Here is a 46,568-nt window from a genome sequence, read left to right as displayed (position 1 = left end):
CATCGGCGGGCGTCCGGGCGTCGTCGCCGGCCCGCAGGCGCAGGCCGATGGCGGCCGCCTCGACGGTCAGGCGGGCGCCCACGTGGCCGGGCAGGCCGGTGGGCAGCAGCGCGTGGGAGCTGACCAGCAGGCCCGACGAGCGCAGCGCCTGGATCAGGTCGAGCACGTCGGAGCCGTCGAGGCCGATCGCCTCCGCCTCGGCCACCAGGGTGTGCACGGTGTGCCGGCCGTTGAGCAGGTCGAGGGCGCGGGCCAGTTCGGGGCGGTTCAGTTCGAGGACGATCGCCGTGGCCGGGTCGGTGCCGAGCTGGATGGTGCGTTCGTCGCGCCAGAGGCGTCGCAGGCCGGGCAGGAGCGTCGGTCGCATAGACCACCATTAACACGGCCGGGCGCCGGCCGACGCGGTTATCCACAGGATGATCCACCGTCGGCCGGCGTTATCCACAGCTTGGCGCCGGGTTGTCCACAGGTAGGGGCGCATACGGAGTGGGGGTATGCACGGTTTTGTGGGGAATCCGCGAGAACCCGCTTAACCGAAAAATCGGATATGTCCGCCAAATTGGCGGACATATCCGGGCCGAATGCCAGGTGTGGACGGGGCCCCTGGCGGGGTTGCGTCGTTCGGCCCGGGTGTGGGCCACGTGCGGGGCGGGCGTCGAGGGCGCCCGGGAGCGTCAGGCCTTGCCGAGGATCCGGTTGACCGTGGTGCCACAGACCGGGCACGGGCCCTTCGCCGTCTTCATGCCGTTCTTCGAGATGGCGATCTCGCCCTCGAAGTCCCGCTTCTCCTTGCACTTGACGCAGTAGCCGTTGTAAGTCTCGGCCACGATGCCCTCCTCATCTCGGTCCGGCACGTCCCGCGTACCGGTGCTGACCAGCTAGGCCAACGTGGTGAGTGTGCCTTGTCGGACACTCGGGGAAAGTGTGGTTAGACGGGACACGCCGAGCGTAATCGGAAGATCTTCCTCCAACCGCACCGTACACACTATGCACAGGCTGGGGATAACCGTGTGGGCAACGCTGTGGGTTGCTGTGGATGAAATCCCGCCCCGGTCCCGGAGCGGGCCGGACTTCCGGCGGAATCTTTCCGGCGAGTCACCACGAATGGGTGACTTACGGACGCGCTCCCGGAGATTGGCCCTTGCGAAGGGATGGCCGCCTCCGGCTAGCGTTCCTCCGTGAGCGGTACCCGAGGGGGGCCGGCATGACACGCAAGCCGGTCATCGAGGTGCGGCGCAGCAAGCGCCGCCGACGCACGGTGTCTGCCTACCGCGACGGTGAGCGGGTGGTCGTGCTGATACCGGCCCAGTTCTCCCGTGCGGAGGAGCGTGAGTGGGTCGACCGCATGCTGGAGCGGCTCGCCACCCGTGAGCAGCGCGCCCACCGCACCGACGTCGAGCTGACCGCCCGCGCGCAGCGCCTTGCCACCCGTTACCTGCCCGACCACCCCGCGGCCGCCCGTCCGGCGAGCGTGCGGTGGGTGCAGAACCAGAACGGCCGTTGGGGATCTTGCACGCCGGACGACGGTACCATCCGGATCTCCCACCGCGTTCAGGAGATGCCGGACTGGGTGATCGACTACGTACTGCTGCACGAGCTGTCACACTTGGTCATCCCGAACCACAGCAGCGCCTTCTGGGCGCTGGTGGCCCGCTATCCGAAGGCCGAGCGGGCCCGGGGGTATCTTGAGGGGGTGTCGGCGGCAGCGAACCTGGGGATCACCGAGTGACAGTGGCCGCGGTCGTTGCGCTGCTGGTGCCGGTGACCTGGTCGCCGCCCGGCACCGACCTGGACTCCTGGCGGGCCGCGATGGCCGAGGACCTCGTCGATCTGCTCACCCCGCTGCCGCGCGTCCAGCCGGCCATCGCCGCCGTCGCGGACGACCTGCCGCTGGCCGCCAAGATCGCCTGGCCGTCGACCCGCATCTACCGGGTCGAGGCCCCGACCATCCGCGCCGCCCTGGCCGCGGCGGGCGCTGATGGCCACGACAAGGCCGCGGTGGTCCTGGCCGACGCGCCCGACCTGCCGGCCATGCTCATCGGCAAGCTGCTGCGTCCGCTGTCCACCCGCCACCTTGCCGTTGCGCCGGCGCACGACGGGGGCCTGCTCGGCGCCGCCGCCCGCCTGCCGTTGCCGGACTGGGTGCCGGAGCTGGACACCGAGGCCGGCGACGTGGTCACCGCCCGGCGCCCGGCCCCCGAGCCCACCATGGTCGCCGCCGCCCCGGGCTGGCACCGCCTCCGCGGCCCGGCCGACCTGCGCCGCCTCGACCCTGGCCTGGACGGCTGGGAGGCCACCCGCGCGATCCTGACCTGAGAAAGCGGACAAATGGCCGCTTAGGTCGCGTCGGCGGTTTCGAGGGAAGCATCGAGCGGCGATCGAAGCTGGCGTTTATCCCTTGCCAGCTTCGATCCGCCAGGAGCAGGGGACTACTCCTTGGGCTCCCCGCCGGTCTCGTCGTTGAAGCCCAGGTCGCCCAGGTCGAGCTGGGTCCGCGCGAACATCTCCGGATCCGCGAACGCCTCCTCGTCGGGCAGCAGGTCCGGGTGGCCCCACAGCGCGTCCCGGCCGCTGATGCCCCGGTGCTCGGTCAGCGCGTTCCACAGCGCCGTGGCCTCGCGCAGCCGCCGCGGCCGCAGCTCCAGCCCGACGAGGGCCGCGAAGGTCTGCTCCGCCGGACCGCCGGCCGCCCGGCGGCGGCGGAAGGCCTCCGAGAGGCGCACCACGTCGGGGAGGCGGTCGCCGGCGGCGCGGTCGACGACGTGGCAGACCCAGCCCTCGACCAGCGCCAGCGCGGTCTCCAGCCGGGCCAGCGCGGCCCGTTGCTGCGGCGTGTCCTCGGGCGTGAAGATGCCTTCGAGCACCAGCTCCTGCGGGTCGGTGCCCATGGTCGTTGGGTCGAAGCGGCTCATCGCCTCCTCGATCGCCTCGCGGTCGACGTGGATCCCGGCCGCGTAGGCCTCCACGGCGGCGAAGACGTGCCCGCGCAGCCACGGCACGTGGCCGAAGAGCCGCTGGTGGGCCGCCTCGCGCAGGGCCACGTAGAGGCGCACCTGGTCGTCGGGGATCTCCAGGCCCTTGCCGTACTCCGCGATGTTGGCCGGCACCAGCGCCGCCGTGCCCGTCGGGCCGAGCGGCAGGCCGATGTCGCCGGCCGAGAGCACCTCGGCGGCGAGCGAGCCGAGCGCGGTGCCCAGCTGACCGCCGAGCAGCGCCCCGCCCAGGGAGGCGACCATCGAGGTCATCGGGCCCATCTGGGCGCGCATCTCCTCGGGCACCAGCTCGGTCATCGCCGACACCATGCGGGCCGCCACCGGGTCGCACAGCTTGCGCCAGACCGGCAGGGTCTGGTTCAGCCACTCGCCGCGGCTCCAGGCCGAGGTTGCGCGCACGCCCGACGGGAGGGAGGACTCGGGCTCGAGCCACAGGTCGGCCAGGCGCAGCGCCTCGATCACCGCGGCGCGCTCCACGGCGGTCACCGCCGGGTCGCCGACCGGCTTGCTGGCCTCGCTGTCCGCCTCGGGCGACGGCACCTGCACCTCGGCGCCGGGCATGGCGAAACCGACCGGGAACTGCGACATGCCCCCCGCCGGGCCGTTGCCGGTCAGGTGGGCCTGGGCCAGTTGGCGGGCCAGATCCCAGTTGACCGGACCGCCGCTGGGCGTGGCGAACAGCTGCTGCAGCTGGCTCAGGAATTGCTGCATCTGGCGCGGATCATTGGGATCCGGCACGTCGCCGCCGGACGGACCGAAGCCGAACGGGATGTCTGCGGGCATTCCTCAACGGTACTCGCTTCCAGGTGCGACGGGTCGGGGGCGCTAGGCTCGCCGCCATGAGACGTCGTGGGCTCACCGTGCTGATCGGCGCGTTGCTGCTGTTGGTGCTGTCCTGGCAGGCGACCGTGGTCAAGGTGCCGTATGTCGAGATGGGGCCCGGACCGACGTACGACACCCTGGGAACAGACACGGGCAAGCCCGACGGCCATCCGATCATCAGCGTCGAGGGGGCCACGGCCACCAAGTCCAAGGGCCAGCTGCGCATGACCACGGTGTCGGTGCAGCCGGAGCTCACGCTCTACGAGGCGATGGCCGGCTGGTTCCAGCACGACCACGCTGTCGTACCGCGGGAGCTCATCTACCCGCCCGACCGCACCCAGCGGCAGGTCGACGAGGACAACGCCCGCGACTTCCAGCAGTCCCAGACCTCGGCCGAGACGGTGGCGCTGCGCAAGCTCGGCTACCCGGTGCTCGTCACCGTCAGTGAGGTGAGCGAGGGCTTCCCGGCCGTCGGCAAGCTGCAGAAGGACGACGTCATCAAGGCCGTGGACGGCACCGCCGTCGACTCGCCGGACAAGCTCACCGAGCTGGTGCGGGCCAAGCCGGCCGGCACCGCGCGCCAGGTGGAGATCGTCCGCGGCGGGCAGACGCAGACCGTCGAGATCGCCACCAAGGCCGGCGACGACGGCAACCCGCGCCTCGGCGTGCAGGTGGGCACCACCCAGCCGCACCCCTTCAAGCTGACCATCCAGCTGGACAAGATCGGCGGCCCGTCGGCCGGCCTCATGTTCACGCTCGGCATCATCGACACCATCGAGCCGGAGGACCTGACCGGCGGGATGATCATCGCCGGCACGGGCACGATCGACGACGCCGGCAACGTCGGGCCGATCGGCGGCATCCCGCACAAGCTGGTCGCGGCGAAGGCGGCCGGGGCCAAGGTGTTCCTCACGCCGGCCAGCAACTGCGCCGAGGCGATGGACAATGCGCAGCGCGGCCTGCCCCTCGTCAAGGTGACCAACGTGGACGACGCGCTGGCGGCCCTGGAGGCGCTGCGAGCAGGGCGGACGCCGGCTTTGTGCAGCCGATGACTACGCTGAACGAGTTTCCATACGCGAACGGGCGGAGCCGACCGTGGTAATGCGTAATCCGATGACCAGGGTGAGCCGGCGTGGCCGGGTCACGATCGCCGTGCTGGTGGTCGTCTTCCTGTTGTTCACGCTGTTCGACCGGTTGGTCGGTGCGTGGGCGGACTACCTGTGGTTTTCCGAGGTCAAGTACCCCCAGGTCTTCACCGGGGTGCTCACGACCCGGATCTGGATGTTCCTGATCTTCGGGGTGGCGGTCGGGCTGGTCATCGCCGGCAACCTCTACCTCGCCTACCGCGCCCGCCCGCTGCTGCGCCCGCACTCGGCCGAGCAGCACGCGCTGGACCGCTACCGGCTGTTCCTCCTGCCCCACATGATGGGCTGGATCGTCCTGGTCGCCGGCCTGATCGGGCTCTTCTCCGGGCTCTCGGCCCAGGGTCACTGGCAGGACTGGATGCTGTTCAGCAACAGCACCCCGTTCGGCAAGACCGACCCCGAGTTCCACGTCGACCTGTCGTTCTACGTGTTCGAGTACCCGTTCTGGCGCTACCTGCTGGGCGTGGCCTTCACGACCGTGGTCTTCTCCCTGCTCGGCGCGCTGGCCCTGCACTACCTCTTCGGCGGGGTCCGGCTGCAGGGCGCCGGCGAGCGGATGACCGCCGCCGCCCGGGCCCACCTGACCGCCCTCGTCGCGACGTTCGTGCTGCTCAAGGCGGCCGCCTACTTCCTGGACCGGCGCGGCCTGCTGCTGGACAAGTTCCCCACCCAGGACCTCTACGGCGCCGGCTACACCAACATCAACGCCCTGCTGCCGGCCAAGGAGATCCTGGCCTGGATCTCGATCATCGTGGCGATCGCGATCCTGGTCTTCTCCAACGCGTTCATGCGCAACCTGGTGTGGCCGGGCCTGGCCCTGGGCCTGCTCGCCCTGTCGGCGGTCGCGGTCGGCGGCATCTACCCGGCCGCGGTGCAGTCCTTCACCGTGAAGCCGAGCCAGCTGCAGAAGGAGTCGCCGTACTTCCAGTACGCGATCGACGCCACCAGGGACGCGTTCGGCCTCAAGGACGTCAAGGTCGAGGCCTACTCGGCGGATAACACCAACCCGCCGGGCAGCCTGCTCGACGGCAAGGACCCCACGGTCGCCAACATCCGGCTGCTCGACCCGGCCGTCGTCGGCGACACGTACACCCAGCAGCAGCAGGTCCGGGGCTTCTACGAGTTCAACCCGAAGCTCGACATCGACCGCTACACGATCGACGGCAAGACGCAGGACTACATCGTCGGCGTCCGTGAGATCCGCTACGACCAGCTGCAGCAGAACAACTGGCAGAACCGTCACAGCGTGTACACCCACGGCTACGGGTTCGTGGCCGCCCCCGCCAACCAGGTCGTCTGCAGCGGCCAGCCGCTGTACGTCTCGGGCTTCTTCGGCGACTCGGCCCAGTCGGACGCCAAGGCCGCGGACGAGAGCTGCGTGGCCGACAAGGACAAGATCCCGGTCACCAACCCGCAGATCTACTACGGCGAGCAGATGGGCGACGTCTACGCGATCGTCGGCAAGTCCAAGCAGTCCGACCGCGACGCCGAGTTCAACGTGCCGACCGGGGGCGAGGACCAGTCGAGCACCTACTCGACGTACGACGGCAGCGGTGGCGTCGCGGTCAACAACTTCTGGCGCCGGATGCTCTTCGCCGCCTACTTCCGCGAGACGAACTTCCTGCTCTCCGGGGTGCTCAACGACCACTCCAAGGTCCTGTACGTGCGCGACCCGGAGACCCGGGTGCGCAACATCGCCCCGTTCCTGACTCTGGACAGCGACCCGTATCCGGCCGTGGTCGACGGCAAGATCCTGTGGATCATCGACGGCTACACGACGTCGGCGACGTACCCGTACGCGCAGAAGCTGGACTGGAACACCGCGATCCAGGACTCCTCGACCGCCGGGCGGGTTTTCCCGGAGCCCCGCCAGGACGTTAACTACCTGCGCAACTCCGTGAAGGCCACCGTCGACGCCTACACCGGCGAGGTCAAGCTCTACGCCTTCGACGACCAGGACCCGGTGCTCAAGACCTGGAACAAGGCCTTCGGTGGCAAGCTGGTCCAGCCCCGCTCGGCGATCTCGCAGGGCCTGATGGACCACCTGCGCTACCCCGAGGACCAGTTCAAGGTCCAGCGCGACCTGCTCAGCCGCTTCCACGTCACCTCGCCGGACGGCTTCTTCTCGGGGCAGGACTTCTGGGAGGTCCCGAAGGACCCGGCCAACAGCGCGGCCGACCAGCCGCCGTACTACATCGTCGCCCAGCTGCCCAAGCAGGACTCGCCCCGCTTCCAGCTCACCGCCGCGATGGCGCCGCGCAAGCGGGGCAACCTGGCCTCCATCATGTCCGCCTCGTACGTCAACGGGCAGCCCCGCTTCGAGGTGCTGGAGCTGCCGGCCAACACGGCGATCCAGGGCCCGAACCAGACGCACGCCAGCATGACCTCGCTCGTCGACGCGAGAAAGGACCTGACCCAGTTCGCGTCGAGCAACTCCGACGTCATCTATGGCAACCTGCTCTCGCTGCCGGTCGCCAACGGCATGCTGTACGTCGAGCCGATCTATCTGAAAAACAAGAACGACAAGGCCTTCCCGCGCATGCAGAAGGTGCTGGTGGCCTACGGTCCGAAGTACATGGCCTACGCCGACACGCTCGCCCAGGGCCTGCAACAGCTGGTCAAACAGGTGACGGGCCAGGCGCCGCCGCCGCAGACCGACAACCCCGGCCAGGGCGCCCAACCCACCGGCAACCAGCCGAGCACGCCCCAGATCCAGGAAACGATCACCGCCATGAACAAGGCGATCGCGGACCTGGAGGCGGCGCAGAAGTCCGGCGACTTCGAGGCCTACGGCAAGGCCCTCAAGGCCCTGCAGGACGCCATCGCGAGGTACGAGGACGCGGTGAAGGCGGCGGGTGGCACCTCGCCGGCCTCGCCCTCAGCGGGCGCCTCCCCGGGCCCGTCCGCGTCCGCCTCGACCGGCACGTCTGCGGCCGCTTCGCCGCAGCCTTCCGCGGGCTGATCGCGTGCGCGTCACCCGGGCCGGGGCAACGATCCCGGCCCGGGTGACGCCGGACACGTCCCTCTCCGCCGATTTGGAACCCGGGACGAACGTGCGCTAATCTAAACAAGCCGACGCGGGGTGGAGCAGCTCGGTAGCTCGCTGGGCTCATAACCCAGAGGTCGCAGGTTCAAATCCTGTCCCCGCTACTCATCTGAACGGCCCCTGCTCACGCAGGGGCCGTTCGCCTTTGATGAGTAGCCTTTCCCGCTCGCTTCGCTCGCTCCTGAGGAGTGGGGGAGCTTCGCTCCACCCACGCCCCCTCAACTGCTGCGGTGGGTGCGCTGGTGGCGAGTGGGGGAGCTTCGCTCCACCCATGGCCCCTCAACTGCTGCGGTGGGTGCGCTGGTCGGAGGTGGGTGCGCTCGTCGGGGGTGGGTGCGCTGGTCGGGTTTGGTTCACGCATGCCGTCCCAGCTGCGGTGGGGGCGGTGGGTGCGCTGGTCGGGTTTGCGCTCAGCCGCAGCCCCTCGACGGGTGGGCGCGGAGGGCCCGGGGCGGGCCCTCCGCGCTTGGTGCGGGTTTGCGGGCTAGGCGTAGATCTCGAACTCGAAGAGCGAGTAGCCGTATGCGGTACCGCGAGCGGTGGCGTTGATCCGTACGTACCGGCCGGTGGCGGCGAGGGCGGTGTTGTCGTCCACCCCGCCGTCTCCGTTGGTGATTGTGCGGACCGTTGTCCAGTTCGTGCCGTCGGGCGAGGTCTGGATCGTGTAGTTCTTGCCGTACGCGGCCTCCCAGGTCAGCTTCACCCGGTCGATCGACGTCGGCTGACCCAGGTCGACCTGGATCCACTGCGGGTCGCTGAACGCGCTTGACCAGCGGGTGGTTGCGTTGCCGTCGACCGCGGCGGTCGCTGGGGTGCCGGCGTTCTCCACGCTCGACGCCGTCGCCGGGCGGCTCAGTGCCAGGTTTCCGGTCGGCGGCGGTGGGGTGGTGCCGCCGTAGACCTCGAACTCGAAGAGCGAGTAGCCGTATGCGGTACCGCGAGCGGTGGCGTTGATTCGTACGTATCGGCCGGTGGCGGCGAGGGCGGTGTTGTCGTCCACCCCGCCGTCTCCGTTGGTGATTGTGCGGACCGTTGTCCAGTTCGTGCCGTCGGGCGAGGTCTGGATCGTGTAGTTCTTGCCGTACGCGGCCTCCCAGGTCAGCTTCACCCGGTCGATCGACGTCGGCTGACCCAGGTCGACCTGAATCCACTGCGGATCGCTGAACGCGCTCGACCAGCGGGTGGTGAGGGAGCCGTCCACTGCGGCCGAGGCCGGGGTGCCGGCGTTCTCCACGCTCGACGCCGTCACCGGCCGGTTCAACGCCAGGTTCCCCGACGGGGGCTGCGTCGTGCCGGTCGTGAACGTGAAGTCGTCGATGTCGAAGAGCGAGCCGGTGGTACCGCCGGTGAAGACCAGGTACAGCTGATGCGACCCGGACGGCGGGGTCACCGTCCCCGTCACGTCGGCCCAGGTCTCCCAGCCGCCGGTCGGGGCGACCTGCGCCGTGCCCACCACCGGTCCGGTCGGCGAGTCGGTCCGCAGCGTGATCGTCCCGCCGATGCCGGCGGAGGCGACCCGCGCCGAAAAGCCGGTGGCGCCGGCCAGGTTGTAGGGGTTGAACGAGATCCAGTCACCGTTCTCGATGAACCCGACGGCGTTGCCGCCGTGCGCGCTCGCCTTGGCGGCCAACTGGACGCCGCTCATCGAGCCGAAGTGCTCGGCCTGGCGGGTCAGCGGCTGCAGGACCCGCTGGTCCTGCACCGCGCTGCCGGTCGCCGGGGTGTACTGCGCGTTGATCACCCCGAAGACGTTCGACGACGCGTCGTGCTCACCGTCCACGCTGGTCTGGATCGTCCCGTTGCAGCCGGTCTTACTGGTGATCGGGTGGCCGTGGCTGTCGTGACCCAGGATGTAGCTGACCGTCACCCGGTTGCAGTCGACGGTGCCGTTCGGGTCGGTGACCTGGACCTGGAAGGGCACCGCGTCCCCGAACTTGAACAGGGACCCGTTGACTGGCGTGATCAGCGTGACCGACGGCCGGCCGACCCCGACGACGACGCTGGCCGTTGATATCCGCCCGCCGGTGTCCCGGACCGTCAGCGTCGCGGTGTACTCCCCGTTGGCGGCGTAGGTGAACGTCGGGTTGGCCGCCGTCGAGTCCGTCGTGCCGTCGCTGGTGAAGTCCCAGGCATAGGTGATCGCGTCACCGTCCGGGTCGTTGGTGCCGGCCGAGCTGAACTGCACGGTCAGCGGCGCCGCGCCGGCGCTCGGGGTGGCGCTGGCCTGGGCGATCGGGGCCCGGTTGCCGCCGCTGTTGTACTCGATGCGGTAGAGGGCCGAGTTGGCGTCGCCGCCGAACCAGCCGGTGCCGTAGTCGAGGACGTACAGGGCGCCGTCCGGCCCGAACTCCATGTCCATGATCGCGGTTCCGGACCACGGGAAGGAGTCGATCGCGCCGGCCGTGCCGTTGGCGTTCAGGGTGGCCGTCTTGATCCAGCGGCTGGTGAACTCGCCGAGGAAGACCTTCCCGTTGTACGACGCCGGGAACTTTACGTCGGAGACCAGCGCCGGGTCGAAGTTGTAGACCGGTCCGCCCATCGGTCCGCCGCCGCCCAGCTCGGGCCGCCAGGGTCCCGCGCCGCCGTACGGCAGCCAGCCCGGCTGTGACGGCGGGAGGGTGGTGATGCCCGTGTTGTTCGGTGAGTTGTTGGTCGGCCCACCGGCACAGTTGTACGGGCCGGCCGACGGACCGGAGGGGAATGTGTACTCCTGGTAGGGGGTGTTGTAGTTGGAGCAGTACGGCCAGCCGAAGAAGCCCGGCCCGGTGATCCGGTCGAACGCCACCGTGCCGGCCGGCCCGCGCTGCGGGTCGGCGGTGCCGGCGTCGGGGCCGTAGTCACCGAGGTAGACGACCCCGGTGGCCTTGTCGACGCTCATCCGGAACGGGTTGCGGAAGCCCATCGCGTAGATCTCGGGACGGGTCTTCGCCGTGCCCGGGGCGAACATGTTGCCGGCCGGGATGGTGTAGCCACCCGTTGCGCCCGGCTTGATCCGCAGCACCTTGCCGCGCAGGTCGTTGCTGTTGCCGGCGGTGCGCTGCGCGTCGAACGCGGGGTTGTGGTCGGCCCGCTCGTCCAGCGGCGCATAGCCGCCCGAGTCGAACGGGTTGGTGTCGTCGCCGGTGGACAGGTAGAGGTTGCCGGCGGCGTCGAAGTCGATGTCACCACCGACGTGGCAGCACTGGCCCCGGCTGGTCGGCACGTCCAGGACCGTCACCTGCGAGTTCAGGTCGATCGTGTTGTCGTCCCGCACGGTGAACCGGGCCAGCTTGTTGGAGCCGTTGAACGGGGCGAACTGCGCCGCCGTGCCCGTCGCCGGCGAGTCGCCGCCCGGGGTGCTCAGCGGCGGCGCGTAGTACACGTACACCCAGTGGTTGCTGGCGAAGTTCGGATCCGCCTTGATGCTCTGCAGGCCCTCCTCGTCGTGGCTGTACACCGCCAGCTGCCCCGCCACCTTGGTGTTGCCGTTGACGTCGGTGTAGCGGATGACGCCGTCGCGTGAGGTGTGCAGCACGCCGCGGTTGGGCAGGACGGTGAGCCCCATCGGCTCGCCCGTCTCGGCCACGCCCTTGGCCAGCGTCACCTGCGAGAAGGTGCCGGCCTGCGGCGGCTGGGTGCCGACCGTGCAGTTGCCGACGCCCTGCGCCGCGTAGCGGATGCCGCCGAGCAGGTGGGTGCGGAAGTTGGCCTCGGTGTAGCTCTCCTGGGTGTGTCCGAGGCCGGTGTACCACGAGCGACCGCCGTCATACGCACGGCACCACGAGATCGGGTGGTCGTTGTTCATGGTGCCGCCCGTGTAGCTGGTCTCGTCCAGGTTGGCCAGCACGTGCGTGGTCGACCGCGGGTTGGTGCGATAGTTGTACAGCTCGTCGGTCCGGTTCCAGGTCGCCGGCAGCCCGGCCGTCGAGGGGTGGGTCGTGTCCTCGATCCGAACCCGCACCGGCTGGATCGCCGGGTGGCTCGAGAAGTACGCGCCCACCAGGCCGCCGTACCAGGCCCAGTCGTACTCGGTGTCGGCCGCGGCGTGCACGCCGACGTAGCCGCCGCCGGCCCGGATGTAGCGCTCGAACGACGCCTGCTGGTTGGCGTCGAGCACGTCGGCCGTCGTCGAAAGCCAGATGACCGCCTTGAATCGGGCCAGGTTGGCGTCGTTGAACTGCGTGGCGTCCTCGGTCGCTTCGACCGTGAAGTTGTTCTGCGTGCCGAGCTGCTGGATCGCGGCGATGCCCGCCGGGATCGAGTCGTGCCGGAACCCCGCGGTCTTGCTGAAGATCAGCACCGAGAAGTCGGCAGCGAACGCCGGGGCGATGTTGATGCCTACCCCGGCGAGCACGACGGCGACGCAGAGCAGCACTCTGCGAATCATGATCGGATGTACACCTCTCCAGAGGGGAACCACGAAAGACGCGCACCGATCGCGTCTGGATGAGGTCGTTGACACCCGTGCCTCGCCGAAGGCCGCGAGTGCCGAGCCGAGCACCGTAGCGGCGGCGACCGGCGGAACAACATGGAAATCGGGTGTGGGGGCGTCGCCTCCTCAGCGGTGGGAGAGCGCTCTCTCAGTGGGTGTGGATAAGTTAAGCAGAGACATCTGTCATTGGGAAGGCCATCGACGGCTGGTTGGCATCAGAACGAGAGAGCGCTCTCTGTTGATCGAGCCGCTCGCCCGCCGCCGGATCACGTCCGGAGAGCCCGTCGCTCGACGGTGGCCATCTCGGAGGAGGCGTCGTGCCGGCAAGCCGAGTGTCGGCGTAGGCGATCCACGGGTCGAGGCGGTGGCTGGTCGGCCCGCGTTGAGACAAGTCCTCCGTACCACCGCCTCCACCCGGCTGGCAGAAGCGGCGGTCCGCGTCAGTTTTCGGACAGCGGTTGGCGAAAAAGCCTGCCGGTGCCGGCAACGCCGGCCGACTCGATTTGCATCTATCAACACACAACAACACGGGCATGCCGGCCGGCGCCCACCGTTCATCGACCTTACGGAAGGAGGACCGTGGTGGCAGCGTCGTCAGCGGTGGTAGCCGGAGCAGATCCAGTCCAATTGGCCAATTCGGGCAGAAAGAGGTTGGTCGGCGTGGATGCCTTGGCCGACGAGTTCGACGATTTCGTGCGGGCCCGCACGCCGTCGCTGTTGCGGTCAGCGTTCCTGCTCACTGGGGACCAGCACCTCGCGGAAGATCTGGTACAGAATGCGTTGATCCACACGCATCGATCATGGCAACGCCTGCACCACGCCGGCAATGCCGAGGCGTACACGCGAAAGATCATGTACCACCAGCAAGTCGCCTGGTGGCGGCGGGGCAAGGTCGTGGAGCGCTTGGCCGAAGATGTGGCGGATGCGATGCGAGGCGCCCGTCGGGGTGGATCAGACGCCGGTGACCACGCGAACGCCACGGCAGTGCGCGTCACCCTGCAGGCAGCGCTGCTGCGGCTGACCAACCGCCAGCGGGCGGTCCTGGTGCTGCGCTTCTTCGAGGACCGCAGCGAGGTTGAGGCGGCCGAACTGATGGGAGTCTCGGTCGGCACTATCAAGAGCCAGACAGCGAAAGCGTTGGCGCGGCTTCGCGTGATCGCACCCGAATTGGACGAGTTCTACTTTACGGGGGTGTCCCGATGAACGGCCTCAACTCGCAGCAGTTCCACGCCGACCTGGCCGAGATCGCGGACCTCGCCACGCCGGTAGACCTGCACGGCCGAGTGCTGCGCGGCTCGAAGCGGCAATCGCAGCGCCGGGCAGTCCTGGTCTCGTTCGCGGCCTTCGCGGTTCTCGCGACCAGTGGCGCCGCCTTCGCGTTGGCGCCGCACCCCAGCGACAGCGCCACGCCGGGCACAACACCAACCGTCTCGAACACCGGCACCACACGCCCCGAGGCATCCCCGACGCCCACCGGCTCGACGGCACCCAGCGGCGCGGCGGGATCGGGCACGCCAGGCGCGTCGAACGTATCAGCCAAACTCACGTTGGGCCCGTGGACGACGTCGAGCGGCAAATCGTCGCTGCCCGGCACGCTGTATTACCTGACGGGAGCGACCACCGGCAGCACCGAACCAATCAAGATCAACGTGCTGGCCGACGGCACCCTGCGTACGGCGACGCTGCAGGGTCCAGTGGGACAGCACGACTGCGCACGCCAGTCCATCGTGTTCTCACCGGACGGCGCCTCGGTGGCGTGGGTCGAGGGCGACAACCAGGCGATCAATGGCGGAGCGCTCGTCGTGGCATCGCTGCGCGACCGCGGGCAGAAGGTCGTCATGAGCGGCCCGGTCCGGTGCGACGGAGGCTCCGGTCCGAAGTGGATGCCCGACTCGCGTGGGCTGGTCGTAAGTGTGGTACGCGGAAACGCGGTTGACGTGAACATCGTCAACGTGAGCACCGGCGAAACCACCGCCGCACCGGCGACCTGGGGTGGCTACCTGGCATGGTCGGCGAACGGCGCCTACGTCGCCTACGGCGAGCAAGGCGAGATCGTCGTCGCCACCGCGGCCGGCAAGGTCACCAAGCGAGTCCCTTACGACATCAACTGCTGCACCGGCGGCTTCTCAGTCCAAAGCGTCTCCAATGACGGCCGCTATGTCGGGGTCAGCTTCCGCAACAGTGACCCGAGCACGGTCCGCAATGCGACGAAGATCGTCGACCTGACCACCGGCAAGGAGGTCGACCTCGGCAGGACTGCACCCCCCAGCGGATCAATCCAGATCATCCTCACCGGAGCCGACCGTCTCTTCTGCATCAAGGTCACCAACGCATCGACAGACGTGGAATTCGACCGCGCCGGCAACCAAGAAAGCTTGTCGATCCCACTGACCGGCCAGCCCCAGATCCGCGCGTACCGCTCCTAGCCAGTCGCCCCCAGGTGCATCGTCGGCGAATGAAGTCTCGTTCGCCGACGATGCACCTGGCTCTACCGGCACGGTGCAGAAATCTGGGCGGTAGCGGTCACTTCGGCGCCGGACCGCCGTCCCAAGATAGGCAATGGGCGGGCGGTCCGGGTGCGGGACGGACTCAGATTTCGGGACCGATGATGGTTGGGCCAGGCGGGTAGGCAACCGACGCCTGCGCCGGGCTGGCCAGTACCGCGAGGCCGAGGCCCAGCGCGAGGCCGGCGACCAGGGCCAGCCGGCGCAACGTGTTGCGGTGCTGCATCTCTGCTCCTTGAGTGTGGATGCGTCATTGACGCCCTCCACTGTCGTACAACGCCCATTTCCAGGTGAGCGTGCTATCACGACATTCGATCCGTGTACCTGTATATGGCGTGCCTGTGGTGCCCGTACCACTTCGGGTCTGGTGGCAGCACGTGTCCATTCGATCAATGCCACCTCGGCGGCGATCTCCTTCTCGTCATCGAGATCGTGTCGCGGGGCTCGGAGGCCATCGACCAGGGCGCCAAGGTGCCGGAGTACGCGGCGGCCGGTATTGGGCAGTACTGGATGGTGGCGCGGGACGCTGCGCAGACGTTGACGCTGCACCGGCTCGGCTCGGACGGAACCTACGAAGTGACGGCCAAGATGCCGTTGGCCTGGCTGCTGCAGACCGCGCCGGCGGACCACATCGGCGGCTGACCGCACCGAACTGACGTGGGAGAAGCGTGCGTGCGTCGCAGCCGCGTGATCCTCTGAGGGTTTGGCGGGCCGGGGAGCGGGTAGGCGCCCGCGGGTGACCACGTCACATAGGAAACCAGACAGAGCCCCCGATGCAGGCCCGGACGAAGCCGAGCTGGTCAGCAACCTCGCGGATTCCGGAGTCGAGAGTTCCGGCTACGCCCCGCCGGCGAGTGGCCCCCGCAGTCCGGAACGGCTCGCCCCGCCCGGCGGTCCGAGCGGTTACGAGGGCGTCGACATCGGGGCGGTACACGCGTTCAGGCGCGGGCGGCTCGAGTCCGCGCGTGAGGCCGTCCTGGCCGACCAGGTTGCGGCCGTGATCGGGCAGCCGGAGCCGCCGTGCACCCCGATCGCCTCCGCCATGCGTCAGGTCATGCAGCACTGCGGCGGCGACGCGGAGCTGCTGGCCTGGCTGGACAAGTTCCCGGGCCGGCCGCAGCTGATCGCCCGGGTGCTCACGCTGGTGGCGCTGCTGGACCGGTTCGGTGACCGGCGGCCCGTCGTCGGGGCGCTGCGGGAGCATCGGATGCGGGCGCCGGACCCGCCGAGCCTGGCCGGCCACCTGCCGGACGTGACCGGTGACGCGGCGCTGGCCTGCCTCGGCGGCGAGATCAAGATGATGCTGGGCGAGGACGATCTGGCGCCGGCCGGTCGGCTCGCCATGGCCGCCGCGGGCCTGCTCGCCGAACTCGGGCCGCACGTCGCGAGAGTGCCCGGCGCCGAGGAACTGGGCGCGCTCGCCGAGCGGTCCCGGACGGGCCTTCACGAGGCCTTGGCCGCGGTGGAGGAGCCGGCGGCGAGACGGGCAAGCTAGGAGGGGTCGGCGGGAAGGTCGCGCCCGATCAATCGGGCTGAAGGCGGTACGTAAAAGGGACCGGCATCCACGGGGGAAGACGCCGGTCCCGCCGACCACTTTACGGCATATGACCCTGATGTACCAAGGTCTATCTTTTGCGGGTCTGGCACAGCGCGGCCCGCCCGCCACACCGGGCGGACGGGCTGCGCTTGCGAACTACGGGATCAGCCGAGCGTCCAGGACTGGTTGGCGGTGCCGCCGCAGGTCCAGATCTGCAGCTGGTTGCCGTCGGCGGTGCTCCAGTCGGTGACGTCCAGGCACTTGCCCGAGCCGGTGTTGACCAGGCTGCCGTTGGCGCCGAGGGTCCAGTTCTGGGCGTTCGAGCCGTTGCAGTCCCAGAGTTGCACCTTGGTGCCGTTGGCGGTGCCGGCCGACGTCACGTCCATGCACTTGCCCAGGGACCGGAAGGTGTTGCCGGTGCGGGTCCACTGCTGGGCGGTGGTGCCGTTGCAGGTGTAGAGCTGCACCTTGGTGCCGTTGGCGGAGCTGGCGGAGGCCACGTCGACGCACTTGCCGCCGTAGCCGTGGATCGGCGTGGTGCTGCCGGCCGGGGGCGTGGTCGGCGGCGTGGTGGTCGGCGGCGGGGTGGTGGTGCCGCCGGTGATCGCCTTGAAGATGTTCGTGAACTGGTAGTTGCTCTGCGGCGTCCCGCTCTGGCCCTGGTTGTCCCGGCCCAGCGCCCAGAACGTGAGCTGCTGGATGCCCTTGCTGGCGGCGAAGGACTCGAGCGCCTGGGCGTTCTGGACGGTGAAGACCTCGGCGCTGGTGTCGTTCACGCCGATCATCGGGCAGTTGCCCTCCATGGCCCACAGCTGCGCGTCGGTCTTGTTGGTCCAGATCTGCCCGAGCTGGTTACGCAGGCCGGTGGCGGCGTTGATGGCGGCCTGGCCCATGTCCATCGCCGGCCCGTAGTCCATGGTCATGATGTTGACCAGGTTGACGTTGAGGTTGTGGCTCTTGGCGTTCTGCAGCAGGGCGATGCCGTTGGACTCCAGGCCGCTCGGGCTGACCGGCAGCGTGTAGTCGACCGCGAGCGTCTTGCCCTGGGCGGCGTAGTCCTGCTGCAGGTTGGCCAGCGCGGTGTTGCGCCGGTCGTTGGCGGCCGTGTTGTTCAGCGTCGAGCCCTCGATGTCGAGGTCGATGCGGGTCAGGTTGAACTGGTCGATGACCTTCTTGTACTGCGCCTGCATCGCCGCGACCGTGCTGCACGAGGCGAGCTCGTCGCCGCCCGCGCCACCGAACGACACGATGACGTCGCCGCCGACCGCGCGCAGGCTGTTGACGGCGTTGTTCCAGCCGGCGTCGGTAACCGGGGTGCTGCCGTTGATGGTGGCGTTACAGGTGCCCTGGCTGATGACGAAGGCCAGCGTGTAGTACTTGTTGCCGGTCGCGTTGTAGGCGGCCATCAGGGTGGACGGGTTGTTCCACATCTCCGCGTACGGCGCGGCGTAGTGGGCGGGGAAGCCCGGGCCGGGGTTGGCGGCGGCCGAGGCTGCACCGATGTTGGCGAACATGACGCCGGCGGTCACCAGCGGCAGCGCGCCGAGCGCCGCGATGAGCGGCAGCCTCCGGGAGCGAGATCGGGGCATGGACAGTTCCTCCGGTTGGACAGGCGGACGACTAGGGGTGGGGTGGGGGCGGCGCCCAGGGTTGGTGGGCGCCGCCGCGCCGGGTCGACGAACGTCTAGGAGGGCAGCGTCCAGAGCTGGTTGGCGCCGCCGAAGCAGGTCCAGATCTGCAGGCGGGTGCCGTCCGCGCTGCTGTTGCCAGTGACATCCAGGCACTTGCCGGAGCCGGTGTTCACGAGCTTCCCGGCGTTGGCCGTCCACTGCTGGGCGGCGCTGCCGTTGCAGTCGTAGATCTGCACGGGCGTGCCGTCGGCGGTGCCGGCGGAGGTGACGTCAAGGCACTTGCCGAGCGCGCGGACGCTGTTGTCGGCGTTGCCGACGGTCCACTGCTGGGCGGTGCTGCCGTTGCAGGTGTACAGCTGCACCGCGGTGCCATTGGCGGAGTTCGCCGCGGCGATGTCGACGCACTTGCCACCGAGGCCCGTGATGGCGCCCGTGCGCGTGCTGCCGCCCCCGCCACCGCCCCCGCCGCTGGTGGTCCCGCTCCAGGTGAACGTCGCCGAGGTCTTGGTCGGCAGGCTGTAGGTGAACGACTGGCCGCCCCAGTTGACCTTCAGGGTCTGCGTCGAGCCGCTGGAGTTGAAGGCGATGAGGGCCTTCGAGCCGTCCGGGTTCTTGAAGGCCACGTTGGGGATGGTGGTGTTCGCGGTCGAGTCGATGCGCACGGCGCCGGGCCGGACGAACTTGGTCAGGTGGCCCATCGTGTAGTACTCGATGGTGTAGTCGACCTGGCCGCTGCGCGAGTCGCCGCGGTGCACCGTGATCAGGCCGGTGCAGGTGCCGCAGCCGCCGTTGTGCGGGCCCATGTTCTGGTCGACGGCGAGGCTCCACTTGGTCCAGGACCGGCCCCAGTTGCGGAAGTAGTCGATCAGGTCGTACATGTCCTCGGACTGCTGGTTGCTGACCCAGGTGCCGCCGGAGTGCTCGGTGAAGTACTGGTTCACGCCGGGGAACTGGTTGTGCACCGTGCTCATCTGCGTCGGGCTGCCGCCGTAGTCGTGCCAGGCGATGCCGCCGAAGTTCGGGTGGTTGCGGATCGCCGAGTCGTTGATCAGCGGCGAGACCCACGTGTCGTACGTGTCGAAGTTCCAGTCGCCGATGAGCAGCTTGGTGCTCAGCCCGGCGCCCTGCAGGGCCGGCAGGAGGTCGTTCTTGGCGAAGGACTGCAGGCCGGAGACGGGCCACTGCATGGACGGGTAGCCGGCGCAGCAACCGGGCTCGTTCTGCTCCGTCACGTAGTTGATGTGCACGCCCTGGGCCTCGTAGCCCTGGATGTACTTCACGAAGTACTGCGCGTACGTCTTGTAGTACTGCGCCTGGAGGTACCCCTGGCTGTACGCGTTGTTGTCCTTCATCCACGGCGGCGCAGACCAGGGCGAGCCGATGACGATGCCGCTCGGGTTGAGGCTCTTCGCCTGCTTGGTCAGCGCCATGACGTCGGCGTCGCGCGACAGCGAGAAGTCGTTGAGGTCGCAGCAGGTGGTGTCGTAGGAGTAGCTGTTCTGGGCCAGGTCCGACGAGCCGATGACGTTGCGCAGCGCGCTGACGCCGATGCCGGCCGTCGGGCTGAACAGCTTCGTCATCACGTCGTTCTGGGTGGCCGAGCTCAGCGCGCCACTGCCGCGGATGTCGAAGGCGGCGGTGTCGGTGAACGACGCGCCGGCGCCCTCGAACGGCTGGTAGGTGGTGCCATCGTTGACGGTGATGGTCTGGTTGGCGCTGCCACTGCTGGCGGTGAACGCGATCGAGTTCTGCTGCTGCAGGCCGCGGGTCACGGTCCGGCCGCCGGCGTCGGAGGTGGTGGTCAGCCAGACGTTGACGCTCTCGTTCGCCGCGTTGGCGAACGTCTGCGGCAGCACGGCGGCGGCCACGGCGGCCGCGGCGACGGCCGCCAGGATTGCCGCCTGACGGGCCCTGGGCTTGGTTTTGGGCATGGGGGATCCCCTTTCGGGGGCGGCGCGACCGGGCGCGGCTGGCGGGCGGCGCGTCTCGGTCGTGATCGGGTGAGGGGGTCGTACACGGCGGGGTGTCACATAGAAAACACCCGATGCTGCGTCATGTCAACGAAACACAGCAAGACATAATGAAACAAGTAACAACTCTTGAGTCACCTATACTGCGCGCGTGCCGAGACGTGCCACGATCCGTGACCTTGCCGACGAGACCGGCGTCTCGGTGGCCACCGTCTCGCGCGTGCTCAACGGGCACACCAACGTCTCCGCGCAGACCCGCGACCTGGTGCTGCGGGCCGCGCACAAGCTGGGCGCGCACGGGCCGCGGGCCCGCTCCGGCCCGGCGGCGGGCGGCGACACCGTGTTCGTGCGCTGCCCGTACGTGCTCAGCGACTACTTCGGGCTGATCGTCTCCTCCATCGTGGAGACCGTCGAGCTGCACGGCATGGGCGTCGTGCTCAACGCCGGCAAGAACGCCGCCGGGCGCAGCCCGCTGCCGATGCTGCCCCAGCGGGCCGGCGTGCGCGGCGCGATCCTCATCCTGCCGCCGGAGCCGGCCGAGGACCTGGCGGTGCTTCGCGACCGGCAGTTCCCGTTCGTGGTGGTCGACCCGCGCACCGCGCCGCCGCGCGACGTCGTCGCGGTGTCCTCGGCCCACTTCGCCGGCGCCCGCAGCGTGATGACCCACCTGGTCGGGCTCGGCCACCGCCGCATCGGCATCATCGGCGGCCCGCGCGAGTGGTCGGTGAGCGACGGCCGGCAGGCCGGCTACATCGCCCCGCTGGTCGACGTCGGCGCCCTCCCGCCGCCCGAGCTGCTGCGCAACGTCTCCGAGCCCAACGAGGAGCAGGGCCACGCGGCCGCCGGCGAGCTGCTCGACCTGCCGTCGCCGCCGACCGCCCTGGCCTGCTTCAACGACAAGATCGCCCTCGGCGCGCTGCGGGCCGCGGCCGAGCGCGGGCTGCGGGTCCCCGCGGAACTGTCGGTGGTCGGCTTCGACGACATCGAGGTCAGCCGGGCCACCAGCCCGATGCTCACCACCGTCCGCCAGCCCCTGGCCGAGCTCGGGCGCATGGCGGTCACCATGCTCCTGCGCATGATGGGCGGCCACGAGCTCGACGCCCTGCACGTCGAGCTGGCCACCGAACTGGTGGTCCGCGGCTCCACCGCCCCGCCGCGAGCGCTGTAACAGTTACAGCTACGTTCTGCCGTATCTGCGGCACTGATCCTTGATCATTCGTCCGGGCGAGCTCAGTACGCGTAGAAACCCTGGCCGCTCTTCTTGCCCAGCAGGCCGGCCTCCACCATGCGCAGCAGCAACGGCGGCGGGGCCACCTTCGGATCGTGCGACTCCTCGTAGAGCGAGGACGCGATGGAGGCGACGGTGTCCAGCCCGATCATGTCGGCGAGCCGCAGCGGGCCCACCGGGTGGGCGCAGCCGAGCGTCATCGCGCTGTCGATCGCCTCCACGGTCACCAGGCCGGCCTCGGCCATCCGGATGGCCGATACGAGGTACGGGATGAGCAGTGCGTTGACGACGAAGCCGGCCCGGTCCGGGGCGGCGACGACCTGCTTGCCCAGCACCGTGGTCACGAACGCCCCGGCCCGCTCGCGGGTCTGCGGCGCGGTCAGCAGCGAGCCGACCAGCTCGACGAGTGGCAGCGCGGTCACCGGGTTGAAGAAGTGCACGCCGATCACCTGCGCGGCCCGCCCGGTGGCCCGGGCCAGCCGGATGATCGGGATGGCCGAGGTGTTGGAGGCGAGGATCGCGTCGGGGTCGTCGACCACCTTGTCGAGGGTGGCGAAGATTTCGAGCTTGGTCGGCTCGTGCTCGCGGACCGCCTCAATAACCAGCTGACGGTCGGCTAGGTCGCCGAGGTCGGTGGTGAACCGGATGCGGGACAGGGCCGCGTCGCGCTCCTGCTCGGTAACGGTGCCCTTGCGCATGCCCTTGCCGAGCGAGCCGGCCACCCGCTTGCGGCCGGCCTCCGCCGACGCCGGGCTGGCCACGGCGACCAGCACGTCGACGTCGCGCCTCGCGCACACGTCGGCGATGCCGGAGCCCATGATGCCGCAGCCCACGATCCCGACCCGCTGAATGTCGCTCATCGCGTCTCCTCCCCGAAAGCGCGGCCTGACCAGCGCAGCAGGCAGGCGCCGATGGACATGCCCCCGCCGAAGCCGGCGAGGAGCACGAGGTCGCCGTCGGTGAGGGAGCCTGTCCGGTTGACCTCGTCGAGGGTCACCGGCACCGAGGCGCTGCCGATGTTGCCGTACCGCTCCAGGGTGTGCAGTGTCCGCGCGCCCGCGAGCCCGCAGCGCTTGACCAGCTCGTCGAGCAGGACCCCGTTGGCCTGGTGCGGCACGAAGTGGTCGACCTCGTCGAGGCCGTAGCCGGCCCGCTCGACCAGCGCGGCCAGGGTCGGCGGCACGTTCTCCATGACGAAGTCGCGCACGCCGCGGCCGTCCATGCGGAAGTAGTGCTCGCCGGCGTCGACCGTCTCCCGCGTCGGCGGGCGGCGGCTGCCCCCGGCCTCGATGCGGATGAGCTTCTCGGTGCCGCGGTGGTTGACCAGGTCGAGGTCGATGATGCCGTACCCCTCGGGGACCGGCCCCAGCACGGCCGCACCGGCGCCGTCGCCGAACAGCACGGCCGTGCGGCGGTCGCCGAAGTCCAGGATGCGCGAGTAGATGTCGGCCCCGACGACGAGCGCGTGCGCGCCCGGGTGCAGCGACACCAGCCCGCGGGCCAGCGCCATGGCGTAGACGAAGCCGCTGCACACCGCGTTGATGTCGAAGCAGGCGGCCCGGGAGGCCGACAGCGCGCTCTGCACGAGGCTCGACGTCGGCGGCATCGGGTGGTCGCCGGTCGACGTGCTCACCACGAGGTAGTCGATCCGGTCCGGCTCGATGCCGGCCTGCGCCAGGGCGTTGGCGGCGGCGCGGGCGGCCAGGTCGGAGGTGGCCTCCTCGGGCGCGGCCCGGCGGCGCGCCCGGATCCGGGTCTTGCGCTCGATCCAGCCCGGTTCCACCCCGACGAGGCGCTCCACCTCGTCGCTGGGAACCTCGTGGGCGGGCAGGTAGGACCCGGTGGCGAGGATGCCCACCGGGGGAGCGATCGTCGTCCTGAAGGCGGTCACGGTCACCAGACCCTCCTCGGCTGCGGACCAGCTCCCGGGCGGGCCCGAGATGGGCCCGCAGACCGGGCGTCGAACGGCCGGAAGGCGCTCTGAGCAGGCCCGCTTCGACCGGTTAGAACGTAAGGCGGGCCCGGGCGGGGCGTACACCCCTAACCGCGGCGCCTCCGTCCGGGGTCCGTCCGCGGCCGGGGCGGGCGGCGAGTTAGGGGCGGGTTAGGGGCTGACGGCCCGCGGAAGGCCGCCATAGCCTCGACTGCGCCGGGTCAGCTCCCGCGGCAGCGCGGACCGCCCGGGCACGTTGAGCTTGCGGTACACCCGCGTCAGATGCTGCTCGACGGTGCTCACGGTGAGGAAGAGCGAGCGCGCGATCTGCGGATTGGTGTGCCCGCGGGCGGCCAGGGCGGCGACGCGCAGCTCGGCGTCGCTGAGCTCGGCGACGCGGTCCGGCCGGCCCGGCAGCTGCGCCGGGGCGCCGCGGTGGCCGCCGAGCACGTTGTGCCCGGCCGGCGTATCGCGCGAGGGCCGCTGCTGGTCGGTCAGCTTGAGCTCGGCCCGCACGAGCATGAGCTGGTGGTGGTCGCCGGTGGCCTCGAGCACGCTCGCGGCGTCGTGCAGCAGGCCGGCCCGGTGCTCCGGCTCGGAGGCGTCGGCCAGCAGGCGGAGCACGGCGCCGCGGACCCGGTCGGTGTGCGGCCCCAGGCGCTCGAGCTGGTCACGCAGGATCGCGCGGGCCTGGGCCCGGTCGCCGAGCGCGAGGTAGACCTCGGCCAGGTCGATGCGCCACGGCAGCAGCGTCGGCAGGTCCAGCCCCCAGGAGCTCATCAGGTCGCGGCAGGTGGTGAAGTCCTTCAGCGCCGCCTGCCAGTTGCCGGTGGCCAGGTGGTGGCGGCCGCGGGCGCGCAGGTACGCCAGCCCCGGCCGGGCCTGGAACAGCGCCGCCGGCACCCGCACGTTGAGGTGGTTGACCGCCTGGTCGTGGTGGCCCGCCATGGAGGTGCTGAGGATCAGCGTGGCCAGCGGGGAGCCGATGATGACCCCCCAGCCCTTGGGCGAGAACTGGGTCAGCGCGCCGCGGGAGTCCTCCTCGGCCTCGGTCAGGTTGCCGCGGCGGAGGTTGACGCCGGCCCGGATCGCGCGGAAGAGCGCCCGCCAGACCGGCGCGCGGCGCGCATCGGCCTCCCGGATCAGCCCGTCGCACCAACTCGCCGCCGCGTCCAGGCGCTCGGCGCCGATGAGGGCCTCCACGCAGTACGCGGCCAGGCCGACGGTGTCGTCGGTGAGCCGCCCGGTGCGCAGCACGTGCTCGGCGTCGCCGAGCGTCTCGGCCGAGATGGCGGCGCCGGTGGTCAGCGCCTCGATGACCCGGCCGGCCTGCAGCCGCACCGACCAGTCGGCGCCGGCGTGGCCGGGCCCGGGCAGCGGGGGCCCGGCGGCCGCGCGGATCTGTCCGGCCCGGCCCGGGTAGACGTAACACAGCTGCTGGCGGACCAGCTGCAGCTCGATCGCGGCCGGCGCGTCGGCGGGCTCGGCCGCGGCGGCGAAGCGGCGCAGCAGCTCGACCGCCTCATCCGGCTGGCCGTGCCACGTCAGGTGGCGGATGAGCTCGAGGCCCTGCGGCACGCTCAGGTGCCCGGCCCGGGCCGCGGTCACCAGCTCGCCGAGCGGCCGGTCAGCGGCCGAGGGGTCGAGCCGCCACTGGGTGCGCACCAGCGCGGCGGCGACCGCGGTCCGCTGTGGCCCGTTGGCGCCGATCCGGTCGGCCATCCGGCAGCAGTCCAGGGCCAGCGCGGTGTCGTCGTCCTCCAGGGCGGCCTCGGCGGCGTCGCGCAGCACGGGCACCGACCAGGCGCCGTCGGCCGGGTTTGCCGCGATGGCGTGCCGGGCCACCTGGACCGCGGCGGCCCCGGTGGCGTGCAGCAGCCGGGCCGCCCGCTCGTGCAGCGCGGCCCGCTCGGGGGCGGGCATGGCGTAGAGCACGGCCGCCCGGGCCTGCGGGTGGCGGAACCGGTCCTCGCGCAGGATGCCCATGCCGGCCGCGGCGGCGAGCGCGCCGCCGGTCGCCGCGGGGTCGAGCTCGGCCAGTTCGGCCAGCACGGCGAGGGGTGCCCGCTCGTCCAGCACGGCGGCCATCCGGGCCACCCGAAGGACGGTGGCGTCGCTGCGGTACAGGCAGTTGAGCACCGCCTGGGCGAACGCGTCGGCGACGGCCACCGGCTCGGTGCCGCCGGCCGCCTGCCGGTCCAGTAACAGCGCGGCGAGCAGCCGCGGGTTGCCGCCGCTGATGCGGTGCAGCTCGGCGGCGCCGTCGCCGGCCAGCGCGGCCACCCCGGCCCGGGACAGCGCCCCGACCCGGATCTGGCGCAGGTGCCGCTGGCTGTCCAGCTCGGCGCGGAAGTGCGGGTCCGACGGCTGGGCGCCGAAGCACTCGGTGAGCACCATGAGCACGCGGGCCCGGTGCACCCGGCGGGCCAGGTACAGCAGGAACTGCCGCGACGCGGCGTCGGCGAGGTGCACGTCGTCGACGCCGATGACCAGCGGGACCCGCTCGGACAGCTCCACGAGCGCCTCGGTCAGCGCGCCGAACACCTCCGCGCTCACCAGCGGCACGGCGCCGGTCTCGTACAGCATCGCGTTCAGCGTGCCCTCGCGCAGCAGCCGGCCCGTGCGGGCCCGCTGGTCCTCCGGGAAGGGGGCGCCGGCGAAGAGCTGGTCCACCACGCCGAGGGCGAGCGAGCTCTCCACCCGCGAACCGGTGGCGGACAGGCACACCGCGCCCGCGGGGGTCGCCCGCTGCTGCACCGCGTGCCACAGGGCGGTCTTGCCGCACCCCACCGGGGCGGAGATCAGCGCGACGCCGCCGTGGCCGCGCAGGCATGCGTCCAGAGCCTGTTCAAGGGTGTCGAGCTCATTCTTGCGCTCCACCAGAGCCATCTACAGCCGCCTCTTCGTCAAGACGAATGAACGCGAACACTCGGGCCTGTCGACCTTCGATACGGTAGCCGCTCTGGCGACGCCCGGACCACCGCCAATCTCGGCGCACGGGACGCGGTGGGGGCGACATGAGACCACCGCCCCGGGTTCGTCAGATTTTGGACTTTTTTCGACCCGGGTAAGCGACAGATGCACCCGGAATGCATTGACGCGAGCCGGTCCGACCGCTTGCTACGTTCGGTGAAATCGCTCGTTGCGATCCTGTTACGAAGCGCTCAATGTAAATATGTAATGTCCGTCACGGTACTATTCCACAGTGGACGGTTGTCGCCGTGCCCGCTCTTGACAGCCCCCCGCCGCGCCTGCAAGGGTCGGGCAAAACGGCACTGGGGGATCCATGCTCACCGATGCGAAGCTCACCGGCCTGCTGGCCGAGCACTGCCGGCGCATGAACACCGGCGACGTCGACTACATGCTGGAGCTCTACAGCCGGGACGTGCGCTTCGAGGACCCGGTCGGCGCGCGGCCCATGATCGGCCACGACGAGCTGCGCGGGCACTTCACCCGGGCGGCGGAGTCGGAGACCTATGACATACCGGGCACGCCGGTGGCCGCCGGCGACGGCCGGCACGCCATGCTGCCGGTGACCGTGCAGATGAACTACCTCCCGCTCGGGCCGGCGCTGGTGGCCCACGGCTTCCTCGACGCGCCGCGCAACCCCCGGCGCACCCTGCTCACCCTGAATGTCGTGGGCCTGATCCGGGCCAGCGACGAGGGACTCATCGAGGCGTGCTGGATCTACTGGGGCCGCACCGACGTCGCGCTCATGGACGCCGCGGCCGGAATGGCGCTGCGCACCGCGCGGTAGCGCGCTCGGTCCCGCCGCCGTCCGATATGGACGGCGTAGTTCACGTGAACGCATGGCAATTGACGTGCGACATTGTCGTAACCCGCATTTCATGACCGGGCTCAGGGGTTGGCCCTGGCGGCTTAACCGATCATATACGATCCTGCGCGGTTGTCGAGCGAGCGCGGGATTCTCGGTACATTGCGCCGTTGTTAGGGGCCCGGTAAGGGTGTTCCGCCCCTCGCGGCTTGCCTAGCGTCACAGCCGCCGATGCGTTAGCGCCGCTTTAGCGGCCCGATCGATCGTAGGTGCGCTCCGGCCAGAGAACTCGTCGATGGGGAGGCTTTTCGTGTCTGACGGCGCCGTCGAGTGCCCGATCGCGGTGGTGGGCTTCGCCTGCCGCCTGCCCGGCGCGAACCGGCCCGCCGAGTTCTGGCGGCTGCTGCGCGAAGGGCGTGACGCCATCACCGAGCGCCCGGCCCACGCCGCGCCCGATCTGCCCGGGGCGCGCTGGGGCGGCTACCTCGATGCCACCGACGCCTTTGACCCGGCGTTCTTCGGTATCTCGCCGCGTGAGGCCGCGGTCATGGACCCGCAGCAGCGGCTCGCCCTGGAGCTGGCCTGGGAGGCCCTGGAGCACGCCGGCATCCCGCCGCACCGGCTGGCCGGCAGCGCCGCCGCCGTCTTCATGGGCGCGATGTGGGAGGACTACGCCAAGCTCAGCCACGCCCTCGGCGCCGGCGCGGTCACCCCGTTCTCGGCCACCGGCCTGGTGCGCGGCATCATTGCCAACCGCATCTCCTACGCGTTGGGCCTGCGCGGGCCCAGCCTGACCGTCGACACCGCGCAGTCGTCGTCGCTCGTCGCCGTACACCTGGCGGTGGAGAGCCTGCGCCGCGGCGAGTCCACCGTCGCGCTGGCCGGCGGCGTGAACCTCGCGCTGCTGCCGCACACCTCGTGGATCGCCGCCCGCTTCGGCGGCCTCTCGCCCGACGGGCGCTGCTTCACCTTCGACGAGCGGGCCAACGGCTTCGTGCGCGGCGAGGGCGGCGGCGTGGTGGTGCTGAAGCCCCTGGACCGGGCCCGCGCCGACGGCGACGAAATCCACTGCGTCATCCTCGGCAGCGCGGTCGGCAACGACGGCGCCACCGAGGGCCTGACCGTGCCCGGGCAGGCCGGGCAGGAGGCCGTCCTCGCCGCGGCCTACCGGCGGGCCGGGGTCGACCCGGGCGAGGTCCAGTACGTCGAGCTGCACGGCACCGGCACCCGCGCCGGCGACCCGGTGGAGGCGGCCGCGCTCGGCGCGGTGCTCGGCCGCGGCCGGCCCGCCGACGCCCCGCTGCGGGTCGGCTCGGTCAAGACGAACATCGGGCACCTCGAGGGCGCGGCCGGCATCGCCGGGCTGCTCAAGGTGGTGCTCAGCCTCCGGCACCGGCAGCTGCCGGCCAGCCTCAACTTCCGCGCGCCCAACCCGCGGATCCCGCTCGACGAGCTGCGCCTGGCGGTGCAGACCGGCCTCGGGCCCTGGCCCGCACCGGACGGGCCGCTGCTGGCCGGGGTCAGCTCCGTCGGCATGGGCGGCACCAACTGCCACGTGGTCCTGGGCGCCTGGGAGCGCGAGGCCCCGCGAGTGGCCCCGGCGCACGAGGGCCCGCTCACGTTCCCGGTGTCGGCCCGGTCGGAGGCGGGGCTGGCCGCGCAGGCCGCCGCGCTGCACGCCGCCGTCGCGGACGACCCGGACGCGGCCCTGCCCGACCTCGCGTACTCGCTCGCCATCACCCGGACCGCCTTCGAGTACCGCGCCGCGGTCGTCGCCGAGGACCGCGCCGAGCTGCTCGACGGCCTGGCCGCCCTCGCCGATCCCGCGGCCGCCCGCCCGGCCGGCGTCGTCACCGGCACCACCGCCGGCTCCGGCCGGCTCGCGATGCTGTTCACGGGCCAGGGCAGCCAGCGGATCGGGATGGGCCGGGAGCTGTACGCCACCGAGCCCGCCTTCGCCGCGGCCTTCGACGAGTGCTGCGCACTGCTCGGCCCCGACGTCCGGCGCGTGGTCTTCGAGGCCGGCGACCCGGCGCTGCTGGAGCGGACCGGGCACGCGCAGCCGGCCCTCTTCGCGCTGGAGGTCGCGCTCTACCGCTGGTTCGAGCGGCGCGGCGTGCGCCCCGACTACCTGCTCGGCCACTCGATCGGGGAGCTGGCCGCCGCCCACGTGGCCGGCGTGCTCTCGCTGCCCGACGCCTGCCGGCTGGTCGCCGCGCGGGGGCGGCTCATGCAGGCGTTGCCGGCCGGCGGGGGCATGGTGTCGGTGAAGGCGGGCGAGGAGGACGTCGCGCCGTACCTGCGCGGACAGGACCTCGTGGGGCTGGCCGCGCTCAACGGGCCCGCCTCGGTCGTGCTGTCCGGCGACGGGGCCGCGCTGCGCGAGATCGCCGAGCGGCTGGCCGCCGACGGCCTGCGCACCCGCGCGCTGACCGTCTCGCACGCCTTCCACTCGCCGCTCATGGAGCCGATGCTGGAGGACTTCCGGCGGGTGGCGGAGTCGTTGACGTACGACAGGCCGGTCATTCCGATCGTCACCAACCTGACGGGGGCCGTCGCCGGGCCGGACGAGCTGTGCACGCCCGAGCACTGGGTGCGCCACGTGCGGGCGACCGTGCGCTTCGCCGACGGCATCCGCGCCCTGCGCGGCGAGGGGGTCACGCTCTTCGCCGAGCTGGGGCCCGACGGCGTGCTGTCCGCGCTCGGGCGCGACTGCGTGGACGGGGCGACGTTCGTCCCGGCGCTGCGGGCCGACCGGGCGGAGCGGCGGACGCTGCTGGCCGCGCTCGCCCTGCTGGAGGCGCGCGGGGTCGCGGTCGAGCGCTCCGGCGAGTTCGCCGGTGCCCGGCGGGTCGAGCTGCCGACGTACGCCTTCCAGCGCCAACGCCTCTGGATCGGCTCCGACGGGGCGCAGGTCGAGTCCGCGGCTTCGGCGGCGGCCGGAACCGGCGTCGCGGGCCGTTTTGCCGGGCTGGAGTCGGGCGGGCTGGGCGATGCGCTGCTGCAGCTGGTCCGGGCGGAGGCGGCGGCCGTGCTCGGGCACGGCAGCGCCGGCGCGGTCGAGATCCACTGGGCGTTCAAGGACCTGGGCTTCGACTCGCTCTCCGCCGTGGAGCTGCGCGACCGGCTCGCCGCCGCCACCGGGCTGACGCTGCCCGGCGGGCTCCTCTTCGACCACCCGACCCCGGCCCGGCTGGCGTCGCGCCTCGCCGACGAGCTGGCCGGCGCGCCCACCGCGGCCGAGCCGGCCACCACCGCCGTGCCCGCCGGCACCGCCGAGCCGGTGGCGATCGTCGCCATGGCCTGCCGGCTGCCCGGCGGCGTCGCCTCGGCCGAGCAGCTCTGGCGGCTGGTGCTCGACGAGCGGCACGTGCTGCGCCCGTTCCCGCCGGACCGCGGCTGGGACGTCGCCGGTCTCGTCGACCCGACCGGCGAGCGCCCCGGCACCTCGTACGTCGCGCAGGGCGGGTTCCTCGACGACGTCGCCGGCTTCGACGCCGCGTTCTTCGGCATCTCGCCCCGCGAGGCGCTCGCCATGGACCCGCAGCAGCGGCTGCTGCTGGAGGCGTCGTGGGAGGCCTTCGAGCGGGCCGGGATCGACCCCGCGGGCCTGCGCGGCAGCGGCACCGGGGTGTTCGTCGGGTGCACTTCGCAGGAGTACGGCCCGAGGCTGCACGAGGCCGGCCCGCGCGACGAGGGGTACGTCCTGACCGGCAGTACCCCCAGCGTCGTGTCCGGCCGGATCTCCTACGCGTTCGGCTTCGAGGGCCCCACCCTGACCGTGGACACCGCCTGCTCGTCGTCGCTGGTGGCGGTGCACCTGGCCGCGCAGGCGCTGCGGGCCGGCGAGTGCGCCCTGGCCCTGGCCGGCGGCGTGACGGTGATGTCCGGCCCGGGCATGTTCACCGAGTTCAGCCGGCAGCGCGGCCTGGCCCGCGACGCGCGCGTCAAGGCCTTCGCCGAGGGCGCCGACGGCACGAGCTGGTCCGAGGGCGTCGGCGTGCTGCTGCTGGAACGGCTCTCGGACGCGCAGCGGCTCGGGCACCCGGTGCTCGCCGTGGTACGCGGCTCGGCCATCAACTCCGACGGCGCCTCCAACGGCCTGACCGCCCCCAACGGCCCGTCCCAGCAGCGGGTGATCCGGGCCGCGCTGGCCGGCGCGGGCCTGCGACCGTCCGACGTGGACGCCGTCGAGGCGCACGGCACCGGCACGGCGCTGGGCGACCCGATCGAGGCGCAGGCGCTATTGGCTACCTACGGGCGGGACCGCGCCGAGCCGTTGTGGCTGGGCTCGGTGAAGTCGAACATCGGCCACACCCAGGCGGCGGCCGGCGTGGCCGGGGTCATCAAGATGGTCGAGGCGATGCGCCACGGCGTGCTACCCCGCACCCTGCACGTGGACGAGCCCTCGTCGCACGTGGACTGGTCGGCCGGCGCGGTCGAGCTGCTGACCGAATCCCGGCCGTGGTCTCCCGCCGACCGCCCGCGCCGGGCGGGGGTGTCGGCGTTCGGTATCAGCGGCACCAACGCGCACGTGATCCTGGAGTCGGCGCCCGCCGTCGACCGTGCGTCGTCTGCGTCCTCCGGGCCGGTGCCGCTGGTGGTGTCGGCCCGTTCGTTGCCGGCGCTGCGGGAGGCGGGGGCCCGGCTGGCCGAGCGGCTTTTCGAGGAACCGTCGCTTGGCCTGGCCGATGTGGCGCACTCGCTGGCGTCGGGCCGGGCGGCGCTGGAGCACCGGGCGGTGGTCGTGGCCGCAGACCGTGCTGAGGCGCTGGCGGGCCTGGCGGCGCTGGCCGCAGGCGAACCGGTCGCGAACCTGGTGGAGGGGCTCGCCGGGGCGGGCCGCCGGGCGGTGTTCGTGTTTCCGGGGCAGGGTTCGCAGTGGGTGGGTATGGCGTCCGAGCTGTTGGCCGACTCCCCGGTGTTCGCCGAGTGCGAGCGGGCGCTGGCCCCGTTGGTGGATTGGTCGTTGCGGGAGGCTCTGTCCGACCCGGAGCTGCTGGAGCGGGTGGATGTGGTCCAGCCGGTCCTGTGGGCGGTGATGGTGTCGTTGGCCGCGGTGTGGGAGTCCTATGGCGTGACCCCCGCGGCGGTGATTGGTCATTCGCAGGGTGAGATCGCGGCGGCGGTGGTCGCGGGTGGTCTGTCCATTGTGGATGGTGCTCGGGTGGTGGTGCTGCGGTCGAAGGCGCTGCGGGCGATTGCTGGTCGCGGTGGGATGGTGTCGGTTGCGGCGCCGGTGGATCGGGTGCGTGAGCTTCTCGACGATCGGTTGTCGGTTGCGGCGGTCAATGGTCCGTCGGCGACGGTGGTGGCCGGTCCGGTCGAGGCGCTGGACGAGTTCATGGCCTCCTGTGGCGAAGACATCCGGGTGCGCCGGATCCCGGTGGATTATGCGTCGCACACGCCGCAGGTGGAGGAGCTGCGTGAGCAGATTTTGGCTGATCTTGACGGTTTGAGCCCGGTGTCTGGGCGGGTTCCGTTCATATCGGCGGTGACGGGTGATGTGCTGGATATGTCGCTTTTGGATGAGGCATATTGGTATACGAATCTTCGGCAGCCGGTGCGGTTTGACGATGCGGTGAGCACTGCGCGTGGTCTTGGGCTTGATGGGTTTGTTGAGTGCAGTGCGCATCCGGTGCTCGCGCTCGGGGTTGGCACGTTGCGCCGGGACGACGGGGGGCTGCGGCGGCTGGTCGCCTCGCTGGGCGAGGCGTGGGCGCAGGGGATTGGCGTCGACTTCGGGCCGCTGGTGGGCGGGGGGCGGCGGGTGGAGCTGCCGACGTACGCCTTCCAGCACGAGCGGTTCTGGGCGGCGGGGGACACCGGGCTGGACATGGTTCGGCTGGCGCACGCGGATGCGTTCCTGTTGACGGGGCGGGTTTCGCTGGGTGTGCAGCCGTGGTTGGCCGATCATGCGGTGGGCGGGACGGTGTTGTTGCCGGGTGCGGCGTTTGTGGAGTTGGCGTTGCGGGCGGGGCGTGAGTGTGGGTGCCCGGTTGTGGAGGAGTTGACGATTCTGGCGCCGTTGGTGCTGGGTGGGGATGTTGCGGTACGGGTGCAGGTTTGGGTTTCTGAGCCGGATGTGGGTGGGCGTCGTGCGGTGACCGTCCACTCGCGACCGGACGACGACGCCGCATGGACGGCGCATGCGACCGGATCGCTGGCCCCGGCCGCCGAGGACTTCGAGCCGGTCGAGTGGCCGCCCGCCGGGGCGTCGGCGGTCGATCTTGCGGGCTTCTACGAGGAGCTGGCGGCGCGGGGGTACGACTACGGCCCCGCCTTCCAGGGCCTGACCGCCGCCTGGCGGGACGGCGAGGACGTGTACGCGACCGTGACGCTGCCGGTCGACGACGACCCGCGCCTGGCGATCCACCCCGCCCTGCTGGACGCCGCCCTGCACGCCGCGCTGCTCGGGCCGGTGCGGGGCACGCAGCTGCCGTTCGCCTGGCGCGACGTGGCCCTCGACGCCGCGGGCGCCCGGGAGCTGCGGGTGCGCGTGTCGCCCGACGGCGCGGGCGGGACCACCTTCGACCTCGCCGACGACGCGGGCCGACCGCTGGGCCGGATCGGCTCGCTGGGCTGGCGCCCCTTCACCGCCCCGGCCGACGACGCCTTCCACCGCCTGGAGTGGCGCCCGGCCCCGGCCGCGCGGACCGAGGCCCCCGACGTCCTGCGGCTGGACCTTCCGGCGGCCGGCGCCGATCTGCACGACGGCGTCGGCGAGGCCCTCGCCCGCCTGCGGGAGCACCTGGCCGACGAGTCCCGTCTCGTGGTGGTGGTGACGAGCGGCGCGGTCGCGGCCGGTCCCGGGGACCCGGCGCCCGACCCGGTCGCCGCGGCGGTCTGGGGCCTGGCCCGCTCGGCCGCGTCGGAGAACCCGGGCCGGATCGCGCTGGTCGACCTCGACGACCGGGACCGCCCGGGCGCCGACGACGACGTGCTGGCCGCCGCCGCCACGGGCGAGCCCGAGGTGGCCGTCCGCGGCGGGGCGATGCTGGTGCCGCGCCTGGTCCGGTCCCCGCTCCCGACCGGCCGGCCCGATCTCGGCGACGGCACCGTGCTCATCACCGGCGGGACCGGGGCGCTCGGCGGACTCGTGGCCCGGCACCTGGTGGCCGAGCACGGCGTGCGCAGCCTCGTCCTCGTCAGCCGCCGCGGGCCGGACGCGCCGGGGGCCGCCGAGCTGGCCGGGGAGCTGGAGCGGGCCGGCGCGCGGGTGCGGGTGGCGGCGGCCGACGTTTCCGATCGCGCGCAGGTGGCGGCGCTGCTCGACGCGGTGCCGGCCGACCGCCCGCTGACCGGCGTCGTGCACACCGCGGGCGTGCTCGCCGACGGGGTCATCGGGTCGCTCACCCGGGAACAGTGCGACCGGGTGCTCGCCGCCAAGGCCGACGCCGCGCTGCACCTCGACGAGCTCACCCGCGGGCTGGACCTGCGGATGTTCGTGCTCTTCTCGTCCGTGATGGGGCTCATCGGCGGGCCCGGTCAGGGCAACTACGCGGCGGCCAACGCCGTGCTCGACGCGGTGGCGGCGCGGCGGGCGGCGCTCGGGCTGGCCGGCGTCTCCGTGGCCTGGGGGCTGTGGGCCGGCGATGGCGCCCTCACCGAGCACCTCACCGACGCCGACCGGGCCCGGCTGGCTCGCGGCGGGCTGCTGCCGCTCGCGCGCGAGCACGGGCTTGCCCTCTTCGACGCGGCCCTGGCGGTCGGCGACGGTCCCGCGGTCTCCGCGGTCTCCGCGGGCGGCGTGGCTCCTGCGAGCGGTGCGGTGTCCGCGGCCCCCGCTTCCGAGGGCGGTGCGGTCCCTGGTTTGGAGGGCGGCGCGGTTCCTGCGAGCGGTGCGGTCTCCGCGGCCCCTGCTTCCGAGGGCGGCGCGGTCGCCGGTTCCGAGGGCGGCGCGCCTTCCGCGACCGCGGCGGTCGTCGCGGCCTCCGCGGGCGAGGAGCGCCTCGCGGCCCGGGCGTCGCTCGTGGTGCCGGCCCGGCTCGACCTCGCCGCGCTGCGCGGACGCGAGGCCGCGGCGGTCCCGGCCGTCCTGCGCTCCCTGGTCGGGGCGCCGGCCCGGCGGCCCACCAAGGCGGGCCCGGCCGGGGGCGACCTGGCGGCCCGGCTGGCCGCGCTGCCGGAGCGGGAGCGCGACGCCTACCTGCGCGAGCTGGTCCGCACCCACGCCGCCGTCGTGCTCGGCCACGCCGGACCGGAGACGGTCGACGCGACGGCCACCTTCCGGGAGGCCGGCTTCGACTCGCTGACCGCGGTCGAGCTGCGCAACCGGCTCGGCGCCGCGACCGGGCTGCGGCTGCCCGCCACCATGGTCTTCGACTACCCGACCCCGGCCGCGCTGGCCGGCCGCATGCTGGCGCTCGTCCTCGACTCGGCCGCCCCGGCCGCGGCCGCCCCGCCCCCGGCGCGCGCGGCCGCCGTCGACGACGACCCGATCGTGGTGGTCGGCACCGCCTGCCGCTACCCGGGCGGCGTCGACTCGCCCGAGGCGCTGTGGCGGCTGGTCGAGGCCGGGGCCGACGCGATGGGCCCGTTCCCGCAGGACCGGGGCTGGGACGTGGCCGGCGGGTACCACCCCGACCCGGCGCACCCCGGCACCTGGTACGCCCGCGAGGGCGGCTTCCTCGCCGACGCCCTCCACTTCGACAGCGCGCTGTTCGGGGTCTCGCCCCGCGAGGCGCTCGCCATGGACCCGCAGCAGCGGCTCCTGCTGGAGACGTCGTGGGAGCTCTTCGAGCGCGCGGGCATCGACCCCCAGTCGCTGCGCGGCTCCCACACCGGCGTGTTCGCGGGGCTCATGCACCACGACTACGCCGTCGGGGCGGTGGACGCGCCCGAGGGCACGGAGGGGTACACGCTCACCGGCACGCAGGGCAGCGTCGCCTCCGGGCGGGTCGCGTACGTGTTCGGCCTCGAAGGCCCGGCGGTCACCGTCGACACCGCGTGCTCCTCGTCGCTGGTCGCCCTGCACCTCGCGGCCCAGGCGCTGCGGCACGGCGAGTGCACCCTGGCCATCGCCGGTGGCGTCACCGTCATGCACACGCCGAAGGTCTTCGTCGAGTTCAGCCGGCAGCGCGGGCTGGCACCGGACGGGCGCTGCAAGTCCTTCGCCGACGGGGCCGACGGCACCGGCTGGTCCGAGGGCGTCGGCCTGCTGCTGCTCGAGCGGCTCTCCGACGCGCGGCGCCACGGCCACCGGGTCCTGGCCGTGGTGCGGGGCTCGGCCGTGAACTCCGACGGCGCCTCCAACGGCCTCACCGCCCCCAACGGCCCGTCGCAGCAGCGCGTGATCCGCACCGCGCTGGCCGCGGCCGGGCTCGCGGAGTCCGACGTGGACGCGGTCGAGGCCCACGGCACCGGTACCACCCTGGGCGACCCGATCGAGGCCCAGGCGCTCCTCGCCACGTACGGGCGGTCCCGCCCCGCCGACCGTCCGCTGTGGCTCGGCTCGGTCAAGTCGAACCTCGGCCACACCCAGGCCGCCGCCGGCGTCGCCGGCATCATCAAGATGATCGAGGCGATGCGGCACGGCGTCCTGCCCCGCACCCTGCACGTCGACGCCCCGTCGTCGCACGTGGACTGGGCCGCCGGGGCCGTGCGGCTGCTGACCGAGGCGCGCCCGTGGTCCTCGGCCGACCGCCCGCGCCGGGCCGCGGTGTCCTCGTTCGGCATCTCCGGCACGAACGCCCACGTGATCCTGGAGCAGGCCCCTCCGGCCCAACCAAAGGCCCCCGCGCCGGCGGCCCCGATCGTGCCGCTACCCGTCTCGGCCCGCACCGACCGCGCGCTGTCCGCGCAGGTCGAGCGCCTCCAGGCGTCCCTCTCCGAAGATGTGCCCCTGGCCGACGTGGCCTGGACTCTAGCCAGAGGCCGGGCGGAGCTGGAGCACCGCGCGGTCCTCCTGGAAGACACCGTGATCAAGGATGTCGTCCGACCTGGTCGTCTGGGTTTCGTGTTCGGTGGCCAGGGCGCGCAGCGGCTGGGTATGGGTCGTGAGCTGATCGAGGCGTTCCCGGTCTTCGCGCAGGCGTGGTCGCAGGTGTGTGCGGAGTTGGATCCGTCGTTGCCGGAGGTGGTGTTCGGCGGCGATGAGGAGCGGTTGGCGAATACCTTCTACGCGCAGTGCGGCATTTTCGCGTTCGAGGTGGCGATGTTCCGGCTTCTCGAGTCGTGGGGCGTCCGGCCGGATGTGGTTGGCGGCCATTCGATCGGTGAGATCGCGGCGGCGCATGTGGCGGGGATTCTGTCGCTGCAGGATGCGTGTGCTTTGGTGTCGGCGCGTGGTCGGTTGATGGCTGCGTTGCCGGCCGGCGGGGTGATGGTTGCGGTTGCGGCGTCGGAGGACGTGGTGGCGCCGTTGTTGGACGGCGATGTGGGTCTTGCGGCGGTGAATGGTCCGGAGGCTGTGGTGCTGTCCGGCACTGCCGAGGCCGTCGATCGTGTTGTGGCGCAGTTGGATGTGCGGTCGCGGAGGCTGCGGGTTTCGCATGCGTTTCATTCGGTGTTGATGGAGCCGATGCTGCCCGAGTTCGCCGAGGTGGTTTCCACGCTGACGTTCTCCCAGCCGCAGATTCCGGTGGTGTCGCAGGAGTGGACCTCACCCGAGTATTGGGTGCGGCATGTGCGGGAGACGGTGCGGTTTGCCGACAGTGTGGCGGCGATGGGGGCGGTCACGTTCCTGGAAGTGAGTCCTACGGCGGTGCTCACGCCGGTGGTTGAGGACTGTATTCCGGTCATCCGCAAGCATGCCGGCGAGGTGCTCGGGGTGGTCGAGGCTGCCGGGCGGCTGTGGGCGCGCGGGGTTGCCGTCGAGTGGCCCGTTGGCGAGAGGCGTCTGGTGGACCTGCCGACGTACGCGTTCCAGCGGGAGCGGTACTGGCTGGCGGCCGGGCGCGATGCGGCGGAGCTGACGAAGGTCGGGCTGGCCGGGTCGGACGAGTCGGTGTTCACCGCGCGGCTCTCGGTCGGGGCGACCGGCTGGCTGGCCGACCACGCGGTGCTCGGGTCGGTGCTGTACCCGGGGACCGGGTTCGTGGACCTCGCGCTGCGGGCCGGGGCCGAAACCGGGGCGGGCCGGCTGGAGGAGCTGACGCTCGAGGCGCCGCTGGTGTTGGGCGGACCCGGTGCGGTACAGCTGCAGGTCCGAATCGGCGAAGCCGACGCGGCCGGGCGGCGGGAGCTGACCGTGCACTCGCGGCCGGAGGACGGCGCCTGGGTGCGTCACGCCGGCGGCCTGCTCGGACCGGACGGGACGACCGCGGCGGACGACCTCATCGCCTGGCCGCCCGCCGGGGCCGAGGTGGTGCCCGTCGACGACTTCTACCCGGGGCTGGCCGCGGCCGGATACGAGTACGGCCCGGCGTTCCAGGGTCTGCGGGCCGCCTGGCGGCGCGACGACACCGTCTACGCCGAGGTGGCGCTGCCGGAGGAGCTGCGGTCCGAGGCCGCCCGCTACGGCCTGCACCCGGCGCTGCTCGACGCCGCGCTGCACGCCACGCACCTGCTGCCCGGCGCGGACGACGCTGCGGTGCGGCTGCCGTTCGCGTGGACCGGCGTGTCGCTGCGCGCGGCCGGCGCCACCGTCCTTCGCGTGCGGGCCGTCGCCGCGGCCCCCGACACCGTCTCGCTCACCGTCGCCGACGGCACCGGCCGCGTGGTGGCGACCGTGGACTCACTCGCCCTGCGACCGTTCGTGGCCGAACGTTCCCGCGGCGGCGCCCCGGACGCGCTGTTCGAGCTGGCCTGGGTGCCCCCGACCGGCCGGGCGGACGGCCAGGCGCCCGAGTTCGAACTGCTGAGCGTGCCGGAGGACGGCACCGTGCGGAGCAATCTCGCCCTGGTGCTGGGCGCGCTGCAGCAGTGGCCGGCCGACGACGCGAAGCGGCTGGTCGTCGTCACCCGCAACGCCGAGGCGGATCTCGCCGTCGCGCCGGTGTGGGGGCTGGTCCGCTCCGCCCAGGCCGAGCACCCGGACCGCTTCGTCCTGCTCGACGTCGACGGGCCCGAGTCGATGCCGGCCGCGCTCGAGGCCCTGGCGCTCGGCGAGCCGCAGCTGGCCGTGCGCGGCGGGGTCGTCAGCGTGCCCCGGCTGGTGCGGGCCGGCTCCGGCGACACGCTCGTCCCGCCGCCCGGGCCGGGAGCCTGGCGGCTGGACCGGGCCGCCGACGGGTCGCTGGACGGGCTGGGGCTCGTGCCCGCGCCCGAGGCCGACGCGGCGCTGGGGGCCGGGCGGGTGCGGGTGGACGTACACGCGGCGGGCCTGAACTTCAGGGACGTCCTCATCGCGCTCGGCATGTATCCGGGCGAGGCGTGGCTGGGCAGCGAGGCGGCCGGCGTCGTGACCGAGGTCGGGCCGGGCGTCACCCACCTCGCGCCGGGCGACCGGGTGATGGGCCTCGTCCCGCACGCGTTCGCCTCCCAAGGCGTCGCCGACGCCCGCACGCTCGTGCCGATGCCGGCCGGCTGGTCGTTCGAGCAGGCGGCCGGGATGCCGGTGTGTTACCTGACCGCCTGGTACGGCCTGTTCGATCTCGGCGGGCTGCGCGCGGGGGAGCGGCTGCTCGTGCACGCCGGGACCGGCGGGGTGGGCATGGCCGCGCTGCGGCTGGCCCGGCACCGCGGCGCCGAGGTCTTCGCCACCGCGAGCCCCGCCAAGTGGGACACGCTGCGCGCGCTGGGGCTGGACGACGAGCACATCGCCTCCTCGCGCGACCTGGGGTTCGCGGCGAAGTTCCCGCCCATGGACGTGGTCCTGAACTCCCTCGCGGGCGAGTTCGTCGACGCCTCGCTGGGCCTGCTCGCCGAGGGCGGGCGGCTGCTGGAGATGGGCAAGACCGACATCCGCACCGACGCCGGGCCGGGATACCGGGCCTTCGACATGCTCGACGCGGGACCGGACCGCATCGGCGAGATGCTGGCCGAGATCGTGGCGTCGTTCGAGCCGCTGCCGGTGACAGCGTTCGACATTCGCCGGGCGCGGGAGGCGTTGCGGTACATGAGCCAGGCCCGCCACACCGGCAAGCTGGTGCTGCGCGCGCCCGGCCCGACCTGGCCCACCGACGGCACGGTCCTGGTGACCGGCGGCACCGGCACCCTCGGCGCCCTGGTCGCCCGGCACCTCGTGGCCGAGCATGGCGTGCGGGACCTGTTGCTGGTCAGCCGTTCGGGCATGCAGGCGCCGGGGGCGGAGGAACTCGCCGCGGAGCTGGGTGCCCGGGTCGTCGCGTGTGATCTCGCCGATCGGGAGGCCGCCGAGCGGTTGTTCGCCTCGGAGACGATCCGGGCGGTGGTCCACGCGGCCGGGGTCACCGACGACGGCGTCATCGCGTCGCTGACCCCGGCGAAGCTGGACTCGGTCCTGCGCCCCAAGGCGGACGCGGCCTGGCACCTGCACGAGCTGACCCGCGACCGCGACCTGACCGCCTTCGTGCTGTTCTCCTCGGCCGCCGGGGTGCTCGGCACCGCCGGGCAGGGCAACTACGCGGCGGCCAACGCGTTCCTCGACGCCCTCGCCGCGCACCGCCGGGCCCTCGGCCTGCCCGCGCACTCGCTGGCCTGGGGACAGTGGGCCCGCACCAGCGGGCTGACCGGCCGGCTCGCCGAGCGCGACCTGGCCCGGCTGTCCCGCGGCGGCCTGCTGCCCCTCGGCGACGAGCAGGGACTCGAACTGCTCGACGCCGCGGCTGGCGGGCTCACGCCGGTGCCGGTCCCGGCCCGCCTCGACCTGGCCGGTCTCCGCCGGCGCGGCGGCGATCTGCCGGCGGTCCTGCGCGGGCTCGTCCCGCCGGCGGTCCGCAGGGCGGCGGCCGAGCCGGCCGGCACCTCGCTCGCCGAGCGCCTGGCCCGGATGGCGCCGGCCGAACAGGCCGACACGGTACTGGAGCTGGTGCGCGCCCACACCGCGGGCGTGCTCGGGCACGGCCGCGCGGACGCGGTCGACGCCCAGCGCAGCTTCAAGGAGCTCGGCTTCGACTCGCTCACCGCCGTGGAGCTTCGCAACCGCCTCAACGACGCGGCGAGCGTCCGGCTCACCCCGACGCTGATCTTCGACTACCCGACGCCGGTGGACCTGGCCGTCCACGTGCGCACCGCGCTGGTCGGCGACGACGCGGCGGCCCCCGGCGCGGCCCTGCTCGGCGAGCTGGACCGGCTGGAGTCGCTCCTGCTGGCCGCGCCGCCGGACCCGGCCAGGCAGGGCGTGCTGGTGAGCCGGCTCGAAGTACTGCTGGCCAAGGTCCGAACCCCGGCCGAGGCGGGCGTCGCGGCGGCCGACCGGCTGCGCGACCTGTCCGCGGACGAGGTCCTCAGCTTCATCGACAACGAGCTCGGCATTTCCTGAACCCGCCCCAGCACTGACAAGCAGCGCCCGAGGAGTGACAAGCGCATGGCGGACGAGAGCAAGCTGGTCGACTACCTCAAGCGGGTCGCCGGCGACCTGCACGAGGCGCGCAAGCAGCTGCGCGAGGCCGAGGACGCCCGTCACGAGCCGATCGCGATCGTCGGCATGGCCTGTCGCTTCCCCGGCGGGGTGACCTCGCCCGAGGAGCTCTGGCGGCTGCTGGTCGACGAGGCCGACGCCATCACGCCGTTCCCGGCCAACCGCGGCTGGGACGTCGAGGGCCTGTACGACCCGGACCCCGACCGCCCCGGCAAGTCCTACACCCGCGAGGGCGGCTTCCTGCACGACGCCGACCTGTTCGACCCCGGCGCGTTCGGCATCTCGCCCCGCGAGGCCCTCGCGATGGACCCCCAGCAGCGACTCATGCTGGAGACGGCGTGGGAGGCGATCGAGCGGGGCGGCATCCCGATCGGCGCCCTGCGCGGCAGCGCCACCGGCGTCTTCGTCGGCTGCGGCAACCTCGGCTACCTCGTCGGCATGCAGCAGGCCCAGGAGGGCGTCGAGGGCCATTCGCTGACCGGCAACGTCGGCAGCGTCATCTCCGGCCGCATCTCCTACACCTTCGGCCTGGAGGGCCCGGCCGTCACCGTCGACACCGCCTGCTCCTCCTCGCTCGTCGCGCTGCACCTGGCCGTGCGCGCACTGCGCAACGGCGAGTGCTCCCTCGCGCTGGCCGGCGGCGTCACCGTGATGCCGATCCCGATCGAGTTCGTCGAGTTCAGCCGCCAGCGGGTGATGGCCGCCGACAGCCGCTGCAAGTCCTACGCGGCCGCCGCCGACGGCAGCGGCTTCGCCGAGGGCGCCGGCATGCTGCTCGTCGAGCGGCTCGGCGACGCCCAGCGGCTCGGCCACCCGGTCCTCGCCGTGGTCCGCGGCTCCGCGGTGAACCAGGACGGCGCCTCCAACGGCCTGACCGCCCCCAACGGCCCGTCCCAGCAGCGGGTCATCCGCGCCGCGCTGGCCGACGCCCGCCTCGGCCCGGCCGAGGTCGACGCCGTCGAGGGGCACGGCACCGGCACCCGGCTCGGCGACCCGATCGAGGCGCAGGCCCTGCTGGCCACCTACGGCCGTGCCGCCGAGCGCACGCTGTGGCTCGGCTCCGTCAAGTCGAACATCGGCCACACGCAGGCCGCCGCCGGGGTCGCCGGGATCATCAAGATGGTGCAGGCGATGCGCCACGGCGTGCTGCCCCGCTCGCTGCACATCGACGCGCCGTCGCCACACGTCGACTGGTCCGCCGGCGCCGTGTCGCTGCTGGCCGAGGCACGGCCGTGGGAGGCGGTGGACGGCCGCCCCCGACGGGCCGGTGTGTCCTCGTTCGGCATCAGCGGTACCAACGCCCACGTCATCCTGGAAGAGGGGCCTCCATCCATTGTGGACAGCCCGGCGGCCGGCTACGCCGTGCTGCCCTGGGTTCTCTCCGCGCGGTCCGCCGAGGCCCTGCGCGCCCAGGCCGGACGGCTCGGCAGCGCACTGCCGGACGTCGCGTACTCGCTGGCCACCACCCGGGAGCCGCTCGAACACCGCGCGGTCGCGATCGCCCGGCCGGCCGAGGCCGCCGCGGCGCTGGCGGCCATCGCCGCCGGGGAGACCGGCGAGCGGGTCTTTGCCGGGGTGGCCGACGTCAAGGGCAAGGTGGTCTTCGTCTTCCCCGGGCAGGGCGCCCAGTGGGCCGGCATGGCGGCCGAGCTGCTCTCCGCCTCGGAGACCTTCGGGGCCTTCGGGGCCTTCGGGGCCTTCGGGGCCTTCGGGGCCTTCGGGGCCGAGATCGCCGCCTGCGACGCCGCCCTGGCGGAGTTCGTCGACTGGTCCGTCGCCGACGTCCTGCGCGGGGCCGACGGCGCGCCCTCGATGGAGCGCATCGAGGTCCTCCAGCCTGTCCTCTTCGCGGTGATGGTCGCCCTCGCCGCCCAATGGCGGGCGCTCGGCGTGCGGCCCGACGCCGTCGTCGGCACCTCGCAGGGCGAGATCGCCGCCGCGTACGTCGCCGGCGCCCTCTCGCTGCCCGACGCCCTGCGCGTCGTCGTCCTGCGCAGCCGGCTCTTCGCCGAGGAGCTGGTCGGCCGCGGGGCCCTCGCCGCCGTGAGCATGCCCCGCGAGCAGCTCGACGAGCGGCTGGCCCGCTGGGACGGCCGGCTCACCCTGGCCGGCGTCAACGGGCCGACCGCGCTGAACGTCGCCGGCGACGTCGACACCGTCGCCCGGTTCGTCGCCGAGTGCACCGAGGACGGCCACCGGGCCCGCGTCGTGCCGGCCACCGTCGCCTCCCACAGCGCCCAGGTCGACCCGCTGCGCGAGCGCCTGCTGGAGCTGCTCGCGCCGGTCGCACCGCGCACCGGCGAGGTCCCGTTCTACTCCACGGTCACCGGCGGCCCGCTCGACACCGCCGCGCTCGACGCCCGGTACTGGTTCGACAACTGCCGCGAGCCCGTCCGCCTCGACGCCGCCGTCCGGGCGCTGCTGGCCGCCGGGCACCGGCTCTTCGTCGAGTCCAGCGCCCACCCTGTGCTCGTCATGAGCGTGCAGGAGACCGCCGACGCCGAGGGCGCCGAGATCGCCGCGGTCGGCTCGCTGCGCCGCGACCAGGGCGGGCCGGCCCGCTTCCTCGCCTCCGCGGCCGAGGCCCACGTCCGCGGGCTCGCCGTCGACTGGGCCGCCGCCTTCGCCGGGTCCGGCGCCGCTCGTACCGACCTGCCGACCTACGCCTTCCAGCGCGAGCGCTACTGGCTCGCGGCGGCCACCGCGACCGGGGTGGACGTCGCCGCCGCGGGCCTCGGCGCGGTCGGCCACCCGCTGCTCGGCGCGGCCGTGCAGACTGCGGGCGGCGAGCTGCTGCTCACCGGCCGGCTGTCGGTCCGCTCCCAGCCCTGGCTGGCCGAGCACGCCGCGTCCGGCACCGTCCTGCTGCCCGGGGCCGCGTTCGTCGAGCTGGCCGTCCGGGCCGGCGACGAGGCCGGCTGCGGGCGCCTCGTCGAGCTGGTCCTGCAGGCCCCGCTCGCCCTGCCGGCCGCCGGCGCCGTGCAGCTCCAGCTCGTCGTGGGCGCCGCCGACCCGGCCGGGCTGCGCCCGGTCAGCGTCTACGGCCGCCCCGCCCCCGACGCGCCCTGGACCTGCCACGCCACGGGCCAGCTGGCCGCCCCCGGGCCCGCCGCGGAACACGAGACCGTCGCGTGGCCGCCGCCCGGCGCGGAGCCGGTAGACCTCGACGGCTTCTACCCGGCCGCGGCCGAGGCCGGGTACGGCTACGGCCCCACGTTCCAGGGCCTGCGCGCCGCCTGGCGCCTCGGCGACGACCTCTACGCCGACGTCGTGCTGCCCGGGGACCCGGACGCGTTCGGCCTGCATCCGGCGCTGCTCGACGCCGCCCTGCACCCGATCCGCCTGGCCGGCGACGACCGGCTGCGGCTGCCCTTCGCCTGGGGCGACGTGGAACTGCACGCCGCCGGCGCCACCGAGCTGCGGGTCCGGCTCGCGCCGCTCGGCCCGGACGAGTACGCGCTGACCGCCTCCGACCCGACCGGCCGCCCCGTCCTCACCGCCGGCTCGCTGCGGCTGCGCGACGCCACCGCCGAGCAGGTGCGTGGGGCGACCGGTGACGCGGCGCTGTACCGCGTGGAATGGGTCGAGGCCGGCCCTGTCGCCGACGCGGCCGCCGACGCGACCGTGCTGCGTGTCGCCGACGGTGACCCGCTCGCGGTGACCGCCGAGGTGCTCGCCGCCGCGCAGGCATGGCTCGCCGACGAGCGCAACGCCGGGTCCCGGCTGGTCGTGCTGACCGAGGGCGCGACGACCGACGAGCCAGCGCTCGGCCCGGCCGCCGCCTGGGGCCTGATGCGGTCCATCCAGTCCGAGCACCCGGACCGGTTCGCGCTCGTCGACATCGACAGGCATGACACCGACGGGCACGACGAGACCGCCGTCGCGCGGGCCATCGCGTGCGGTGAGCCGCAGGTGGCCGTGCGCGCCGGAACGCTGCGGGTGCCCCGGCTGGCCCGCCTGACGAGCGCGGCGCCGTCCCCGGTCACCCTCGGCGGCGACGGGACCGTCCTCATCACCGGCGGCACCGGCGCCCTCGGCGGCCTGCTCGCCCGGCACCTGGTCACCCGCCACGGCGTGCGGCACCTGGCCCTCGTGAGCCGGCGCGGGCCGGACGCCCCGGGCGCGGCCGAGCTTGTGGCAGAGCTGACCGCCCTCGGCGCCGACGTCGTCGTGGCCCGCTGCGACGTCGCCGACGCCGATGCCCTCGCCGCGCTGCTCGCCGGGCTGACCGCCAGCCGCCGCATCTCGGCCGTCATCCACGCGGCCGGGGTCCTCGCCGACGGCACCGCCGAGTCCCTCAGCGCCGATCAGCTGGCGACGGTACTGCGACCAAAGGCCCGAGCCGCCCTCAACCTCCACGACCTGACGCGCGACCTCGGCCTCGACGCGTTCATCCTCTTCTCCTCCGGCGCCGGGACCCTCGGCAACGCCGGCCAGGCCAACTACGCCGCCGCCAGCACGTTGCTGGACGCCCTCGCCCAGCGCCGCCGGGCCGCCGGGCTGCCCGCGCTCTCCCTCGCCTGGGGCTACTGGGACCGGACCGGCGAGATGGCCGGGCACCTCGACGTCGCCCGCCTCGCCTGGATCGGCCGCTACGGCGCCGCCCCGCTCCCCGTCGACCAGGGGCTCGCCCTCTTCGACGCGGCCCTCGCCGCCGGCGAGCCGGTCCAGCTGCCGCTGCGCTGGGACCGCGCGGTACTGCAGCGCCGGGCCGCGGACGGCACCCTGCCGCCCATCCTGCGCGGCCTCGTGCGCGCCCCCGCCCGCCGCACGGCCGAGTCCGGCGCCCCCGCGTCCGGCCTGGCCGCCCGGCTCGGCGGGCTCCCGCCCGAGCAGCGCCACGCCGCCCTGCTCGACCTGGTGCGGGCCCGCGTCGCCGAGGTCCTGGGCCACGCCGGCTCCGACAGCATCGGCCCCGACCAGGCGTTTCGCGCCCTCGGCCTCGACTCCCTCACCGCCGTCGAGCTGCGCAACCGGCTCGCCGCCGCGACCGGCCTGCGCCTGCCGACCACGCTGGTCTTCGACCACCCCACGCCGGCCGCGCTGGCCCACCACACGCCGGTGAGCCGCCGGCCGAGCACGCCGAGCAGCGCGACCAGCCCGAACAGCATCGGCAACGGCGAGAGGCGC

The 46,568-nt window shown here is 72.6% G+C and carries 21 protein-coding genes, 1 tRNA gene and 1 pseudogene; 13 read left to right on the top strand and 10 right to left on the bottom strand.

Features of this window, described 5'->3' with window-relative positions:
* Both AB0M46_RS36700 and AB0M46_RS36695 read right to left on the bottom strand, forming a co-directional pair.
* Positions 1 to 367: pseudogene (locus AB0M46_RS36700) on the bottom strand (hypothetical protein); the annotation flags it as partial.
* A 307-nt stretch (positions 368 to 674) separates the two neighbouring features.
* A complete protein-coding gene (locus AB0M46_RS36695; protein ID WP_344616509.1) occupies positions 675 to 827 on the bottom strand; it encodes a DUF5679 domain-containing protein in 153 nt (50 codons plus the stop codon).
* Between the two features lie 377 nt (positions 828 to 1,204).
* On the opposite strand from AB0M46_RS36695, the gene AB0M46_RS36690 reads away from it, so the two are divergent.
* Both AB0M46_RS36690 and AB0M46_RS36685 read left to right on the top strand, forming a co-directional pair.
* Positions 1,205 to 1,729, top strand: coding sequence for a M48 family metallopeptidase (locus tag AB0M46_RS36690; RefSeq protein WP_363343863.1), 525 nt, complete (start codon positions 1,205 to 1,207; stop codon positions 1,727 to 1,729).
* On the top strand, positions 1,726 to 2,316 hold the full coding sequence (locus AB0M46_RS36685) for a hypothetical protein (protein WP_363343861.1): 591 nt from the start codon (positions 1,726 to 1,728) through the stop codon (positions 2,314 to 2,316). The genes AB0M46_RS36690 and AB0M46_RS36685 overlap by 4 nt, the downstream gene beginning before the upstream one ends.
* A 113-nt stretch (positions 2,317 to 2,429) precedes the next feature.
* Here the strand turns inward: AB0M46_RS36685 and AB0M46_RS36680 are convergent, their stop codons facing one another.
* Entirely contained in the window at positions 2,430 to 3,776 is a 1,347-nt protein-coding gene (locus tag AB0M46_RS36680; protein ID WP_363343859.1) for a zinc-dependent metalloprotease, read from the bottom strand.
* 56 nt (positions 3,777 to 3,832) lie between these two features.
* Between AB0M46_RS36680 and AB0M46_RS36675 the strand changes: the two genes are divergently transcribed.
* The 3 genes from AB0M46_RS36675 (at position 3,833) to AB0M46_RS36665 (ending at position 8,110) form a co-directional block, all read left to right on the top strand.
* The gene (locus AB0M46_RS36675) at positions 3,833 to 4,867 is read left to right on the top strand and encodes a PDZ domain-containing protein (protein WP_363343857.1); all 1,035 of its coding nucleotides are present in this window, start codon (positions 3,833 to 3,835) and stop codon (positions 4,865 to 4,867) included.
* A 49-nt stretch (positions 4,868 to 4,916) separates the two neighbouring features.
* Entirely contained in the window at positions 4,917 to 7,922 is a 3,006-nt protein-coding gene (locus AB0M46_RS36670; protein WP_363343865.1) for a UPF0182 family protein, read from the top strand.
* A gap of 114 nt (positions 7,923 to 8,036) precedes the next feature.
* Positions 8,037 to 8,110, top strand: a tRNA-Met gene (locus AB0M46_RS36665).
* A gap of 380 nt (positions 8,111 to 8,490) precedes the next feature.
* Here AB0M46_RS36665 and AB0M46_RS36660 read toward each other — a convergent pair.
* Positions 8,491 to 12,372 carry a ThuA domain-containing protein gene (locus AB0M46_RS36660; protein ID WP_363343855.1) on the bottom strand — a complete coding sequence of 1,294 codons (3,882 nt, stop codon included), beginning with the start codon at positions 12,370 to 12,372 and terminating at the stop codon, positions 8,491 to 8,493.
* A 705-nt stretch (positions 12,373 to 13,077) separates the two neighbouring features.
* Here AB0M46_RS36660 and AB0M46_RS36655 point away from each other — a divergent pair.
* Positions 13,078 to 13,620, top strand: a complete 543-nt coding sequence (locus tag AB0M46_RS36655; RefSeq protein WP_363343853.1) for a SigE family RNA polymerase sigma factor — start codon at positions 13,078 to 13,080, stop codon at positions 13,618 to 13,620.
* Positions 13,617 to 14,843, top strand: a complete 1,227-nt coding sequence (locus tag AB0M46_RS36650) for a hypothetical protein (RefSeq protein WP_363343851.1) — start codon at positions 13,617 to 13,619, stop codon at positions 14,841 to 14,843. The genes AB0M46_RS36655 and AB0M46_RS36650 overlap by 4 nt, the downstream gene beginning before the upstream one ends.
* 163 nt (positions 14,844 to 15,006) lie before the next feature.
* Here the strand turns inward: AB0M46_RS36650 and AB0M46_RS36645 are convergent, their stop codons facing one another.
* Positions 15,007 to 15,147 carry a hypothetical protein gene (locus AB0M46_RS36645; RefSeq protein ID WP_363343849.1) on the bottom strand — a complete coding sequence of 47 codons (141 nt, stop codon included), beginning with the start codon at positions 15,145 to 15,147 and terminating at the stop codon, positions 15,007 to 15,009.
* 92 nt (positions 15,148 to 15,239) lie between these two features.
* On the opposite strand from AB0M46_RS36645, the gene AB0M46_RS36640 reads away from it, so the two are divergent.
* Both AB0M46_RS36640 and AB0M46_RS36635 read left to right on the top strand, forming a co-directional pair.
* Positions 15,240 to 15,563 carry a Uma2 family endonuclease gene (locus tag AB0M46_RS36640; RefSeq protein WP_363343847.1) on the top strand — a complete coding sequence of 108 codons (324 nt, stop codon included), beginning with the start codon at positions 15,240 to 15,242 and terminating at the stop codon, positions 15,561 to 15,563.
* 355 nt (positions 15,564 to 15,918) lie between these two features.
* Complete coding sequence (locus tag AB0M46_RS36635; RefSeq protein ID WP_363343845.1) at positions 15,919 to 16,416, top strand: hypothetical protein; 498 nt, start codon at positions 15,919 to 15,921, stop codon at positions 16,414 to 16,416.
* A 206-nt stretch (positions 16,417 to 16,622) separates the two neighbouring features.
* On the opposite strand, the gene AB0M46_RS36630 is transcribed toward AB0M46_RS36635, so the two are convergent.
* A complete protein-coding gene (locus AB0M46_RS36630) occupies positions 16,623 to 18,047 on the bottom strand; it encodes a ricin-type beta-trefoil lectin domain protein (protein WP_363343843.1) in 1,425 nt (474 codons plus the stop codon).
* A 95-nt stretch (positions 18,048 to 18,142) separates the two neighbouring features.
* Positions 18,143 to 20,020, bottom strand: a complete 1,878-nt coding sequence (locus tag AB0M46_RS36625) for a ricin-type beta-trefoil lectin domain protein (RefSeq protein WP_363343841.1) — start codon at positions 20,018 to 20,020, stop codon at positions 18,143 to 18,145.
* A 190-nt stretch (positions 20,021 to 20,210) separates the two neighbouring features.
* Between AB0M46_RS36625 and AB0M46_RS36620 the strand changes: the two genes are divergently transcribed.
* Entirely contained in the window at positions 20,211 to 21,227 is a 1,017-nt protein-coding gene (locus tag AB0M46_RS36620) for a substrate-binding domain-containing protein (RefSeq protein ID WP_363343839.1), read from the top strand.
* 62 nt (positions 21,228 to 21,289) lie between these two features.
* Here the strand turns inward: AB0M46_RS36620 and AB0M46_RS36615 are convergent, their stop codons facing one another.
* The 3 genes from AB0M46_RS36615 to AB0M46_RS36605 form a co-directional block, all read right to left on the bottom strand.
* Positions 21,290 to 22,147, bottom strand: a complete 858-nt coding sequence (locus AB0M46_RS36615; protein ID WP_363343837.1) for a 3-hydroxybutyryl-CoA dehydrogenase — start codon at positions 22,145 to 22,147, stop codon at positions 21,290 to 21,292.
* Positions 22,144 to 23,184: a ketoacyl-ACP synthase III gene (locus AB0M46_RS36610; RefSeq protein ID WP_363343835.1), complete on the bottom strand. Its 1,041-nt coding sequence runs from the start codon at positions 23,182 to 23,184 to the stop codon at positions 22,144 to 22,146. Before AB0M46_RS36610 ends, AB0M46_RS36615 begins: the two co-directional genes overlap by 4 nt.
* A 207-nt stretch (positions 23,185 to 23,391) precedes the next feature.
* Positions 23,392 to 26,109, bottom strand: a complete 2,718-nt coding sequence (locus AB0M46_RS36605) for an AAA family ATPase (RefSeq protein WP_363343833.1) — start codon at positions 26,107 to 26,109, stop codon at positions 23,392 to 23,394.
* Positions 26,110 to 26,506: 397 nt separating this feature from the next.
* Here AB0M46_RS36605 and AB0M46_RS36600 point away from each other — a divergent pair, with 397 nt between their 5' ends.
* The 3 genes from AB0M46_RS36600 to AB0M46_RS36590 form a co-directional block, all read left to right on the top strand.
* A complete protein-coding gene (locus AB0M46_RS36600; RefSeq protein WP_363343831.1) occupies positions 26,507 to 26,977 on the top strand; it encodes a nuclear transport factor 2 family protein in 471 nt (156 codons plus the stop codon).
* 328 nt (positions 26,978 to 27,305) lie between these two features.
* Positions 27,306 to 41,339: an SDR family NAD(P)-dependent oxidoreductase gene (locus AB0M46_RS36595; RefSeq protein ID WP_363343829.1), complete on the top strand. Its 14,034-nt coding sequence runs from the start codon at positions 27,306 to 27,308 to the stop codon at positions 41,337 to 41,339.
* Between the two features lie 45 nt (positions 41,340 to 41,384).
* Positions 41,385 to 46,568, top strand: a 5,184-nt coding sequence (locus AB0M46_RS36590; RefSeq protein WP_363343827.1) for a type I polyketide synthase, incomplete at its 3' end; no start/stop codon positions are given.

It is taken from the genome of Dactylosporangium sp. NPDC051485, assembly GCF_040682015.1.
GTDB lineage: Bacteria > Actinomycetota > Actinomycetes > Mycobacteriales > Micromonosporaceae > Dactylosporangium.
Note: the sequence above shows the minus strand (reverse complement) of the source record. Positions and strands in the feature narration are given on the sequence as shown.

Excerpts from the sequence above, each read along its gene's own strand:
- AB0M46_RS36690 (WP_363343863.1), top strand. The coding sequence starts at position 1,205 with ATGACACGCAAGCCGGTCATCGAGGTGCGGCGCAGCAAGCGCCGCCGA.
- AB0M46_RS36680 (WP_363343859.1), bottom strand. The coding sequence starts at position 3,776 with ATGCCCGCAGACATCCCGTTCGGCTTCGGTCCGTCCGGCGGCGACGTG.
- AB0M46_RS36675 (WP_363343857.1), top strand. The coding sequence starts at position 3,833 with ATGAGACGTCGTGGGCTCACCGTGCTGATCGGCGCGTTGCTGCTGTTG.
- AB0M46_RS36670 (WP_363343865.1), top strand. The coding sequence starts at position 4,917 with ATGCGTAATCCGATGACCAGGGTGAGCCGGCGTGGCCGGGTCACGATC.
- AB0M46_RS36660 (WP_363343855.1), bottom strand. The coding sequence starts at position 12,372 with ATGATTCGCAGAGTGCTGCTCTGCGTCGCCGTCGTGCTCGCCGGGGTA.
- AB0M46_RS36650 (WP_363343851.1), top strand. The coding sequence starts at position 13,617 with ATGAACGGCCTCAACTCGCAGCAGTTCCACGCCGACCTGGCCGAGATC.
- AB0M46_RS36645 (WP_363343849.1), bottom strand. The coding sequence starts at position 15,147 with ATGCAGCACCGCAACACGTTGCGCCGGCTGGCCCTGGTCGCCGGCCTC.
- AB0M46_RS36630 (WP_363343843.1), bottom strand. The coding sequence starts at position 18,047 with ATGCCCCGATCTCGCTCCCGGAGGCTGCCGCTCATCGCGGCGCTCGGC.
- AB0M46_RS36625 (WP_363343841.1), bottom strand. The coding sequence starts at position 20,020 with ATGCCCAAAACCAAGCCCAGGGCCCGTCAGGCGGCAATCCTGGCGGCC.
- AB0M46_RS36615 (WP_363343837.1), bottom strand. The coding sequence starts at position 22,147 with ATGAGCGACATTCAGCGGGTCGGGATCGTGGGCTGCGGCATCATGGGC.
- AB0M46_RS36605 (WP_363343833.1), bottom strand. The coding sequence starts at position 26,109 with ATGGCTCTGGTGGAGCGCAAGAATGAGCTCGACACCCTTGAACAGGCT.
- AB0M46_RS36600 (WP_363343831.1), top strand. The coding sequence starts at position 26,507 with ATGCTCACCGATGCGAAGCTCACCGGCCTGCTGGCCGAGCACTGCCGG.